At 68.1% G+C, this 57671-nt stretch carries 44 protein-coding genes, 2 pseudogenes and 1 riboswitch (1 of these 47 running past the window's edge); of the genes and pseudogenes, 18 read left to right on the top strand and 28 right to left on the bottom strand.

Going from position 1 to position 57671, the window contains the following annotated elements:
• A protein-coding gene (locus ABZ348_RS26685; RefSeq protein WP_358937277.1) for an MFS transporter crosses the window boundary here: on the bottom strand, window positions 1-732 show its 5' portion. The gene continues 648 nt to the left of window position 1, outside the view; the window shows 732 of its 1380 coding nt (coding positions 1-732); it begins with the start codon at window positions 730-732; its stop codon lies off the left edge, out of view.
• Between the two features lie 256 nt (window positions 733-988).
• Here ABZ348_RS26685 and ABZ348_RS26680 point away from each other — a divergent pair, with 256 nt between their 5' ends.
• Together ABZ348_RS26680 and ABZ348_RS26675 are read left to right on the top strand one after the other, a co-directional pair.
• Complete coding sequence (locus ABZ348_RS26680) at window positions 989-1438, top strand: helix-turn-helix domain-containing protein (protein ID WP_358937176.1); 450 nt, start codon at window positions 989-991, stop codon at window positions 1436-1438.
• Window positions 1439-2094: 656 nt separating this feature from the next.
• A complete protein-coding gene (locus ABZ348_RS26675; protein WP_358937175.1) occupies window positions 2095-5895 on the top strand; it encodes a hypothetical protein in 3801 nt (1266 codons plus the stop codon).
• Window positions 5896-6007: 112 nt separating this feature from the next.
• On the opposite strand, the gene ABZ348_RS26670 is transcribed toward ABZ348_RS26675, so the two are convergent.
• Entirely contained in the window at window positions 6008-6373 is a 366-nt protein-coding gene (locus ABZ348_RS26670; protein WP_358937173.1) for a multidrug efflux SMR transporter, read from the bottom strand.
• Window positions 6373-6687: a multidrug efflux SMR transporter gene (locus ABZ348_RS26665; protein ID WP_358937171.1), complete on the bottom strand. Its 315-nt coding sequence runs from the start codon at window positions 6685-6687 to the stop codon at window positions 6373-6375. Before ABZ348_RS26665 ends, ABZ348_RS26670 begins: the two co-directional genes overlap by 1 nt.
• Window positions 6688-6704: 17 nt before the next feature.
• A riboswitch (guanidine-III (ykkC-III) riboswitch) is annotated at window positions 6705-6769 on the bottom strand.
• 228 nt (window positions 6770-6997) lie between these two features.
• Between ABZ348_RS26665 and ABZ348_RS26660 the strand changes: the two genes are divergently transcribed.
• Both ABZ348_RS26660 and ABZ348_RS26655 read left to right on the top strand, forming a co-directional pair.
• A complete protein-coding gene (locus ABZ348_RS26660) occupies window positions 6998-8611 on the top strand; it encodes an amidase family protein (RefSeq protein ID WP_358937169.1) in 1614 nt (537 codons plus the stop codon).
• A gap of 242 nt (window positions 8612-8853) precedes the next feature.
• Complete coding sequence (locus tag ABZ348_RS26655) at window positions 8854-10140, top strand: cytochrome P450 (protein ID WP_358937167.1); 1287 nt, start codon at window positions 8854-8856, stop codon at window positions 10138-10140.
• Window positions 10141-10275: 135 nt separating this feature from the next.
• Here the strand turns inward: ABZ348_RS26655 and ABZ348_RS26650 are convergent, their stop codons facing one another.
• Complete coding sequence (locus ABZ348_RS26650; RefSeq protein WP_358937165.1) at window positions 10276-11127, bottom strand: peptidase S1; 852 nt, start codon at window positions 11125-11127, stop codon at window positions 10276-10278.
• Between the two features lie 939 nt (window positions 11128-12066).
• Here ABZ348_RS26650 and ABZ348_RS26645 point away from each other — a divergent pair.
• Window positions 12067-12630, top strand: a complete 564-nt coding sequence (locus ABZ348_RS26645; protein ID WP_358937163.1) for a hypothetical protein — start codon at window positions 12067-12069, stop codon at window positions 12628-12630.
• A 228-nt stretch (window positions 12631-12858) separates the two neighbouring features.
• Here ABZ348_RS26645 and ABZ348_RS26640 read toward each other — a convergent pair whose 3' ends face one another.
• From ABZ348_RS26640 to ABZ348_RS26630, 3 genes are all read right to left on the bottom strand, one after another.
• The gene (locus tag ABZ348_RS26640) at window positions 12859-14133 is read right to left on the bottom strand and encodes an MFS transporter (protein WP_358937161.1); all 1275 of its coding nucleotides are present in this window, start codon (window positions 14131-14133) and stop codon (window positions 12859-12861) included.
• A gap of 81 nt (window positions 14134-14214) precedes the next feature.
• Complete coding sequence (locus ABZ348_RS26635) at window positions 14215-14745, bottom strand: carboxymuconolactone decarboxylase family protein (protein ID WP_358937159.1); 531 nt, start codon at window positions 14743-14745, stop codon at window positions 14215-14217.
• 108 nt (window positions 14746-14853) lie between these two features.
• Window positions 14854-15681 carry a hypothetical protein gene (locus ABZ348_RS26630; protein ID WP_358937157.1) on the bottom strand — a complete coding sequence of 276 codons (828 nt, stop codon included), beginning with the start codon at window positions 15679-15681 and terminating at the stop codon, window positions 14854-14856.
• A gap of 596 nt (window positions 15682-16277) precedes the next feature.
• Here ABZ348_RS26630 and ABZ348_RS26625 point away from each other — a divergent pair.
• Entirely contained in the window at window positions 16278-17027 is a 750-nt protein-coding gene (locus ABZ348_RS26625; protein WP_358937275.1) for a glucose 1-dehydrogenase, read from the top strand.
• Between the two features lie 295 nt (window positions 17028-17322).
• Here ABZ348_RS26625 and ABZ348_RS26620 read toward each other — a convergent pair whose 3' ends face one another.
• Window positions 17323-17754, bottom strand: coding sequence for a PPOX class F420-dependent oxidoreductase (locus tag ABZ348_RS26620; protein ID WP_358937155.1), 432 nt, complete (start codon window positions 17752-17754; stop codon window positions 17323-17325).
• Between the two features lie 391 nt (window positions 17755-18145).
• On the opposite strand from ABZ348_RS26620, the gene ABZ348_RS26615 reads away from it, so the two are divergent.
• The gene (locus ABZ348_RS26615; RefSeq protein WP_358937154.1) at window positions 18146-18283 is read left to right on the top strand and encodes a hypothetical protein; all 138 of its coding nucleotides are present in this window, start codon (window positions 18146-18148) and stop codon (window positions 18281-18283) included.
• A gap of 2 nt (window positions 18284-18285) precedes the next feature.
• Here ABZ348_RS26615 and ABZ348_RS26610 read toward each other — a convergent pair whose 3' ends face one another.
• Window positions 18286-18792, bottom strand: a complete 507-nt coding sequence (locus ABZ348_RS26610; protein ID WP_358937152.1) for a hypothetical protein — start codon at window positions 18790-18792, stop codon at window positions 18286-18288.
• 411 nt (window positions 18793-19203) lie between these two features.
• On the bottom strand, window positions 19204-19698 hold the full coding sequence (locus tag ABZ348_RS26605; RefSeq protein WP_358937150.1) for a cupin domain-containing protein: 495 nt from the start codon (window positions 19696-19698) through the stop codon (window positions 19204-19206).
• A 369-nt stretch (window positions 19699-20067) separates the two neighbouring features.
• On the opposite strand from ABZ348_RS26605, the gene ABZ348_RS26600 reads away from it, so the two are divergent.
• Window positions 20068-21726 carry a hypothetical protein gene (locus ABZ348_RS26600; protein WP_358937148.1) on the top strand — a complete coding sequence of 553 codons (1659 nt, stop codon included), beginning with the start codon at window positions 20068-20070 and terminating at the stop codon, window positions 21724-21726.
• Between the two features lie 474 nt (window positions 21727-22200).
• On the opposite strand, the gene ABZ348_RS26595 is transcribed toward ABZ348_RS26600, so the two are convergent.
• Window positions 22201-22956 (bottom strand): hypothetical protein, encoded by a 756-nt coding sequence (locus tag ABZ348_RS26595; protein WP_358937146.1) that lies wholly within the window; start codon window positions 22954-22956, stop codon window positions 22201-22203.
• 421 nt (window positions 22957-23377) lie between these two features.
• Here ABZ348_RS26595 and ABZ348_RS26590 point away from each other — a divergent pair, with 421 nt between their 5' ends.
• Window positions 23378-23563, top strand: a complete 186-nt coding sequence (locus tag ABZ348_RS26590) for a hypothetical protein (RefSeq protein WP_358937144.1) — start codon at window positions 23378-23380, stop codon at window positions 23561-23563.
• Window positions 23564-23915: 352 nt separating this feature from the next.
• On the opposite strand, the gene ABZ348_RS26585 is transcribed toward ABZ348_RS26590, so the two are convergent.
• Entirely contained in the window at window positions 23916-26666 is a 2751-nt protein-coding gene (locus ABZ348_RS26585; protein WP_358937142.1) for a hypothetical protein, read from the bottom strand.
• A 14-nt stretch (window positions 26667-26680) separates the two neighbouring features.
• On the bottom strand, window positions 26681-26848 hold the full coding sequence (locus ABZ348_RS26580) for a hypothetical protein (RefSeq protein WP_358937140.1): 168 nt from the start codon (window positions 26846-26848) through the stop codon (window positions 26681-26683).
• A 1285-nt stretch (window positions 26849-28133) separates the two neighbouring features.
• Here ABZ348_RS26580 and ABZ348_RS26575 point away from each other — a divergent pair.
• Complete coding sequence (locus ABZ348_RS26575) at window positions 28134-28967, top strand: hypothetical protein (protein WP_358937138.1); 834 nt, start codon at window positions 28134-28136, stop codon at window positions 28965-28967.
• Between the two features lie 444 nt (window positions 28968-29411).
• On the opposite strand, the gene ABZ348_RS26570 is transcribed toward ABZ348_RS26575, so the two are convergent.
• Window positions 29412-30389 carry an AraC family transcriptional regulator gene (locus tag ABZ348_RS26570; RefSeq protein ID WP_358937136.1) on the bottom strand — a complete coding sequence of 326 codons (978 nt, stop codon included), beginning with the start codon at window positions 30387-30389 and terminating at the stop codon, window positions 29412-29414.
• 132 nt (window positions 30390-30521) lie between these two features.
• Here ABZ348_RS26570 and ABZ348_RS26565 point away from each other — a divergent pair, with 132 nt between their 5' ends.
• The 4 genes from ABZ348_RS26565 to ABZ348_RS26550 all read left to right on the top strand — a co-directional run bounded on the left by ABZ348_RS26565 (window position 30522) and on the right by ABZ348_RS26550 (window position 34702).
• A complete protein-coding gene (locus tag ABZ348_RS26565; protein ID WP_358937134.1) occupies window positions 30522-31403 on the top strand; it encodes an NAD-dependent epimerase/dehydratase family protein in 882 nt (293 codons plus the stop codon).
• Between the two features lie 238 nt (window positions 31404-31641).
• The gene (locus ABZ348_RS26560) at window positions 31642-32799 is read left to right on the top strand and encodes a serine hydrolase domain-containing protein (protein ID WP_358937132.1); all 1158 of its coding nucleotides are present in this window, start codon (window positions 31642-31644) and stop codon (window positions 32797-32799) included.
• Window positions 32800-33103: 304 nt separating this feature from the next.
• Complete coding sequence (locus ABZ348_RS26555) at window positions 33104-34345, top strand: lanthionine synthetase LanC family protein (RefSeq protein ID WP_358937130.1); 1242 nt, start codon at window positions 33104-33106, stop codon at window positions 34343-34345.
• Between the two features lie 60 nt (window positions 34346-34405).
• A complete protein-coding gene (locus ABZ348_RS26550) occupies window positions 34406-34702 on the top strand; it encodes a hypothetical protein (RefSeq protein WP_358937129.1) in 297 nt (98 codons plus the stop codon).
• A gap of 40 nt (window positions 34703-34742) precedes the next feature.
• On the opposite strand, the gene ABZ348_RS26545 is transcribed toward ABZ348_RS26550, so the two are convergent.
• The 7 genes from ABZ348_RS26545 to ABZ348_RS26515 all read right to left on the bottom strand — a co-directional run bounded on the left by ABZ348_RS26545 (window position 34743) and on the right by ABZ348_RS26515 (window position 46143).
• Window positions 34743-35426 carry a TetR/AcrR family transcriptional regulator gene (locus ABZ348_RS26545; RefSeq protein WP_358937127.1) on the bottom strand — a complete coding sequence of 228 codons (684 nt, stop codon included), beginning with the start codon at window positions 35424-35426 and terminating at the stop codon, window positions 34743-34745.
• Between the two features lie 101 nt (window positions 35427-35527).
• Window positions 35528-37267, bottom strand: coding sequence for an ABC transporter ATP-binding protein (locus ABZ348_RS26540; protein ID WP_358937125.1), 1740 nt, complete (start codon window positions 37265-37267; stop codon window positions 35528-35530).
• Complete coding sequence (locus tag ABZ348_RS26535; RefSeq protein ID WP_358937123.1) at window positions 37264-39084, bottom strand: ABC transporter ATP-binding protein; 1821 nt, start codon at window positions 39082-39084, stop codon at window positions 37264-37266. The genes ABZ348_RS26540 and ABZ348_RS26535 overlap by 4 nt, the downstream gene beginning before the upstream one ends.
• Before the next feature lie 330 nt (window positions 39085-39414).
• Window positions 39415-40347 (bottom strand): hypothetical protein, encoded by a 933-nt coding sequence (locus ABZ348_RS26530; RefSeq protein WP_358937121.1) that lies wholly within the window; start codon window positions 40345-40347, stop codon window positions 39415-39417.
• Window positions 40344-40799, bottom strand: coding sequence for a hypothetical protein (locus tag ABZ348_RS26525; RefSeq protein ID WP_358937119.1), 456 nt, complete (start codon window positions 40797-40799; stop codon window positions 40344-40346). Before ABZ348_RS26525 ends, ABZ348_RS26530 begins: the two co-directional genes overlap by 4 nt.
• 13 nt (window positions 40800-40812) lie before the next feature.
• Window positions 40813-45090 carry a CHAT domain-containing protein gene (locus ABZ348_RS26520; RefSeq protein ID WP_358937117.1) on the bottom strand — a complete coding sequence of 1426 codons (4278 nt, stop codon included), beginning with the start codon at window positions 45088-45090 and terminating at the stop codon, window positions 40813-40815.
• Window positions 45091-45270: 180 nt separating this feature from the next.
• A complete protein-coding gene (locus tag ABZ348_RS26515) occupies window positions 45271-46143 on the bottom strand; it encodes a hypothetical protein (RefSeq protein WP_358937115.1) in 873 nt (290 codons plus the stop codon).
• A gap of 462 nt (window positions 46144-46605) precedes the next feature.
• Here ABZ348_RS26515 and ABZ348_RS26510 point away from each other — a divergent pair.
• Window positions 46606-46901: pseudogene (locus tag ABZ348_RS26510) on the top strand (AraC family transcriptional regulator); the annotation flags it as partial.
• A 194-nt stretch (window positions 46902-47095) separates the two neighbouring features.
• Here the strand turns inward: ABZ348_RS26510 and ABZ348_RS26505 are convergent.
• Window positions 47096-47473 carry a DUF4259 domain-containing protein gene (locus ABZ348_RS26505; protein WP_358937113.1) on the bottom strand — a complete coding sequence of 126 codons (378 nt, stop codon included), beginning with the start codon at window positions 47471-47473 and terminating at the stop codon, window positions 47096-47098.
• Window positions 47474-47612: 139 nt separating this feature from the next.
• Between ABZ348_RS26505 and ABZ348_RS26500 the strand changes: the two are divergent.
• Window positions 47613-47729 (top strand): annotated as a pseudogene (locus ABZ348_RS26500) (MerR family DNA-binding transcriptional regulator); the annotation flags it as partial.
• Between the two features lie 63 nt (window positions 47730-47792).
• On the opposite strand, the gene ABZ348_RS26495 reads toward ABZ348_RS26500, so the two are convergent.
• From ABZ348_RS26495 to ABZ348_RS26475, 5 genes are all read right to left on the bottom strand, one after another.
• A complete protein-coding gene (locus ABZ348_RS26495; protein ID WP_358937111.1) occupies window positions 47793-48215 on the bottom strand; it encodes a hypothetical protein in 423 nt (140 codons plus the stop codon).
• 1 nt (window position 48216) lies between these two features.
• Window positions 48217-49650 carry a caspase family protein gene (locus tag ABZ348_RS26490; protein WP_358937109.1) on the bottom strand — a complete coding sequence of 478 codons (1434 nt, stop codon included), beginning with the start codon at window positions 49648-49650 and terminating at the stop codon, window positions 48217-48219.
• Between the two features lie 319 nt (window positions 49651-49969).
• Window positions 49970-51940 carry a transporter substrate-binding domain-containing protein gene (locus ABZ348_RS26485; protein ID WP_358937107.1) on the bottom strand — a complete coding sequence of 657 codons (1971 nt, stop codon included), beginning with the start codon at window positions 51938-51940 and terminating at the stop codon, window positions 49970-49972.
• A 38-nt stretch (window positions 51941-51978) separates the two neighbouring features.
• A complete protein-coding gene (locus ABZ348_RS26480) occupies window positions 51979-52332 on the bottom strand; it encodes a hypothetical protein (protein WP_358937105.1) in 354 nt (117 codons plus the stop codon).
• A gap of 863 nt (window positions 52333-53195) precedes the next feature.
• Window positions 53196-54113 carry a LysR family transcriptional regulator gene (locus ABZ348_RS26475; RefSeq protein ID WP_358937103.1) on the bottom strand — a complete coding sequence of 306 codons (918 nt, stop codon included), beginning with the start codon at window positions 54111-54113 and terminating at the stop codon, window positions 53196-53198.
• A gap of 114 nt (window positions 54114-54227) precedes the next feature.
• On the opposite strand from ABZ348_RS26475, the gene ABZ348_RS26470 reads away from it, so the two are divergent.
• On the top strand, window positions 54228-54755 hold the full coding sequence (locus ABZ348_RS26470; RefSeq protein ID WP_358937273.1) for a DapH/DapD/GlmU-related protein: 528 nt from the start codon (window positions 54228-54230) through the stop codon (window positions 54753-54755).
• 149 nt (window positions 54756-54904) lie between these two features.
• On the opposite strand, the gene ABZ348_RS26465 is transcribed toward ABZ348_RS26470, so the two are convergent.
• Window positions 54905-55120, bottom strand: a complete 216-nt coding sequence (locus ABZ348_RS26465) for a hypothetical protein (RefSeq protein ID WP_358937101.1) — start codon at window positions 55118-55120, stop codon at window positions 54905-54907.
• Between the two features lie 292 nt (window positions 55121-55412).
• Here ABZ348_RS26465 and ABZ348_RS26460 point away from each other — a divergent pair, with 292 nt between their 5' ends.
• Window positions 55413-56708 (top strand): erythromycin esterase family protein, encoded by a 1296-nt coding sequence (locus ABZ348_RS26460; RefSeq protein ID WP_358937099.1) that lies wholly within the window; start codon window positions 55413-55415, stop codon window positions 56706-56708.
• The last annotated feature ends 963 nt before the right edge of the window (window positions 56709-57671 follow it).

Here is a 57671-nt window from a genome sequence, read left to right as displayed (position 1 = left end):
CTCCACCCGGACGAAGAGGCCGAGCAGCAGCAGACCCGCGACGAACACCGCAACCGTCATCCGCCACTGCGTCAGCCCGTGCTCCAAGCGGACGATCCCGTAGGTCAACAGCAGCATGGCCCCGGCCACGGTCACCGCACCGGGGAGGTCGAAGCCCCCTTGCCGTATCGGGGGAGGCCCGGTGGGAATCAGTCGTACGGCTGCGAGCAGGATCGCCGCGGCGAGGAGGACCGGCGCGTAGAAGACCCAGCGCCAGCCGAGTTGGGTGAGCAGCCCGCCGATGACCAGACCGATCGAGAATCCTCCGGCGGCGGTGCCCGCGAAGATGAGGAGGGCGCGGTTGCGCTGACGGCCCTCCGCATAGGACGTGGTGATGATCGACATGGAGGCGGGTGTCATAAAGGCGGAGGCCACACCCGTGACGAAGCGGGAGACGACCAGCATCCAACCCTCGGTCGCCACTCCTCCGAGTGCCGAGAAGGCGATGAAGACGACGAGTCCGCTCAGGAACATTCGCCGGCGACCGAGGAGATCGGCGGCCCGCCCGCCGAGCAGGGTGAACCCTGCGTAGCCCAGCACGTATCCGCTGATCACCCAGGCCGCGGTACCCGTGGAGAGCCCCAGCTCGGCCCGGATCGTCGGAATCGCCACCGCGAGCATGGCGATGTCGATCCCCTCCAGGAAGATCGCCCCGCAGAGCACCAGGAGCAGGGCCCAGGCGCGCGCGGACATCCTCGCGGGAGGAGGCGGAGCGCCCCCTCCCGCGGCGGGCTGCTGTCCAGTAGATACCGATCGGGTGGTGACGGGCACGGTGTGCGCGGAAGGCGACGAGAGGGCTTCGGAGGGTGAGGGCGGCAGGTTGACGGGCATGGAGACGGCTCCGCGAAGGGTGTCGGACACGGGGAAACGGTTACCTGATGGATGGCCAGTTCCTTCTTGTAACCACTTCGATCCTGCGGGACGATGGAGCGCCACGGAAGGAGGCACTTTGAAGTCACCAAGTCACCGCGCGGTTACCGACTTCGACGACAGCGGAGACCCCGACCCGTTCCAGTGGGACACCCGCGAGGACTGCGAGGTCCGCCAGATCCTGGACCGGATCGCCGACAAGTGGTCCCTGCTGGTGATCGCCCTGCTCGACAGCCGCGTCCTACGTTTCACGGAACTCCGCCGGGAGATCGACGGCATCAGCCAACGGATGCTGACGGTGACCCTGCGCCAGTTGGAGCGCGACGGATTGGTCAGCCGTACGGTGCACCCCGTCGTCCCACCCCGAGTGGAGTACGCGCTCACCCCGCTCGGCTGCACCCTCCACGCCACGATCCGGTCCCTGGTCACCTGGACCGAGGAGCACCAGAACGAAATCGCCGGGGCTCGGGCCGCTTACGACGCCCGATTGACCCGTGAAGCGGCACACGACACGGGAAGCGGCGCGTAGCTCGCCCCGACCGGAAGCCCACGGTCGCGCGCCGCCCTGATCCGCTGCGCCCTCGTCGTTCGGCGTCGGACACGCAGGGCTTTGCCGCGGATCTCATGGCGCGATCGGCGCTATGGGCCGACGCACCCGGAGCGGTGTTGCTCCACTCGGGGCGCAGCGGGGAAGTTCGGTGGGCCGTGGTTCGTGGCGGTGTGATCCCTGGGGTATATTGATCTTGTGCTCGCGGCCGGGAATCCGGCTGGGGGACTCGCGTTGGTGGTCCAAGGAAAGACGTCCCGCTTCCCGCGGGGAAATGCAGGTGCAAGGCCTGCCCAGCGCTCGATCAAGACCCCGGTCTCCCTGCGGAGATCGGGGTCTTCCGTTGTGCAACGTGCTCACCAGCCCCCTCCTGTTGGGTACCTCCATCCGTGAGATCGCACCTCGGTGGGGCTTCGTCTCCCGTGCGGCTCTCACCCGTGACGGCCACGACGCCTTCGGCCTATCACCGCGCGATGATCGCGCCAGCAACTCATGCTGTACGGGCGGGCCACCACCGGAGTGCCGCCCGGTTCGGATCGGGCCACGGCCCACGCGGGCCTCTTCTGCCACCGGGACGGATGTCACGTACTGTGTCGGGCGGCCATGCACATGAGCAGAGTCGCGCGGGGGAGTGCTGGGTGGCGGGGCGTCGTGAACTACCGGTGGATCCGCAGGCGGGTCCGGTGCAGGAGTTTGCCCATGCGTTACGGAGACTGAGGAGGGAGGCCGGTCAGCCGACCTATCGGGAGTTGTCGCGACAGGCGGGATTCTCGGTGACGACCCTGTCGCTGGCGGCGTCCGGCCGGGAGTTACCCAGCTTGAAGGTGACGCTCGCCTATGTACGGGCGTGTGGTGGTGACGTGGGAGACTGGGAGGCTCGCTGGCTGGCGGCCGGGGTGGCGGTGCGGGATGCCGTTGTGACACGCAGGGAAGAGACCTCCCCCTACCGAGGTCTGGCGCGTTACGAAACCGCCGACAGCGGTCTGTTCTTCGGTCGTGAGCGGATCACCGCGGATGTCCTCGACCTCATGGCGCGGCGACGTTTTGCGATGGTGTTCGGTCCATCCGGCAGCGGAAAGACCTCACTGCTGCGGGCAGCGGTGGTACCGGCCCTCCGCCGACCCGACACACCCGACCCGGACAACACAACGGAGTCGACTCCCGCACTCGCGGGGATTCGCATACTCACCCCCGGTGTCTCTCCCAACCGTACCCACCGCCATCTCTTCACCGACGCCCGCTCCGCGCAGGGTGATGGGCCGAGCGGGGACACCTTGGTGATCGTCGACCAGTTCGAGGAGGTCTTCACGCTCTGTCAAGACCCCGAGGAGCGCGAGGCGTTCCTACGGATGGTCTTGGCAGCCGATGATCCCGCGAACCGTCTTCGGGTGGTGTGTGCGGCCCGTGCGGACTTCTACCGTCACTGTGTCGAACACCCCGCCCTCGCCGAGGCCCTGCGCGACGCTCATCTTCCCGTACCGCCCATGACCCTGCCCGAACTCCGCGATGCCATCGTCAAACCCGCCGCCGCGGCCGGACTCATCGTGGAACGCGAGTTGACCGCTCGCCTCGCCGACACCGTCAACGGCCGCACGGGCGCGCTGCCCCTGCTCTCCCACGCACTGTTGGAAACCTGGCACCGCCGCACCGGGCGCATCCTCACCACCAGTGGCTACGAGGAGGCTGGTGGCCTCGACGGGGCCGTCGCTGCCACCGCCGAACTCCTCTACACCCGCCTCACCGCCTCCCAACAGAGCGCCCTGAGACAACTCCTGCTCCGCCTGGTCGCCCCCGGTCACGACGACACCCCGGACACCCGAAGACCTCTCACCCGCAGCGAACTCGACGCCTTCACCACCGGTGACAGCAACGTCCTTGTCGAGGCCCTGGCCCGTGCCCGTCTCATCACCCTCGACGATCAGAGCCTCGAACTCACCCATGAGGCGCTCCTCGCGGCCTGGCCCCGTCTTCGGGGGTGGATCGACGAAGCCCGGGAACGGCTTCGCATCCACCGGGCCCTCACCGAGGCCGCCCACACCTGGCACTCCCTGGAGCGCGATCCTGGCGCTCTCTACCGGGGCACCCGTCTGACCCAGGCGGAGGAACACCTCGACATCGACCACCTCACCCCCGTCGAAAGGGCCTTCCTCACTGCCGGCAGCGCCGCCCGTGGCCAGGAGCAGCAAACGGCCATCCGGGCTGTCCGTCGGCTGCGGCGTTTGCGGACCGTACTGACCCTGATCGCCGCGTTGGCCCTGCTCATCGGCGGGATCGCCTGGGAACAGGACCGGGCCCGAGACCGGGAGAAGGTGCGGGACGAGGCCCGGCGGATCGCCACACTCGCCGAGAACATGCGTCGAAGCGATCCCGTGACGGCCATGCGACTCGGTCTCACGGCCCACAGGATTTCGGACCTGCCGGAGACCCGCGCGGCGTTGATGTCCGCCGCCACCCAGAAGGAAGCAGACCGTTTCATCGCCCCCGCCCCCCGAGTGGCCGACCCTCACGTTCAGTTCCGCCTCACGGCCGACGGCCGATTCCTGCTCAGGCTCGGCAGCCGGGAGGTCGTCCGCTGGAACATCACCACGCACCGCCGCATCGGTACGTTCCCGGGCCTCGGCGCCGACGCCCAACACATCTCCGCAATGAGCCCCGATGGGCACCTGCTCGCTTTGCGACGGGGCGGTCGAACGGTGTTGTGGGACATCCGGACGGGCCGGCTGTCGGACTGGACCGTGCCCGAGGGGAAGGCGGAGTTCGGACCCAGCGGACGGACCATCGTCGTCAGCCCTTTCACCGACGTACGCCCTTTCAGGGAGACCGTGCAGCTGAGGGAGGTCGCGACCGGACGGGTGCTCTGGCAGCTCGCATCGCCGGCGGCCACGATGTCATCCGGAGGAATGACCGCAGTCAGTGCAGATGACCGTCTGATCGCCGTCTGTGAGCCGGGCCGCCAGGTGCGGTTGTGGGATGTGGCCAGCCGTCGCCTGCTGCACACACCCTGGGCGCCCCGGGCCAATGGACCCGTGGTTCCCGGAGACCCGGTGCCGACGTGTTACCTCTCGCTCCGCTTCACCAAAGGGAGCGAGCGCCTCGCTCAGGAGGGCATCGACGGTGTGCGGGTGTGGGACGTCGCTTCGGGACGGCAACTGACCGACACCATCGACACCACAGGCCGCAGCATCGCTCACAGCTCGGACGGCCGCTATCTGGCGACACAGGGCAAGGGTTCGATTCAGCTGCTGCGCATATCCAAGGACGGGGGACCCCCTGCCTTCCGGTACGCCGTACTGGACGACGATCCGGAGCATCTGGTCATCGATGTCGAGCAGCGGCAGATTCGCTATCTGATGGGGAGGACGGTCTACTCCCTCACCATCGACGGGGCGGTGACATCCGACTGGTCTGACGTGCGAGTCGTGGCCGCCCCCGGCCCGGGTAACCGCGCCCTGGCCGGGGTCCGGGTTCCCCAGGGTGCGGGCCGACTGCGGTTCACCCTCAGCAATGACGGCCGAGCGACCGAGTTCTCGCGCTACTGCACCCCACCCGTGGCATCACCGAACCAAGAGTGCCCGGTGGTCGTGGCGTTGAGTGCGGACGGGAAGTCCGCAGCCTTCGGTTGGCAGACCCAGACGGGGCGGAGCACTCTCCAGGAGACCCTGGTCGTCGTCGATGTCCGCACCCGTCGAACCACGGCCGTCATCCGCAAGACCGTTCCGGCCACCGGCTTTCAGAATCACCTGGTCGACATCGCCTTCGGTCCGGACGGCACGTCCCTGCTCGCTTCCCGCTGGGCGTTCCTTCCGGCAGACCATTGGGATCTCCGTACCAGAACCCTGATCCGCACGGTTCCGGGGCTGTGGGGTGCGTTGGCCCCCCGGCCTGGTGACGGTGCGGTCCTGGCGGCGAGCGGAAACCTGCTTGAAGTGGAGTCCGGCCGGGTGACCTCGACGTCCTTGGCGCATGAAAGGGTGGATGCCCTCGCCTACAGCCCGGATGGCAAGCATCTCGTGACGGCCAACCGATTCGGCAGGGTCGCCCTGTGGGACTCTGCCCTCCAAGAGCGGTTGGCTGAGTTCCCGGCCGATTCCGCCGAGCCGTCCGACGCTGCCGAGGTGCTGGCCTTCTCACCGGACAACCGCATACTGGCCGCCGGTGCCGAAGGCGCGGTGCAACTGTGGGACGTCACCTCGCTGCAGAGGCTCGGCACGTCCCTGCCCACCGCCGGCAGTACCGTCTCCGCCCTCTCCTTCAGTCCCGACTCACGCACCCTTCACGCCACGTACGGGCAGGTGCCGCCACGGACCTACCGGCTGGACCCGGCCAGCCTGATCGACCGCGTGTGCGCGAGGGTCTCCACCGGCCTGTCCGAAACCGACTGGAAATCCCGCGTCAAGACCGTTTCCTACCGTCCCACCTGCGCAAAGCCTTCCTCCTAGGAGGCGCATCCGGCGTGCCGCCCTGACGCGTGGGAGTCAGGGCGACCGCTTGCCCGTGTGGCAGGCCGGCGCTGAATCGCCGGCCGACCGGCACCGTGGACCACAGGGACCACTACGGGCTCGACGTCTCCGGCAACTGCTGCTCGGCCTTCGACCCCGGCTTGGTCTTGACGAACTTCAGGCCGATGACACAGAGGATGATCCCGCCGAGGAACACGCCCTTCAGCACGGAGGCGGGTTCCTCGCCCGTGAGCATGGCGTAGAGGACCGTCAGGGCCGCCCCGACGCCGATCCAGACCGAGTAGGCCACACTGATCGGGATCCGGATCATCGCGTAGCCCAGACCTGCCATGCTGAGCGCCAGCCCGACGAAGAAGACGATGGTGGGACCGGTCTTGCTCAGCCCGTCGGAGAGACCGAGGGCCGTGGCCCAGACGGCCTCGAACACGGCACTGATGAGAAGAATCGCCCAAGGCATCAGCTGACCGCCTTCAGTCCGACAACACAACCGACGAGACCCAGCAGCAGGAGCACGCGCGCGGTGGTGGCGCGCTCCTTGCCGGTCACCATGGCCCAGACGGCGGTGAGCACCGCCCCGATGCCGACCCAGACTGCGTACGCTGTACCCGTGGGCAGGCTCTTCATGGCGAAGGCCAGCCCCGTCATGCTCGCTGCGAGGGCAACCCCGAAGACGACCGTGGGGATGGGGCGCTTGAAGTTCTTGGATGCTGACAGTGCAGTGGCCCAGACGGCCTCCAGCACTCCTGATACGACGAGAATGAACCACGCCATGGCGGAACTGACCTCCCAATGGCCAGTCTTGTCGCTGAGCGGGTACTGATCCGTCGTCCGCAGGCCTGAGCGAGGCCTCAGTACTTGTATAGCACAGCGGAGTCGTGTTCTCGCCGTCCGTGCGACTGGTGGACACATGCCCTTGGTCACCATGCTCCCCGCGACCGCCACGCCGACGGCCAGGGCCGACGCAGGTGCGCATTCGGCACGGCGGGGACGTGGTCAGGCTTCGGACGACGGGCGCTTCCCACTGTGAGAAGAGGCGGAGAAGTGTCTTGCACCCCATGGGCTCCTCCAGTGGGCTCTTCCCATGAACAAGAGAAGCTTTGCCGCACTGACCGCGGCCCTGGCCTTGGCGCCCCTGCTGGCGACAGGCGTACCGGGGCAGCGTGCGATGGCCGCCGAACCGAGTGCCCGTGCTTCCGCATCCCCCGCCGGATCGGCACTCCTGCGCGGAGTGGACCTGGACACGGTGACCATCCCCGAATTACAGGCGCGCATGAAGCGCGGGTCCCTGACCTCGTCGGATCTGACCCGGGCGTACCTTCAGCGGATCGATGCCATCGACCCGAAGATCAACGCGGTGCTGCACATCAGCCCGACTGCCCTGAGCCAGGCCGCGGCCAGCGATGCGAGGCATCGTCTCGGATCGGTCCGCGGCCCGCTCGACGGCATCCCCGTCCTCCTGAAGGACAATGTGAACACCTTCGACATGCCGACGACGGCCGGGTCGCTGGCGCTGGCCGGAAGCCCTCCGGACACGGACGCGAAACTGGTTGAGACTCTGCGGGCGGCGGGCGCGGTGATCCTCGGCAAGGCCAACATGTCCGAATGGGCGAACTTCCGCGCGGCGAAGCCGACGTCCGGCTGGTCAGCGGTGGGCGGGCAGACACACAACCCGTACGTCCTGGACCGCAATCCGTGTGGATCGTCCTCCGGTTCGGCCGCGGCGCTCGCCGCATCGTTGGCGCAGGTGGCGATCGGCACCGAGACGGACGGCTCCATCGTGTGTCCGGCCGGGATGAACGGGGTCGTCGGCCACAAGCCCAGCCTCGGCCTGGTCAGCCAGTCCGGAGTCGTCCCGATCTCCGCCGAGCAGGACACGGCTGGCCCGATGGCACGCAACGTCACCGACGCGGCGATCACCCTCGCGGTGCTCAGCGGTCATCACGCCGCGGGAGCCGAGAGTGCCTTCGGCCGTACGGAGGCGATCACGCGCCCCGGTGGGCTGAGCGGCAAGCGGATCGGCCTGTGGCGGCTCCCCTCGCTCGGCGCCGACGTGGACACCCTGATGACCCGGACCGCGGCACGACTGCGTGCTGCCGGGGCCCGGATCGTCGAGGTGACACCGCCCTACCAGAGCAGGCTCGCCGAACTGGAGTTCCCGGCACTCCTGAGCGAGTTCCGCAGGGACATCGACAGCTATCTGTCCTCGCGCACGGGCCCTCGCGACCTCGCCGGGCTGATCGAGTTCAACCGCACGCACCCGGCCGAACACACCTGCTTCGCCGGCCAGGAACTGTTCGAACTGGCCCTGGCCGCACCACCGACCACGGATCCGGGCTACCGCGCCATGCGCGCCGAGCTGAAAGACCTGTCCCGGCGGTCCATCGACGAGACCATGGCCGCCCACGACCTGGACGCCATCGCGGCCCCGGCGAACCCGCCTGCCTGGACCACCGACTGCGCGCGGGGCGACAACGATGTGATCCCCTCCTCCACCCCGGCCGCAGTTGCCGGCTACCCCTCGTTGTCCGTGCCCGCCGGGTTCGTCGGCGAACTGCCGGTCGGCCTGCTCCTGATGGCCGGTGACCGCCAGGATGCCGAACTGCTGTCACTGGGAGCGGCGGTGGAACGGCGGCTGGACGCCTGGCGTGCACCGCGGTACTTGCGCTCGGTCACGCCTGCCGGCGCTACCGACTAGGGCTCGTTCCGGACCAACCAGCGACCTCCTGCCCCATACGTTTCTGGCCGCCTGGAAGATCATCAGCCCACGGTCGTGCAAGCGCTCGATGCCGAGCCCGTGTCCGGCTCTCGACCAGCGGTGGCGACGCTTGCGGCACATACCCTCGTTTAGGTGGATTGGCCCGGGCGGTCGGCGGTGGGGCAGGAGCCGCTGCGATGCTGCCGTCATCGAGGCAGCCACCTGTTTGGAGTGTTCCGATCATGACTGTTCAGGAACCGGGCACCACCCAGGCCGAAAGCGAACCGTTGGACCTGGCGGACCAAGAGTTGATCCGTGATCCGTTCTCCGCCTACGCGCACGCCGGTGAGCACGAGCAGATGGTGCGGGGCCGTGTCCCGGGTGTGGACCCCATGTGGGTGGCCACCCGACACGACGAGATCCGCACGATCATGAGCGACCCCCACTTCACCATCGACGCCACCACCGTCCCCGGCGATCCGGTCGCCCACCGCACCGAACAGACCTGGCAGGCCCGCGGCATGTACGCGGAGCACGAGAAGTACCTGCGCGCCGGAATCTTCGACTCGGACGGCCCCGACCACCGCCGTCTGCGCGGCCTCGTCACTGCCGCGTTCTCCCCGCGCCGCGTGGCCGCCCTGCGTCCCAGGATCAGAGCCGTCGCCACCCAACTGCTCGACCGTCTGCCGGACCACGCCGAGGACGGCGTCGTCGACCTGATCGAGCACTTCGCCCGGCCGCTGCCCATCACCGTCATCTGCGAGCTCATCGCCGTTCCCGAAGCCGACCGCGAGCGTTGGCGGGCGCGGAGCGCCACGCTGACCGCCGGCGTCTGCGGTGACGAACTCGGCGACGCCCTCGCCGGAATGGTCAAAGACGCCCACGCCCTCGTCGAACTGCATGCCACCCGCCCCGGCGACGACCTCATCTCCGAACTCCTCGCACCCCACCACCGTGACCGACTCAGCACCGACGAACTCGTCGCCCTCATCGTCAACCTGGTCGTGGCCGGGCACATCACCACGGTCAACCTCATCGCCAACAGCACCGAAGCGCTCCTCGCCCACCCCGACCAACTCGCCCTGCTGCGCGAAGACCCCACCCTCATGCCGCACGCCGTCGACGAACTCATGCGCTACTGCGGACCCGTCGTACGCGCGCTGCCCCGCTACGCCACCTGCGACACCACCGTCGGCAGTACCCCGGTACGCACTGGGGAAGCCGTCCTTCCGATCGTGTCCGCTGCCAACCGCGACCCCGCAGCCTTCACCGATCCCGACCGTCTCGACGTCACTCGCCCCCGCCACAGCCGCGAACCCCACCTCGGCTTCGGGCACGGCGTCCACCGGTGCCTTGGTGCGCATCTCGCGCAGGAGGAGACCGCCGTCGCGCTGACCGAGTTGCTCGCCCGCGTCCCGGACCTGCGGCTCGCCGTCGACCAGGAACAGCTGCAACGCGGCAGTAACCCCGTCAACTGGCACCTGACATCCCTCCCCGTACGCCTGGACCCCCGGGGCTCCGCCGAGTAGAAGCGGCCCGCACCGGCCGGTCGTGGCGCGAGTGTGCGGGTCGGGACGGGACCTGCGAGCGAGGCCCGAACGTAGGAGGGGTCGTGGCCCCGACGAGATCACGACCCCTCCGCTCCGTTCCGCTGTCCCTTGGGGTCAGGAGAGGGCGAGCTCCGTCACTCCGCCCAGCTCGTGGATCCAGCCGGCGCTGAGTCCGCCTTCCTTCACATAGGCGTCACCGCCACCGGTGAGCACTCCGATGCGGTTGCCGGACAGCGCGATCTGCGTGACGCCCGCGAGCTCGTGGACCCAGCCGGCGCTGAGGCCACCCTCCTTCACATAGGCATCACCACCGCCGGTGACGACCCCGATGCGGTTCCCCGACAGCTCCAACTGCTTCACATTCGCGAGTTCATGGATCCAGCCGGCGCTGAGTCCGCCTTCCTTCACATAGGCATCACCACCGGCCGTGAGCACTCCGATGCGAAGGCCCGAGAGATCGAGTCCGATGACGTTGTTGAGTTCACTGACCCAGCCGGCGCTTAAACCGCCCTCCTTGACCAGGGCTTCTCCGGACTGCTTGACGATGCCGATCCGATTGCCCGACAGCTCCAGCTCCTTGACTCCGGCCTCCTGCTGTACCCAGCCGGCGCTGAGTCCGCCTTCCTTCACATAGGCGTTGCCGCTGTTGGTGAGGACCCCGATGCGGTTGCCGGACAGCGCGATCTGCTTGACGCCGGCGAGCTCGTGGACCCAGCCGGCGCTGAGGCCACCCTCCTTCACATAGGCGTCGCCGCTGTTGGTGAGGACCCCGATCCGATCACCTGACAGAGCCACCTGTCTGACGCCGGCGAGCTCGTGGATCCAGCCGGCGCTGAGTCCGCCTTCCTTCACATAGGCATCACCGCCACCGGTGAGGACCCCGATCCGATTGCCCCCGTCACCGGAGACGGTGGCGGCAGCGGTCCCGGTAGCGGCCACCACGCCCAAGGATGCAAGGGCGGCCACAACAGCACTGAAGAGAGACAGTTTCCTGATGAACACGGAGATACCTTCCTGAGAGATCGCAAGAGAGAGGAGCAGCCAAGAGGGCGGCTCCGGGAAGGACGATCACAACGACGAATTCACCGCTCGACGGAGTGCGCTCCAGGGCAGGTCCACACTGCGGACACCAAGGGAGCGGGCGAGGGAGCAGGACATCGGTGGCCGAGCGGCACTGAGGCGTACTCCTCTCGTGACCTACCGACACGCGTGAGCGGCTATCGGAGGGAGGGGGCGGGAGTGAAACAGACCTGCTTGCGTCTTCGGAGCAGTGGAACGGACCGGTGCTATCGGTGTTGCCGTTCTCGTGGTGCAGCTCGTGCAGTGCGCGCGGGGTCGCCGCCGCTGCCGGATGCCTGGGCTGATGCCCCGGGTCTCCGGCCCCGGGTAAGTCTCGCCCGGCGGGCACACTCATCACCGCCGAATTCCCGCCATTCTCCGATCAGTACATCCCGGGCTCTGGTGACGGGATGTGCCCCTGCCCCCACGACGATCCCGGACCGCCGCAGCCACCGTCATCCACCTGCGACTTCTTTGGTTTCGGGGCAGTGGTGTGAGAAGCATCCGGATGCCGGTGCGTTGTGCTGATCGGCCGAGGATTTCGGGGTGTGGGTCTTCGGGGTAGGCGTCCAACCCATATGAGATGACGCCGTCTCAGTTGCGTAGGCTCCCAACACAACGCAGTGCGGCACGCTGTGTCCCACGACTCCGGAATCGGCAACTCCGACAGTCCGGTGGGTCGACGCCACGAGCACGGCGACGCCCTGCTGCCGGACTGCGGTACCGGTATCTGCCACAGAGCGGATGCTCCCCGTAGGCGGTGCAGGCGAGCGTCTGAGCGGCGGAGTTGGAGACCGACAGGGGAGAGAATCGAGGGAATCGTTCGACTACGTGATGGGGGCCTGTGTGAGTCTGTCGGGACAGATACTGCCGCTGGTGGGTGTTGCGCTGGGCGCTGCCGCGTCATTCCTCGTGAGCAGTTTGAACGAGCGGTCGAGATGGCGGCGTGAGCAATCCGTCCGCTGGGACGAGCGGCGCCTCGATGCCTACGGGGAGTACATCCACGCCGTCAAGGAGCTCGCGGGCCGCTACCAGGGCATCGCCGCGGGCCGTGGACTGGTGACCGGTCCCTCGCCGTTGGATCCCACCCCGGAGGTGCTCGCCGAGCTCGGCGTGGCCGAGACCCGCCGTTCCGCACTCGGCGAGACCTGCGAGTTGCTGGGAGACACCGAGACGAACACCGCGTCTAAGACGCTGAACCACTGTCTGTGGCGGCTGGAGCACCTTGCGCGGGGAGTACCCACAGAGGCCGAACAGGGTTGGGACCAGGCGTACGCGGAGTTCAGAGTGGCACAGAAGCGGTACGTCGAGTGCGCGCGGGCCAGTCTGGGGGTCACCGGTCCGGTCGGCCGGGATGTTGCCTGGCCTTCGGCCTGGCGTCCTCTGAACCGGTCGCCACGCGCCGAGTGATGGACCCGGGGCACGGCCGGAGCTCAAGTCGGTCGCGGCGCCGGAGCCGCTTGCGCTGAAGCGGATGAGAGAGGTGCATCCCGAGCTCACACTGGTTCGGGCTAGGGATGCACCGGCTCGGCTGGCGGGCGTTTGGGGCAGCTCCGTGAAGCTCTGGCTCGATGGGTCGGTTTCCCGGCTGGCTCGGGCCATTCGTGCAACTGCTCGTGTGGGTGGCGTCGGATGGTTCTATGCGGCCTTGGACAGGTTTGATCTGTCCGTCCACGGTGCGGGTCGGTTGGGTGTCACGGTTCCGGTCTCGGCTCGTTGTCCGTCGTGGCGTGGCCAGAGGAGGAGTGCTCCGATGGCCCCGGCCCCGGCGAGGGTCGCGAGGACGGACCAGGTGACGACGTACCCGGCGTTGGTACCGAGCCATCCTGCGATGGGATAGGTGATCAGCCAGGCCAGGTGTGACAGGGAGAACTGGGCCGCGAATGCCTCGGGGATGGCATTCGGTTCGACGGAGGCGCGCAGGACGTTGCCGGTCGGTGTGATGACCAGGGCCATGCCGATGCCGATGACGGTCCAGACGATCGCCGTACCGGCCCAGGTGGTCAGTCCGGCCGTAAGGAGAACCAGTGCTGCGATCGTGCCGCCGACGAGGACTCCGGCACCGGTCACCATGACGGTGCGGGCCTTGACCCGGTCGAGTACGCGGGGGAGCGCGAGGGCGGCCAGGAGGGTTCCGCTGCCGGATGCGGCGAGCATCCAGGCGACCTCCGACTGGGAGCCGTCGAGCTCGTCACGGACATAGTTGACGGTGTTGACGACGACGATCGACCCTGCCGCCGCGACCACGAGGTTGAGCGCCATGACCCCGCGCAGCCGCGGTGTCCTGACGAAGGTTCTGATCCCTGCTGCCACTTTGTCCCACGCCCTGGTGTGGGCGCTGGGGCGGGCGTTGGGAATGCGCGTCCACAGGACCAACAGGGCGGAGAGGAGGAATCCGGCGGAGGTGCCCAGGAACAGCCAGTTGAAGCTCATGAAAGCCAGGGCAACCGCTGCCAGTACGGGGCTGAGCAGGCTCTCCATGGTGGAGGCGACCTGGGAGGCGGACAGGGCGCGCGTGTAGTCGGACTGGTTCGTGACGATGTCCGGGATGACGGCCTGGAACGTCGGTGTGAATGCCGCGGAAGCTGCTTGGAGAAGGCCGATCAGGACGTAGATGTGCCAGATCTCGGTGACGAGCGGTAGTGCCAGAACCACTGCGGCACGCACCACATCGAGCAGGACCAGGAAGGTTCTTCGGGGGAAGCGGTCGACGTACGCGGCGACAAGGGGAGCTATGGCCACGTACATAACCATTTTGACGGTCAGTGCGGTGCCGAGGACCATACCTGCGCTGGGGCCGGCAAGGTCGTAGGCGAGCAGTCCGAGGGCCACTGTTGTCAGCCCGGTACCGAACAGGGCGATGATCTGTGCGCCGAACAGATGGCGGTAGTCGCGGATGGCGAACAGTCGCACGGCGTGTTCCTTCCATGTCCATGCGGCGGGGCACGGCCTCGGGCTGGAGGCCGTGCCCCGCAAAGGGAGGCGGGGGCGCCCCTAGGCATCGGTGCCGCTCTCCGGTGTGAGGCCGGCGAGCAGGTTGAAGGCCCCGGTGAGGATGTTGAGTGCGACGATGCCGACGACGTCGGCTATCGCGCGGTCGCTGTAGCCGTGCTCGCGCAATGCGATGACCTGCTCGTCGGTGATCGACGTCGGCTCGCGGTAGACCTGGAGGGCGAGGGCGATGATCGCCCCGATCGCGGGATCAGCCGAGGTACCCGTACGGGCTCGCTCGATCTCGTCCTCGTCCACCCCCATGGCGCGGGCAGCATTGACATGCGCGTCGAGACACAGCTTGCAGCCTTGCAGGACCTGGAGGGCGATCGAGATCCGTTCACTGGTCGCACGGTTCAGCTTGGCTCGTCCCATGGCGCGGCTGAGTTGGAGGTAGCCGCCCAGAACGGCGGGTGAGTGCGCCATCGTGGACACCATGTCACCGAGTTGACCGTGCCGGGAGACGAGTTCGGTGAGGAGGTCGCGCGAGGCGCCGACCGCGGTGTCGGGCGTGAGTCGGGTCAGACGGGGCATGACGGCCCTTCCGGTGTGGAGTGTGCCCGGGCGGCGGGGCGCTCGGTGAGACGAGCGCCCCTGGGCCGCGCCGTATGTCGCGGCAGCCGGTCGGTAGAGTCCATACGGTCAGTGGTGCTTGTGCTGGCCGTGGTGACTCTGAGGAGCGGGTGCGGCCGAAGACGCCGTGTCCGATGCGGCGCCCGGGGTGGTCAGTACCGTGAACTCTGCCGTTCGGACGACGTCGTTGTGCTGGAAGTCCAGGTAGAGGCGGTAGGTGCCGCCCGAGGGCGCGACCGCCATGAAGGTGATCTCGGGCCCCGCCTCGGTGATGCCGTCTCCGGGCGCACCCTCCGGGTGGACGTGGAGGTAGCCCAGGTCGCCGACCCGTAGTGCCACCAGGTGTCCATATGCAGCCAGGTAGGGCTGTAGGTCGGTGACGGGGCGTCCGTCCTGGCTGACGGTGAGCGTCAGGCTGCTCGCCTCGCCGGGTACGAGCTCGCCGCCGAGGGTGACGGTGTACTTGTCCACGTGAGCGGTGCGGGTGTCCTCGGGAAGCGGCTGCGGGTCATACGGTCCGGCGACCGAGGCGTCGATTCCCAGCGTGAGGGTCCCGCTGTGTCCGGTTGGGTGGATGTCGGCGAAGAACCGCCAGGAGCCGGGTTCCAAGGTCAGCTCCACGCTCCAGGTGCCCTGCTCGTCCATCACCGGGTGCACGTGCTGGAACCCGGCGGTGTCGCGGCGTACAGCGATCATGTGCATGGTCTTCTCGTGCTCGGGCGTGAACTCGGTCACCGGCTGTCCGTCGGGACCCGTCACCCGAAAAGTGATCGTCTGCACACCGGTGGAGAGGATCGTCGAGTCGAATTCGAGGGTGTACCCGCTCTCGGAGACCGACAGGCCACCGGGACGGGCTTCGCCGTGGCTGCTCATGTCGTGGCCGGAGTCGTTCTTCATCGTGTCCACCTTTGCGCTGCGTGCCGTGTGCTGCTCTTCTGGCGTCTTTGGTGCTCGCTACACCAGTGAGAACAGCATACCCCCCGGGGGTATTCCCGCAAGGGGTTCTTTCAACGGGCGACATGTCATCACGGGATCCCATACCGCGGTGCGGTTCTGCGCCGCATGGCGCACGTGTCGCTGGGGGAGCGGGTGGTCGGCGTGGGCTGCGGCGCGGCTGCTGGTCGGGATGGACCCTGGTGGGAGTGGGTCTGACCTGCGGATACGCAGACAAAGCGATCTGTCCCGCGACGGTGAACGGCGACGTTGTGCAGGTATGTGGAGCGGGCCCCAGGGAGTCGTGCCGGACCCCCGACCGAAACCCGCTCCGGCACCGAACCCCAGGACCTGACCCGTACGACGGAAGCGGCCCGATCCCGCTGAGCCGCCATGTCCGGGACCGTCCGGCAGGAACTCGAACCAGTCGAAGGTGCGGGGGCGAAGGAGCCGTAACAGCACCTCGGCGGGCGGCCGAAGGAACTTCCGCCACCGGACCCTCCCGGCGGCACTTACGCTGACGGCGAGGAACCGAATGGGGGAGCGAGAAGGTGACACCTTTGCAGGGCACAGGCGGATTCGACCTCGGCGGACGGGTTGCGCTCGTCACGGGCGGGGCGCGCGGTATCGGTGCGGCTGCCGTGCGGGCGCTGCACGAGGCGGGGGCGCGCGTCGTGATCGCCGATGTCGCGGACAAGCAGGGGCTCGAACTGGCTGCCGCGCTCGGTGAGGGTGCTCTCTTCCTCCACTTGGACGTAGCCGAAGAGAGGGCCTGGGCGGGCGCGATCCGGAAGGCGGTGGACGCGTTCGGGGCCCTGGACGTGCTGGTGAACAACGCGGGCATCGCGAACGCGGCGCCCATCGAGAAATTCACCACCGCCAAGTGGAACGCGGTGATCGCCGTGAATCTCACAGGGGTGTTCTTCGGGTGCAGAGCGGTCGTCCCGAGGATGAAGGAGCAGGGCGGAGGCTCGATCATCAATATGTCCTCGGTCGACGGCCTTCGGGGCAGCCCGGCCACACACGCGTACACGGCGGCCAAGTTCGGTGTTCGAGGCATGTCACAGTCGCTGGCGGTCGAGCTCGGGCCTTTTGGGATTCGGGTCAACTCCGTGCATCCGGGTTATGTGCGTACCCGGATGACGGCGAGAATCGATCCCGAGCACCTCGACATCCCGCTGGGACGGCCCGGCAGGGCTTCGGAAATCGCGGACACGATCGTGTTCCTGGCGAGTGACGCCTCGTCGTTCACGACCGGTGCTGAATTCGTGGTAGACGGCGGGATGATCGCCGGCATTCCGCGCCGCTGACGGCCGGCCGATCGATGAGTTCGCGGCGGTGCGGAGGGGCCGGCCGGTCGTGGATGGTTCGGGTTCTGCTTTTGCGCCGCCCCCAACTCGGCCGCCGAGCCCGGGAGGGCACGGCTGTCTACTGGCCGAGATCAACCGCAAGGTCGAACTGCGCTGCCATCTGCGCGATTCCGACGGGCACCCATCGAGGTCTGCCCGGGCCACCGGTCTCCTGCGAGGCGTCCTTGCGGACCCGCCCGCCGACGACCGGTGGCCACCTGTCCAAAGGCCGGCCGAAGTACGGCGCGGCAGCACGTCAGTGCAGGTCGGCGCCGTACACCTTCTCGACGGTCAAAGTCACCAGCACGCGCCGTTCGGACACCATGACGGACCGGTACTCATCCCAGTCCGGGTGTTCGCCCGCCGCGGACCGGTAGTAGTCCACGAGTGCCTGGACCTCGGGGCCGTCCGGATCGGTGCCGGGGCCGACCAGCACGACCGTACCTTCCGCGGTGGCCCATGACCTGCCGTCCCGACTGGTCACCTCCAGGGCTGCGCGCGGGTCCCTGCGCAGGTTCGCGGCCTTGGCGGTGCCCGCGGTCGTCGAGATCCGAATTACCCCGGCGTTCCGGTCGTAGGAGGGCATGACGGGGGAAAGCTGGGGGCGGCCGTCGGACTTGATCGTCGCGAGTACGCCGAGTCTGCTGTCCGCGAGCAGCGCGTGCGGATCAAAGGGAGTGTCTGCCATGTCGGGCCCAACCGCTGCTCGACCGTCGAGTATTCCGACTTGGTACGGCCGGACGAGTGATCCTTTGGGGCGCACGATGTGCCGTTCGGTTCAGGGCACGGGGGCGGGGCCGCCCGGAACCGCTCCACCCCGATGATGTGCCGCACCTTGACCGGGCGCACGAGGCTACCTACCGGGATCCGCGGAACGGCCCCAAGCGCACAATCACCGAGTCGGGTACGCGGGGACGGGTCGCTGCACCCAACGGTGTCGATGGCGCCCGCCCCTGTCCGCATGGGTTGCACGACGGGGTGTGAGCAGCCGGCGCCCGAACTGCAGGCTCGGGACGATCAGCGCGGCCGCCTCGGTGCCGGCTTCTCCCCCCGCTCGCTCTTCGCGGACGGATTCCTGGATGACCAACGACAGTTCCTCATGGAGCGACTTCGTCGAGCCGGTTCTCCTCGGGTTCGCCATCCTCGCGATCCGGGACGGGCGAAGCGCTGACCGGCACGAGTTCCACCAAGGCCATCAGGTTGATGTCAGCCGGTGATGTCAAGGACCCTGGTGCCGTTGCCGCCGTACGTAGACCATTCCTACGACTGAAATCGCCAGGAAGAACAGGGCTGCCCCACCCGACATCACCGCCAGCACGGTGGCCCCGCCGCCCCCCACATCGTCCTCACGGACGGCTGCATGCGGGTCGTCGGCCTGGTACCGGACGATCATCCGGTCGCCGACAGATCTCTTGCCACCGCCGCTTCCCACAGGCAGAGCCGCTACCACGGTCTGTCCATCGACCTCGAAGGTGACCTGGCAGCGGCCGACCATGCATGAGCCGTCCCTGTGCAGCGTTGCGGAGACCCGTTCGCCGTCCTGGAAGGAACGGAGATGGTGGGCCGCAGGAAACATCACCAGCGCTGACAGCGCGCCCAGCAGCAGCGCGAGCACCAGCGACATCAGCATGGCCGTGCGGGGCCTCAGGGTGCTCGGTGCCGCGTTCCGCTGGTACACGCTGGAGGGACCCGCGTTCGAGGTTCCGCCCAAGTCCTTCGCCCCCATTTCCGCTTGTGTCGAAGCGAGATGCCACGTCTTGCGCGTGGACCGGGCCTTGCGCCCGTGTCCCTCCCTGATCAGGGTAAACGGGGGGATAGCCCGGCATCATGTGGTGACGTCGGCACAACGGGAACGGCCCTGCTTGCTTGCCGTCGGCAACGAAGGCGGGCGGAGGGGCTGTGTGTAAACGATCTCTACGCCGTCGGCTTCGGCCCAGTCCACTACCCGACGGCACCGTGTGACGGTCGGGTGAGGGAGCGGTTGTTGTCCGGATCGCCAGGCGGACCGTGGGCTTCGCCGAGACCATGAGCACGGTCGATGTCGTCACCGAGCCCACCGGCGGCTCCCGCGGCGGGTCCGGCTCCTGCTGCACGCGGGGAGACATGGGGCCGGCGGGAGGCGGCCGGTCGGGGGTGATCAGGCCGGGCGGCTGTAGCGGTGGACGAGTTCGGCGTGGGTGGGGAAGAGGGTCGCTAGTTCCTCGGAGTGGCCGAGGGTCAAGTCGGCGTAGTCGAATCCGGGTGCTACCGCCTCGCTGATGAGGGCATGGTCCCCAGTGGTGAGATGAGCGGCTTTCCAGACACCCCCGGGCACGGCGAGGGCGAGGGTGTGGCCCTGTCGGGGGTCCTGGCCGAGGACGGTGGCGCTGTGACTGCCGTCGGGGTGGAGGAGGTGGTAGGTGAGGGGTTCGCCGTGATGGTGGAAGTGGATGATGTCGGACCGGTTCAGGTGCCAGTTCCCGATCGGCGACCAGTGGGTGAGGAGGTAGTGGATGGAGGTCATGGTGTAGCGGTCACCGCTGGGTGCGGGGATGCGGGGGCGGTGGTCCGCCTGGAAGATCCGGCGGAAGTACCCGCCCTCCACATGGGGTTCCAGGCGGAGGGTGTCGATCCAGTGGTGTGCCGTGAGCACGGTGTCCTCCTGTGGTCGTGTGTCTGATCGCCGACGGCGAACGCCGGAAACGCGATCTCCGGTTCGCTACGAATTTCGCCGAAATCCGGATGGTCGGCGCGTCACCGTCGCCGATTTTCTCAAGGAAAGGAGATTCCCGCACATTCGCCGGGTGTTCGGATTCTATTTCTGCCCAATCGCCGCGGCGGGCTAGGCCCATGGCATCTCGTCAAGGGGGCCAGCCGGTCGAGTCAAGGCCGAGACGGAACACGGGCACGTGAAAGTTTATCGTCGCATAATCTTATCGGTGTCCCGTTTTTGCGCGACTGTCCGCGTGCCGGGTATAACGGGCCATCATTCATATGCCGAACGGATCGAGAATTCAGCACCATGATCACCCGACGTCCAGGCCACCCCTTTCCGTGCTCCGTGAATGGCCTGGTCATCTTCGCCGCGACGGCGGTCGACGTGGTCGCCGTGCCCGCGGACGGCCCGCATCTCCTGCGCCAAGCGGCTCAGCGGCTGTGCGACGCCGTCGGCTCCGACACCGTGCTCGCCGATGCCGGCGGCGAACTCACCGCCGACCTTGGGGCGGGGCTGCGCGCGGGGATGTTCGTCTCCACCGAGATGCGCCGCGACACCGGCCAGACGTCCCTGCTGCGTCTGCACCTGCGTCTGTCCGGGGAGGGCGAGCCACCGTCCGCGGCGTCTTTGGAGGAGTGGGCCGAGATGTGGCACCGCCAGGCCCTTTCCCCCGCCGAGGTGGAGCGGTTGGCGCATGAGCTACCGCTGATGGGTGCCACCGTCGAGCGGCTGCGTCATCGCAAGCCGCTGGCGGGATTCGCTGTGTTGGTGACCGGTCACTTCCTGACCGACCTGGTCGGCCTGGTGCGGTGTCTGGCCGAGTTGGGTGCTCCGCTGGACTCGATGACGATCCTGCGCAAGGACTATGCCTACCGGTGGCGTCACCGTGTCCACGGACACCTTCTGGAACAGGGAGTGCACGTTGCGGACTGCACCGACGCCGGTGCGGTCGCGGATCACACGGCCCGAGCGCGAAGTGGGGGCTTGATGTGTCTTGCCCTGGACGATGGGGGATACGTCGCGCCGGCACTACTGGACGGAGCCCGGACCCCCGGGCCCGCCGGGGCGGGCGACTGGGCAGGTGTCGTGGAGCAGACGATGTCCGGAATCCACCGGCTTCAGGGCCGGGAGACCGAACTCCCCTTCCCTGTCTTCTCAGTGGCCCAGTCCCGGCTCAAGGGCCGCATCGAGTCGTACTGGATCGCCGAGAAGGCGGTGACCAGGGCCCTGGAATTGCTGCCCGAGGTGAAGACCGAGGGGCAGCCCGCGCTGGTGATCGGCTACGGCAACGTCGGAGCCCAGATCGCGGCCCTGCTGACCCGGCGCCGTATGCGGGTCGCGGTCCACGACTCCGACATCCTCCGCCTCGTCGACGCCCACGAGAACGGGTACGTCACCGCACGCGACCTGTGCGCCCTCCTGAGCGAGCATGAGCCCCTGATCGTTTTCGGTGTCACTGGCCGCACCAGCATGTCGAGGCGGGAGTTCGAGGCGCTCCGACGCCACACACGTCTGGTGAGCGCCAGCAGCCGTGACATCGAGTTCGACCTTCCCGCCCTCGAAGCGCTCGCCGTCAGGGACTCGACTGCGCCCCCGGCGCTCGCCCTTCCCTCTCGCACACACACCCTCCCGCAAGGCGTTGACGTCACCGTCCTGGCCGGGGGTCGTCCCGTCAACTTCCACGAGACGGACAGCATCAGCAACCTCCACTCCGACCTCGTCTACGCCGGGATGCTCACCGGCGCGTGCGCGGTCGCCACCGACCCCGCTCCGGCCGGTCTGGACCCGGCCTGGGCGGATACCGTGCTGGAGGAGTCCGGACTGCTCCAGGACTACTACGAGCGCTACGGCCCCCCGTCCGCGTCCATGGCCACCGCGACATCCGCGAAGGATGCGTTTGGACGCGGGAGCAGCCGGTGGTCTCACCCCGACGACGCGTGCCGGGTGTCGGCCGGCCGAAGGTGAGGTGGTGCTCAGTTCGAGCGTCGAGCTGAACAAGCACCACGGCCGTGAAGTGGCCTAGGTCATTTGCGGTATGGGCGAGCGTGAGGATTGCGCCGATAGCCGTCGGGTCTGCTGTTGGAACTGGTGGGCTCCATAGGCGTGCTTCAGCTTCCCGACCGTACGGTTGTCGCCGGCATCGGCCGTACCGCTCGGCCAGTTTCAGGTGCGCGGACCGCGTTCAGGTGGAAGCGACGCGGCAGGGTTCGCTGTTCGAGGCCGCCGCAGCACTCCAGGAGATGCAGCGAGCCGGCTTCGAGCGGAGGAAGTAGTACAGCGTGGCCTTGCTCTGGCGGGTGTTGCGGTGGACGCAGAGCGGACCTCGGGCATGACCTCGTTCGTGGCAGTGACGCCGGGTGCGCCCCTGTTCAGGAGGGGGAGCAGGGGGCCGCCACCGGGGTACGAGAGTGGCGACACCCTGTTCAGTCGATTGTCGACTCAGCCGATCGGCGAACCCATCTTCCCATGCGTATGGCCGCTCTCACGCTTTGCGGAGGTGGATGCAATCGTGCCGTTCGCGAGGAGCTGCCTCACGCCCGCGGCATCGAAGCCGACCAATTTGCCCTGGTTGGTGGTTGTGGTGTAACCGCCGTTCGGGCTGCACATGACGGGCTTGTTGCCGTCCGACGTCGCCACACACTCGCCCGGCGCCACGGTGCCGTCGCCGTTGAGATCCTTGTTGGGATGGTCCAGGCCGATGACGTGCAGCATCTCGTGGGGGAAGACGTTGTTCAGCATGTACGTAGGCAGATTCCATCCGGTCCAGTACTCGGAGTTGATCTGGACGTGTCCGCCCCATGCCGCGTCGTCGCCGGTCCAGCAGGGCAGGGCGCGGGACATGCCAGGCTGCCCGTTCAGAGGCCGGTAGACCTCGGCGAACTGGATCGTCCCCTTCGTGGGAGGGCACACTGCGGGGTCGACGTTGGTGACGCCACCGATGGATATGTTCACGCCTTCGGCCTTGAGCTGCGTGATGGACCGAGTGAGGTAAGGCGTGTACTTGGTCTTGAGCGCCGTTGACGTGAACGTGACGGTAAAGACAGTGCCGGGCTCGATGCTGGTGACCCGGTGCTGCGGGAGAAGCTTCCAGCCGGTGCCCTCCAGAGGCCGCCCGACGGCTACTGCGGGGTTGGCGGTTGCCAGCAACGTGACTGCCGCCGCGATGGCGCCGATGACGGGGATTCTTGACTTCATCTCTACCGATTTCTCTGGTTGTTCAGATCCGGGTGGGGCGAGCGCGAAGACGCTTCCACCGATCCCGTGCTTTCAAGTGGCCTTTTTTGCAGGGGACTTGACGCCCCCGCGGCGGCCCATGCTAATCGCCGCCGCCGGCACGAGGGGCCACTGAGGGGATAGGGCGCGGGTTCGGGCGGGGCCACACCAGGGGATCTGTTCACTGACGACGGTGGCCAGTGTTGCGGACCACTCACGTCGCAGGCTTCGAGAGAGCGGGGTTCCGTGCCAGGGCAGTGCCCCCGGACCGGGCTGCTGAAGTCCCGGGCTTGCCGGTTCGCGCATCAGGTGTCCAGGCCACCGGTACGGGCGAAGGCCCGCTATCGTCAATAAGTGGCCCCGCCCAGTGGGCAGTTCGACGTGTGTGGACCTGCGGGGGATCATGCTTGCTCAGAACGGTATAGCCGGCGGCGAAGTCGCGATCCTGGCCATGATGGGCCCTGCGCTCGGGGTCTTCCTCACGGTGTTGATCGCCCGTGATTGGTGCACTCCGCAGCAGTGGGTGTTGTGGTGCCTCGGTTCATTTGCCCTTATGTTCGGTGTCATCGCGCTCCTTGGCCTCACCTAGACAAGGACTGTCGAGCCGGCTCGCTCGTGGCCGAGCACGGTGCGGTGGACTGCACCGTGTGCATCGGTGCGCACCACTCCCGGTTTCGGTGTGTACCACAGGGTGGTCGGGTGTCCCGGGTGTGTTTCGGTCGGCTGGCCGTCGGCCACGGCGAGGAGCGGTGCCCCCTGGGCGCGCTGCCGGAGCCGCGGTGAGCACGGCGGACCCGACCGTCGCGTCCGGTCGGGCCCGTCGGCCGGGGGAGACCTTCCGCCTCCGGGCCGGACGGACAGCCCGGCCCGGAGGCGGAGATCCGGACCTCTTTTCCAGTCAACCGGGGGCCGTCGTATCACGGTGCCGGGGAACAGGTTGCTCAGGATTCGGGCTGTTCCCCGGCGGTTTCGTGGATCTGGGCGCGGGTGGTGTCGGCCTGTTCCTGGATGTGCTGTTGTACGTGGGCGGGTACGCCTTGGTCGTGGAAGTGGGCGGTGAGGTTGGCGAGGGTGTTCTCGGCGCGTTCGAGGTCGCCGGCTTTGGCGTGGATGGTGGCGAGGCGGCGGAAGGCTGCGTTGAGGGTGAGGTTGTCGAGGCCGGTGTCCTGGTCGGTGCTGGAGGTGTTGATGGCTTCGGTGAGCTGGGTGACGGACTCGGTGATGTCCGGCTGGCGGACCTGGAGACGGCCGTCGCCGATGGTCTGGAAGTGGCGGCCGGCGTTCGCGCCCCGGGCCAGGCGGGCGTAGGCGGTGAGCGGGTGGTCGCCGTGGCGCTCGATCACTTCCTGGAGGGCGTCGTTGCCGGTGGTGAGGTGGGGTGCGTCGGAGCCGAGGAAGGCGAGGAGGATGCCCTGGTCGTCGCCGGTGAGGAGTTCGCCGACCTCCTGGTCCGCGCGGTCGAGCGGGGTGCGGATCCGGAGGGTGCGGGTGGGGGAGACGGTGCGGGCGCCGTCGAGGCCGGTGTGGACGGCGGTGACCTTGTAGGTGCCGGGTTCAGCGAAGTAGAGGCCGTCACTGCCGTAGCCGAGATAGGCGGTCTCGTAGACGGCGGGGTTGGCTTCGGTGAGGGTGACGGTCCGCTCCTGGGGGCCGTGTCCCGTGCAGGCGCGGGCGATGGGACGGAAGGCCCGGGTGCGGCCGTAGGGGTCGGTGATCACGATCGTGGTGCGCTCACCCCTCGGGCCGATCGCCGCGGCCACGGACACATCCCCACGTATCCCGGTGCGCGAGAGCTTCAGTTCGGCCATGACGGGTTCGCCGTACCCGAAGAACTGCTTTCCGCCGAGCGAGAGGGCGAGACCGGGGTCCTCGGCGGCACCGGGCAGGACCAGCCCCTGCGGGGATGGGGCGGGGTTGATGAGCGCGGAGTTGCCGCCGAAGTCGCTGCCGCCGGGAACGATGTGGCGATGGAAGGCGTGACGCAGATGGCGCAGTTCGTCGTCGGTGAAGGCGTAGGGGAAGTCCTGCCAGAAGTGCCGGGCGCCCGCGCGGTCGCTGTTGGCGTAATTGCCCGGGTAGTTCATCCAGGAGAGGTCGCCGAAGCCGTTGTTCGGGCCCAGCGGTGCCGGTGGTGTGCTCAGGTGTTTCTGGAAGGAGTGAAGCAGATTGAACACATGCCCCAGCTCGTGGACGTAGGTGAACAGCTCGAAGGCGTCACCGATCGAGCCGCTGTCCCGCAGGTTGTCATGGAAGATGGCCATGCCCTGACGGTGGCTGCCCGTGGCGTCGAACATGAGCCCGGCCGCGTCGTAGGCGTCGGAGCTGCGGCTGGCGACGAAGGTCCAGATCTTCCACTGATCCGTGTCCCGGTGCAGGCTGAAGTTGGCGGTCATGGCGGCGTGCAACTCGGCGATGGACCACTGGAGATCGGCACCGGAGGTGTTGGCCACCGTGTTGACCTGGCCCGCGTTCCTCAGCTCGACACCGGCCTCGGCGAAGGCGGAGGACACGGTCAGCACCCGGTTGCGATAGCCGCGCGCCACGGTGCCCCGGGAGGTGTCGTAGCTCTGGAAGGCGGCGGTGCCCGCCAGGGCGTCGGTCTCCAGTTCCACCGACCGCAGCGCCGAGCCCGCGTAGTAGACGGCCGTGTTCAGTGTTTGACCGCCGCCTGGCGCTTCCAGAATGACGACTCCGTTGCCCGTGCCGCCGTTCACAGCGAACCTCGGGATGGTGAGATAGAGGAATGTTCGAGGGGAGTTGTTCGCCCAGGACAGGTTGGACTGGGTGAGGGTGAAGCTGCTGGCGCTCGCCGAGACGAACAACTCGGAGGTGCTGCGGAATGAGTCGGTCCAGGTGTCGCCGGTGAACAGGTCACCGCTGACCATGCCCAGCGCCCGCTCGCCCTCCAGATCGACACGCACTTCGATCCGCTGATAGCCGCTGGTGCCGGTCCACCGGCCGGTCGCCGGACGGTAGGGCGTGCGGTGGGACTCGGGGAGCGCGGCCAGGCCCGGCACACCGAGCCGGTCCAGACCGCCGGAGGCCAGGATTCCGGTCTTCCAGTTCAGCAGAACACCCTGAGTGCCCTTGATCAGCAGGCTCTGCCGGGTCCCGTCGGACGCGGGCTTGTACGCCACCACATGCTCCAGGCCGGACCGGAAATCCTCGGGTAACTGTGCCCAGCCCGCGCAGCCCGACGCATCCGGACCCTCGGTGATCAGAGCCTCCCGCACCACGCCGGTGGACCAGTTGAGGGTGAGGACCCGCGCCCCCTTGAAGAAGTACGTCTGACGTATGCCGCCCGCCGCGTCCGGCGCCGGGAACAGGGCGTCGATCTGCGAGCGGTAGCCAGCCGGGAGCGCGGTGCCCCAGTTCGCCAGCCCGGTCCACGGCCCCTCGCTCAGGGCCCGCCCCTGCTCCCAGTCGTACCTGGTGCAGGTGTCGCCCCAGAAGAACAGACTCTGCAGCGTCTCGCCGGGGCGGGACAGCATCAGCGCGCAGTCGCTCGCGTACAGCGCGGTGAGACTGTTCAGCTTCGGCACGATGACGTTGAGCCGGTCATGAGCGACCAGGCGCTGCTCACCGAGCAGAACACCGTCCGAGCCGCGCGCGAACAGCAGTCGCCACTCGCCGCCCGCCGGGTACGCCTGTACCCAGTTGTAGCCCGTCGTCTTGTACCGCATGAATGCCATGACCCGTACTCCTTTCAGAGGATGCGAAACCCGGGGGACGGGTTCGTCCGCGCCCGGAACTGGGAGCGCCACAGGGCCCGCAGCGCCCTGTCGGTGTGCAGCACCCCGGACGCGGACACCGCGTCCGCCGCCTGGGACTTTCTGCCGGTCAGTGGTCGTGTCCAGTCGTGGCGACGTCGCACGGACGCCACCCGTGAGCGCGTACGGAATGCTCCGGCGAGGGACGGGAGAGCGCCCGACATCCGGACGGTCGGCCCCCGCCCGTCAGGCCCGGCGGAACGCCGTACCCGTGAACAAGAGCAACTGTCGTGCCTGAGAGCGGCGGTACCGCGCACCGCTGCGGCTTGCAAGCCTCGCCCGGCCGCCCGTCCTCGCGTTCCCCGTTGCACGGCCGGCGACCGGTCACCCAACAGTCGGCCAGCCGCCGTTCACTGCGGATGATCACGACACGGAAGCCGGCGTAGTTGCCGGAGATCTCCACAGAACTGCGGTCAGCCATGGACCATCCGTTCTCGAACACCGCCCCCGCACCACCAGGAGCGGGGGTTGGGCGGGCTGTCGGGTGAGACGAACGCCGGGCGGGGAAGGGCAGTTGTCACCGGCGCGGGGGAATCGACCGCCCGCCGGCCAACGGGTAAAGAAACGGTTATGCCGAGCCGGGCACAGCAGACCACACCTCACGTTCACCGAAAATCGAACAGAAAGCCCCTTGCCGTCGGACAGAGGCGGAATGGCGCATACCTCCCCTGCGGCGGGGGAGCCCGGCCTTCCCGGGGACTTGGGCGTTCCCCGGATCCCACCGCTGTCGGGCACGCCTGCGCACCACCTCCGGACTTGGTTCCACCGGCCCGAACGGCCGACCGCCCGGACGCGCGCCATGTACCCACCGGGGCCCGGAACTCCGCGATGCGCGCTCCGGTTTTCTGTCCGCACGAAGCCGTGTACTTCCCCCAAACTCCGCAAGAACGTCCGGAACCCGCTCCCGGGACCGCGGGAGCCCTCCCGCCGTGACGACCCGCCTGATCGGCACACCCCCGCTCGCGTTCGTGTTCGCCGACACCACGGACGTCAAGGCCGGGCGGATTCTGCCAGACATAGATGCCATATGGTCGTTTAGTGGCCTCATCGGATCAGTTGCGAATTTTCTGTTCGAGGGCTGTCGATCCGCTGTCAGTCTGGAGGGGCTGCCGAGTGCCGGACTCCTGCCGTGGTGGTGAGCGATGCGCGGTAGTGCTCCGGGAGCGCGGTGAATCCTGCAGGCATGCCGTGCTTGCGCTGGCGCGACTATGCCACCGTCGGCTGTCGGGGTCCGCCGGGTTCCGCCTGTGGTGGTGCGTAACCGAGTGAGGGGGAACCAACATGTCCTCGAACACCACCCTGTTACCCGTACCTGCGAGATGGCATCGCGGGGCCCGGACCCGCACCCCTGGATCCGCACCGGCCGCCGGATCGGGCCCGCTGCGCCGCATGCGCCGCCGCGTGCTGTCAGGGCTGGCGGTACTGGCCTTGGCCGCCGGGGTGGGACTGGCCGTTCCCCAAGCCGCGCACGCCGTTTCCCACGTCACCGTTTCCTCCACCGTTGCCGCCGGTGACACCTTCACGATCGGCTTCAACGGCACCGCCGACTTCGCCCGCACCAACGCCCGTGAGATCTTCTACGGCAGCTCCGACACCCTCGGCCCGCTCCCGTCGTTCACGACCATCGACTCGTGCACGGGGAACACAGCCCCCTGCACCAGCGTCTTCGGCGTCGGCCAGGGAGTGCCGGTGGGCAACCTGGCTGCGGGTGGCGCGTTCAGCGGAACCCTCACCCTCAGAGTCAACCCCGGGACCCCGGCCGGTTCCTTCGTCCTGCGCTACCAGCTCTTCGGCGACAGCGGCGGCGAGCCCACTGCGAACGGGCCGCCGCCCTCCGCTGACCTCGCCGTCGCCGTGACCGCACAGCCGCGCCTGGCCATCCTGGTCCCCTACCTCACCTACACCCTCACCGCGAACAACACCGGCCCCGGCGCGGTCACCTCCGCCACCGTCACCGCCGCCCTGCCACCCGGAACGGGCGCCAGCAGCCTGCCGGCCGGCTGCACCACCAGCACGGGAACCGTGACCTGCACCTACGGCGCCATCGCCAGCGGAGCCAGCGCCGCGAAGTCCTTCCGCGTACCCCTGCACCTGCTCTCCCTGGGCGACATCACCGTCACCGGGACGCGCACCGCATCCTCCCCGACGGACCCGAACGCAGCCAACGACACCGACAGCGCCACCTGCACCGTCATCTCCATCCTCCTGGCCACCTGCCCCTAGCAATCAGCCCAAGCAGTGCGCGCATCGCACCCCGCGGGCGAGCCCGGGACGTGTTCGGTGGATGCCCCGGGCCTTTGCGGTCGTCATCGCCCGTCTGCGTGTGCTCGGCCGGCGCGGACTGCCCCGCGCCAGGCCGGACGCGGTGAAGTCCAGCGGCTGAGATTGAACGCTCCGCCCCCTGCGACGGGGGCGGCGGTCATGAGACGGTCAATTCCCCATGAGACGGCGTACTCGGCTCCGCCTCGGCTCAGGCCGGTGGACTCGGTCGGCAAGCGGGGTACCGAACTCCTCTACCGAGGGGGAGACAAGCAGTGGGCCCGTAACCGGCCCCGCGCCGCCACAGGCCGTCGGCAAACAGCGGGCCGGGAAACCGCCGCCTACCGCGAAATGGGACCTGTCCGCTTGCGCCGACACGATCCCCCTTCCCGCTCATCGCAAGGGATTTCAGGGGGTGCCCGTGGCCTCCACGGTGGCGCGGTATCGGCCGGGTGGCATCCCCACCACCCGCCGGAATGCCGCGCTGAACGCAAATTCGCTGCCGTACCCGACTGATGCGGCGATCCTGCCGATGGGAAGATCGGGCTGCTCGGACAGCGCCGTCTTCGCGAGTGCCATGCGCCACCCGGTGAGATGGGCGATCGGGCTCTCGCCCACCAGTTCCCGGAACAGCGGCGCGAACGCCGCCCGGCTCATACCCGCCACCCGGGCCAGTTCCGCAACACTCCACGGATGCCCGGGCGCCCCGTACAACGCGTCGAGCGCCCGGCCCACGCGATCATCGCCGAGCGCGGCCCGCCATGTACCGGCCGCGGCTGGCCGCTCCAGCTCGGCCCTGATCCCCTGGAGCAGCAACACCTCGACCAACCGTGCCGCGAGCAGAGGCGAGGCGGACCGCCCGTCGCGGACCTCCTCGCGAAGACCGTCGAGAATCCGGCGCAGCCCCGGCACGGGGTCGCCGCCCGCGTCCGGCTGGAAATGGATCACCGGCGGCAGGGCCCGCATCAGAAGACCGCGGGCCGCACCGGTCAGTGTGAGTTCGGCACACAGCACCACCGTGCGCGCCCCGTCGCCCCCGAAGCGGCGCCGCACCGACAACCCGTCTTCCGACGGCGGACTTTGCCAGTGCTCCTCCGCCATGACCCGAGCGTCCGGGCGCCACTTGAGCGAGTGCGGGACACCGTGCGGCAGGATCACCAGGTCCCCGGGCCCGATCCGGACCATCGGTCCGTCGGCCTCCAGCCACATCTCGCCGTCGAGCGGATGATGGAGTGTCACGGTGTCCCGGGGTCCCATCCGCACCCCCCACGGCGCGCCGAGCTCGATGCGCCCGAATCGGCCGGTGCCGACCCGTATCCGGCTGAGCAGCGTAGCGAGGGCATCCGGCCGTGAACGATCGCGTATAACCCCTGGACTTCGGCGCATGTCCGCCCCTCCTGCCGCTTCCTACGATCAAATCAACCCCCGAGCAGCCCGAGGTCGGGAGACCTCGAAGCCCGACCGGCTCCGGAGCATGCCGGGAACTCTTGACAACCCCCAACGAACAGGGAGACCGCCGTGGACATCTTTATGACCGGCGCGAGCGGATACATCGGCTCGGCGCTGACCCGTACTCTCGTCGCCCGCGGACACCGGGTGCGCGGACTGGCGAGGAGCGACGCGGCTGAAGCCAGGGTACGGGCGAACGGCGGTGAGCCGGTCCGGGGCAGTCTCACCGACCTCGCCGTACTGGCGGACCGGGCGGCCGACGGTGACGCGGTGGTCCACACCGCCGCCGTCGACACGGCGGACCGGCCCGCCGTCGATGCGGCGGCGGTGACCGCCATGCTCGGTGCGATGAAGGACGGCGTCTTCATCACCACGACCGGTGCGCCGCGCGCCCGCTCGTCGCGGACCCCGGTCACCGAGGACGACACTGCCGAGCCCACCGGCCCGCTCGCCTGGCTGGCCTCGGCCGAGGCTCGGGTGCTGGAAGCCCCGAGGGTGCGTGGCGTCGTCGTCCGCCCTCCGATGGTGTACGGCGACGGCGGCGGACCGGTCGCCCGACTGGTCCACCAGGCCACCGCCGACGGTGTGGCGCGCTACACCACCCCGGGCGACAACCGCTGGTCCACCGTCCAGGTGAACGACCTCGCGACCGGCTACGCCGTGCTCCTCGAAACCCCCGCCCACGGGGTGTTCCACATCGCCGAGCCGGTCCCGGTCGACATGGCGTCACTGGCGGCCGCGATCGGTGATGCCGCCCGGGTACCCGTGAAGTCGTGGAGCCTGTCCGAGGCGCTGGAGACCCACGGCCCGCTGGCCGGATTCCTGGCGATGGACGCGGCGCTCGACGCGAGCCGACTGCGAGCCCTCGGCTGGGCACCAGTATTCGGGCAGGCGCTGGACGGCATCTGCGGCGCCCTGCGTAATCCCGCCCAGGGCTACCGCGCTTCCTAGTGGCCGGATGGCTCGCCGCCGTGCAACACGCGATGCCTACCGATTCTGCCGGCGGTGTCCGCAGTAACTGGATGACCCACCCGACGCCGCCCCCGTCGCGCCGCCGCCGCTCATTCGACAAGCGGATGCCGAGCCCGATGTGGAGTGGCTGGTAGCGGATCAACTCTGCGTGTCGAGCAACGCGGTACCCCGGTCTTGGAGTCCTTCTTGGCGACGCAGTCGACCGAGGGAGCCGAAGATGTCAGCAGGTACGGTCCGCACCGCACTGGTCGCGGTGGTGGCGGCACTCGCCACCGCCGCACTGGTGTCACCCGTCGTCGCGCACCCCACCGCGGCAGGAGGGGGCGGCGACCGGCACGGCGCCACCCAACGTGCGCTCGAACAGGCGGTACGGGACGGCATCCCCGGCGCCGTCGCCCAGGCCCGGGACCGCGCCGGAAGCTGGAGCGGCACCGCGGGCCTCGGTGAACTGGCCACGGGGAAGAAGCGAAAGGCGCAGGACCGCTACCGGATCGGCTCCATCACCAAGACCTTTGTCGCCACCGTTCTGCTCCAACTGGAGGCCGAAGGCCGGCTCGACCTCGACGACACCGTGGAGCGATGGCTCCCCGACACCGTCCGGGGCAACGGCCACGACGGCCGACGCATCACCATCCGCCAACTCCTCAACCACACCAGCGGCATCTACAGCTACACCTCCGACCCCGGCTACCAGGCGAAGATCTTCGGCGAGGGCTTCCTCCAACACCGCTACGACACCTGGACCCCCGAGGAACTGGTCGCCCTCTCGATGCGGCACGAGCCCTACTTCGCCCCCGGAACCGACTGGTGGTACTCCAACACCAACTACACCCTCGCCGGAATGGTCATCGAGAAGGTGACCGGCCGAGGCTACGAAGCCGAGATCGAACGCCGGATCCTGCGACCGCTCCAACTCCGCGCCACCTCCGTCCCCAGGACCGACCCCAAGATGCCGAACCCCGCGAGCCGCGCGTACTCCCCGCTCTCCCAGGACCCGGCCGCCAAGATCCGCGATGTGACCGAGCTGAACCCCTCGCTGGCCGGGGCGGCAGGCGGCATGATCTCCGACTCCAAGGACCTCCAGAAGTTCTTCCGTGCCCTGCTGAAGGGCGGACTGCTCCCGTCCGAGCAGCAGAAGGCCCTGACCACCACCCTGCCGGTCGACCCCCAACTGCCGCAGCACCGCTACGGCCTCGGTATCCAGTCCACCCGGCTCAGCTGCGGCAAGGAGGTCTGGGGCCACGGCGGAGGCATCCACGGCTCCCAGTCCGAGGCGTTCGTCACCCGGGACGCGAGTCACTCGCTGGCGCTCAACTTCAACGGGGACTGGGCGGGGGACACCGGGGCGGTGATCGAGGCGGAGTTCTGCGGGTAGCCGCGAGCTTCCCCGCTGTGCGGGGCGCGGCCGGCCCGCTTGTCCATCGCGGCGCCCGCCCGACGCAGCAAGGAGGCAAGCCCCCGACACCGCTCCTGAAGCCCCACGGGCTCCGCCTCAGCTGCCCTGCATGCCTTGAGCGCAGCTGACAGGGGGTGTCCGCCGATGGATGCAGCCGGGTCCTACCGCCCGGTGTTCGCCCTGTCGTACTCGCCAGCGGTCCGCAACTGGCCGCCACCCGGGCCGACTCCAACCTTCTTGATGTGGGTGGTGGGGCGGCACAACACTGTGGAACGCTGGCCCGATGACCACGGGTGCACCTGATGACGCGGAGTCGCTCGCCTTCGGAGCCCTTGAGTGGCTGATGAAGGCTGTGCGGGACATCGACGACGGTGTGGCCTGGCCGAACACTCTCTCCGATGACCAGGTCACACCAACGCTGTACAGCGGAACTTCGGGAGTGCTTCCGGCTCTCCTCGATGCATGGCGGCACTTCGCCGACGACCGGTACGCGGACATGGCTCTGCGCGGTGCCCGCAGCGTCGCTTGCGCGCTCGAAGACTGGGAGGACAGTGGTCTCTACACAGGGGTGGCCGGTATGGCCGTCGCTCTGCGGGGTGTGCACCGTGTGCTCGGTGACACCGCGGTGGGGGCGTCCGCCGACCGTGCTCTGGACATCGTGCGTTCCCGCTATGACGGCGCAGCATGGAACGACTGGTTCGAAGTGATCTTCGGCAACGCCGGCATAGCGCTCGCCGCGCTGGAGTGCGGCGATCTCGACCTCGCCCAACTGGCCGTCGACCGCTACATCCATGCTCCCGAGCCCACCACGGCCGGCGTTCAGTGGCAGATCCAGACCGGCCTGGTCCCCCGTATGCACCACATGTCCCACGGCACCCTCGGCATCGTCTACGCGCTTGCTGCCGTCGGCCGGGCCACCGACCGTCCCGACCTCGTCGACCTCGCAGCGGCCGGAGCCGCCGACGTCGTCTCCCGCAATGAAGCAGGCCCGGACGGCTTCCTCGTCGGGCACTCCGATCCACAGCAACAGCACGAGCGGATCGAACGCCACAACTACGGCTGGTGCCACGGCCCGTCCGGCGATGCCCAGGCATTCCGGCTCCTGGCCCGCGTCGTGCCCGACGATCCCGCCTGGCCCGCCCTCGTGGACCGCTGCTGGCACACGGTCGTCAACTCCGGCATCCCACGAAGGATCCGTCCCGGCTTCTGGGACAACAACGGCCGCTGCTGCGGCACCGCCGGCGTCCTCGCCCTCGCCTGCGACCGACAGGTCGAACGCGGTGACGGCCGTGACTTCGCCGATCTCCTCGTCGCCGACCTCGCGGCCCGCGCGACAACCGACGCCAACGGCCACCGCTGGTCTAATGTCGAACACCGCGACACACCCAGTGAGCTAGCGCCGGCCACCGGCTGGGGCATGGGCAACGCGGGCATCATCCGTGAGCTCCTGCGCCACGCCCGTATCACCGCGGACCGCGAACCGCAGTACGCCGTCCCCTTCCCGGACCACCTCCCCACGGCCTGAGTGCCAGGCTGCTGCTGGGCAAACCCCCCATTGTCGGTGGCGGCTGGAACGCTGGTCGTCATGAACGGTGACGAGCAGCTGCTGAACGGCCGTGTCTACGGCGCTGAGCACGACGACCCCAACCCCGGCCCGCTTCCGCACCGGACCTACGCCGAACTGGTCGGCGGTCCGCTGGACGGCCTGCTGCTGGACATCCACGGCTGGCGGAGCGAGGAGATCGACGATGGTGTGGCCCTGACCACGGAACTCTCCCGGTGGCCCGGCGGTAGTGCGCTGTACGACCCGCGCCGCGGCGAACCCCGTGCGCAGGGCCCGGGTGTGGCGTGCCGCTTCTACTACTCGGGCGATGCGCCCTGAATCCTGATCCGTGTCGACGCATCCCCGGCGGTGTGGGGTCTCAGTCGGTACTGCTGTCCGGGCGGTCCGTGGTGGTGGAGCGTGCGCTGATGCGGAGGGCAAGGCCATCCAGATAGATGTCGAGCTTGTCGGTGAACCAGCCGCGGCCGTGCCAGGTGGCGTCGGCATTGAACTCGGCCGCGAACGGCATCGTCTTCGACCAGTTGTCGCGGTACTCCTCCCGTACGGTCCGGCCGTTTCCCCCGCTCGTCTGCTGGTCGAGATGCCGCATCGCGACCCAGGTGGTGAGGACGAGTTCGGCGACGAAGTCCACCGAGACGACGGCCTCGCGGTCGGTCAGGCCGGCCGCGACCAGGCTCCGGCCGTACCGGATCAGCCGTTCGATGATGGCCGGGGGGGTGCCCGGCGTGGTCAGCACGGCCTGGGCGAAGCCCGGGTGGGCGTCGCACAGCTCCCAGATGCGGTCGGCGAACTCCCGCAGCAGCTCGCGCCAGGGCAGCTCGCTCTCCGGCCACCGGGAGCGCTCGACGGCCAGGCCGATCGCGGTGCGGACCAGGTCGTCGCGGTCGTGTACGTAGCGGTAGAGCGTGGAGTGGCTGACGCCGAGGCGGGCGGCGACGCTGGGCATGCTGAAGTCCGCCAGGCCCTCGGCGAGCGCGGCCTCGGCGACGGCCCTGGTGGTCAGCGAGCGGGAGGGGCCGGGCCGCCGGCCGGGTGAACCCACCCGGCCGGCGCCCCGATTGCCCGTTCCGGATCGCCGGGGGGTGGGGGAACTCGCCCTCGGCTCGTTCGTAGCCTCCCCGCCGGCGGCATCGGCGGCGTTCGTCATGAGCGGGCTGCGGTGATCCGCCACCCGGCCGCCCGGCTCCGCTCGTACCAGAACCGTGCGTAGTGCCCGTCGAGGGCGAGGAGTTCCGCATGGGTGCCGCGCTCGGCAACCCGTCCTTCGTGGAGCACCACGATCTGGTCCGCTGTCATCACGGTGCCCAGCCTATGGGCGATGACGAGGAGAGTGCTGTTCGCCCTCAGTTCTTCCATGGCGCGCTGTACCGCCGCCTCGTTCTCCGGGTCGAGCGCGGCAGTGGCCTCGTCCAGCAGGACCACGGGGGCGTTCTTCAGCAGGGCGCGGGCGACCGAGACCCGCTGGCGTTCACCGCCCGAAAGCGCCCTGCCGCCCTCGCCGACCCGGGCCGACCAGCCGTCCGGGAGCCGCTCGACGATCTCGTCCACCCCGGCGAGGCGGGCCGCGTGCTGGACCTCGTCGTCGGTCGCGTCCGGCCGTCCGACGCGGATGTTGCCGATCAGGGTGTCGTCGAAGAGGTGCACGTCCTGGAAGACCAGGGCCAACTGGGCCATCAGGTCCTCGGTGCGCTGTTCCCGCACGTCCGTTCCACCGACCCGTACGGTGCCCTCGCGGACGTCTGAGAAGCGGGCGATCAACCGGGTCACGGTGGTCTTCCCGGACCCGGAGGCACCGACCAGGGCGGTCATGGTGCGGGGCGGCACGGTGAAGCCGACACCGTCGAGCACGTCCGGGCCCTCTCCGTACCCGAAGCGCACCCCGGTCAGCTCGATCTCACCAGGGGTGCAGACCGGGGCGGAGTGCTCGGGTGCGGGCAGCGGCGGTTCGTCCAGGACCTCGCGCACCCGGCGCAGATCGTTCCCGGACATCCGTAGTACGCCGGCGAGTTCCCCCACCTCCGCGAGCGGCCCGGTGAAGCGCGCCACCAGGGCGAGGAGGGCGACGAGTTCGACCGGGTCGACACTGTCCCGCAGCGCGAGCAGAGCACCCACGCCGATCAGGGCGGAGAAGCAGAGCTGTACGGCGAAACCGCTGAGCAGCATGCCGGGCATGGAGAGCACGACCTGTCGGCGTGCTGCGATCCGCTGTGCCTCCAGGGCGTCCTCCAGCGGCCGGTAGCCCTCGGTGGTGCGCCCGAAGGCCCGCAGCACGGTCTGGTCGCGGGCGAACTCCAGCACCCGGTTGGCCGCTTCCACTCCGGCCCGGTCGTTCTCCTCGTCCGAACGTGTCATCAGCCGTACGGAAAGCCGTGCGGTCAGCAGGATCAGTGGTGAGCAGACCAGGACGGCGAGGCCGAGCCGCCAGTCGTGCCAGAGCATCACCACGACCACGGTCGCCGGGGCGAGGACACCGGTGACCAGGGGCTGGAGCAGATGGGCGCAGCTTCCCGCGATGGAGAAGACGGACTTCGTGCCGATCCGGCTGAGCCGCCCTACCGTCGTCCCGTCGAACCAGCCGAGCGGCAGGGTCACCGCGTGGTCGCCCAGTCGGTGATGGAGCGTGGTCAGGATCACCAGGGCGAGCCGGAAGCCCAGCATGGCCTGGGCGTAGTGGGCGAGGAGCGAGATGACCACCGCCCCGCCCATCCAGGGGAGCCACTCCGCGGCGCCGCCCGTGTCCCCCGCCAAGAGCCGGCCCAGCACGGGAACGATGAAGGCGACCGCGGCGCCCTGGGAGACGCCGGTGAGGGCGAGGGTCCCCAGGTAGCGGACAAGGGCGGGTCGATGGTCGGGGCCGAGTACGGCCGCCAGATCGCGGATCATGAGCCGGTCCCTTCGTGAGTCGCCCACAGCCGGGCGTAGCGGCCGTCGGCGGCCAGCAGTTCGGCGTGGGTGCCGCGCTCCACCAGGCGTCCACCGTCCAGTACGGCGATGGTGTCGGCGGTCGTGATGGTGGAGAGCCGGTGCGCGATCACCAGGACGGTCCGTCCGGCGATCAGCGGGGCGATGGCGTCTTGGATCTCGGCCTCCGAGGACGGGTCGGCGAAGGCGGTGGCCTCGTCGAGGACGAGGACGGGGGTGTCCGCGAGGAGCGCGCGGGCGATGGAGACGCGCTGTGCTTCCCCGCCCGAGAGGGCCAGTCCCTCACCGACGACCGTGTCGTAGCCGTCCGGGAGGGCGAGGATGCGCTCGTGTACGCGGGCTGCCTCCGCCGCCGCCCGGACCTCCGCGTCGTCGGCCCCGGGTTTTCCGAGCCGGATGTTGTCGCGGATCGTGCCGCGTACCAGCCGGACGTCCTGGAGGACGAAGCCGATGGTGCGGTAGAGCTCGCTGGTGCTCAGTTCGCGGACGTCCACCCCGCCCACGGTCACACGGCCACCCGTCACTTCGTGGAAGCGGGTGACCAGGGCCGCGAGGGTGGATTTTCCGGCACCGGAGGGACCGACGAGCGCGGTCAGGGTGCCGGGAGCGAGCCGCAGGCTCACTCCGTCCAGGACCTGTCGGGTGCCGTCGTAGCTGAACGACACGGTCTCCAGGGCGACCTCGTGGCCCTGGGCGGGCCGGGGCTGCTCCGGCTCGGGCAGGACGGGGACGGTGAGGACGGCGTCGATCCGCAGCGCGGCGGCGGTCGCCTCCCGCTTGGCCTGGGCGCTGAATCCGAGGGTGAGCAACGCGCTGGGCAGGATCATGGCGACCAGGGAGGTGGTCACCGCGTCGACGGGCGTCACCCAACCGCGGGAGACGAACCAGATGCCTCCGCCGAGGGTGACCAGCAGGACGACCGGTGGTGAGATCGCCATCGAGGCCACGGCCTCCAGTTTGAGCATCGGGCGCACCCAGTCGCTGTAGTTGCGGCCGAAGCGGGTGGCGGCCTCCCTGTAGCTCGCGTGGGCCTGGCCGGTACGGCCGAAGGCCTTGACCACGGCGATGCCCTGGACGAACTCGACGATGCTGCGGTTGACCGCCGCCACGCCCGCGTCCATCGCGGCCATCTGCGGGGCGAAGTCCCGCATCATGTACGCGTACACGCCGAGGTAGACGGGCAGGGTGACGACCGCGAGCAGGGCGAGGCGCCAGTCCAGCCAGAGGAGATAGCCGAATCCGGCGACCGGGACGGTGATCGCCCCCACGGATTCGACCGCGCTGTGGGCGACGAGGTGGTGCAGGTCGTGCACGTCGTTCTGGGCCGCCTTGCGCACTGCTGCCGAGGAGTTGGCGTCGAACCAGCCGAGCGGAACCCGGCCCAGCCGGTCCACGATCCGGCGCCGCAGTGACGCCTGGAGCCGGACGTCGGCGAAGTGGGTGACGACCAGGGCCGCGAGGCCGAAGACTCCGCGGACGGTCAGACCGAGCAGGGCGATCAGTACGGCCCGGCGCACCGCGTCCTCGTCGGTGGGCCCGGCGGCCAGCAGGGCCCGGGCCAGTTCGGCGATGGCGATGAAGGGAACGACGGCGGCGGCGGAGCCGATCACCTGGAATCCCATCCCGATCAAGGTCGGGACGCGGACCGGCGCGAGCAGATCCTTCAGGACGGTACGCGCCCGGTCGCCGGAATCGGACACGGGGCGAGATGGCGGGGCCTCCTCGGGGGGCGGGGCACCGCTCTCCCGGTCTGGGGACGTCGTTTCGGTCAGGGCCATGCCGTCTCCTCTTCACAGACAGGCTGTCTTGTTTGAGTGAGGGTAGCCTAAGTTCTGGTGGGATTGATCCGTCGGAGCAGCGCGGAGGGGTGCCGGGAAGTCGATGGGCTGGCGGTGATCCCAAGCCCGGCGCCGTGCTCGGACGCCACGACCTGCGCTCTTGCTCGCGTGGTCGCCGAGCCGGCTTCAGAAGCGCGGGTGACGGCAGTCCTGTCGCCGAGTCGGCTGTTCCACGCCTATATCCGAACCATCAGGATGTTCCCGATGGTCAGGTCCGCACCCGGGCCCACGGCCACCGCCGGCACCCGCCCGGGTGCGCCAGAGCGCCGGTCACGGGTGGTCGTACGGTGTGGGCAGGAAGGTGCCCCGGTGCCAGGTGTCACAGAGGCTGGTGGCCAGCAGCCGTTCGGCGGCGGTGTCGCTCGGCAGCGGTAGGTGGAGCGCGCGCAGGAGGTCGAGACGGTGAAGGTCGAATGCGTTCTGTACGGCCGTGCGATAGACGGGTACGGCGGCGAGCGCGCAGCGGTGTGAAAGCACCGCCAGCGCCAACGGCACCATGGTCAGCAGGACCCACCAGCCCGCCGGAATCAGGAGGGGCAGACCCGCGAAAGCAGCGAGGACCCACACCGTGGTGAGGGTGAGAGCCTGGTCCAGCGCGTTGCGGGCGTCGTCAACCAACAGGCGGGTGGAATCGGGCAGTACGGCGTACAACCGGGGCCAGGCCGCGTCGGCGCTCCACCCGTGGCTGCGCCCGACGCCCGCCCACAGTGCGCCCAGACTGTTGCCCAGCACGGTGGGCAACACGTGCGCGTCGTGCGGCGGGTAGTCGTTGTCGAGCCTTCTGGCCGCCTGCCGGGCGGCCAGAAGGACGGCGCCGCGCTCGTGCGCCGGAAGGGTGAGTACGTGGCCGACGGCGTCTCTGGTCGCTTCGAGCCGGTGTTTGCTGCGCACGTGTGCGCGGCGGCGCGCGGAACGGCCGGGCAGTACGGGCAGGACCTGCCAGAACCGGTGGATGACGGGCAGTGCCGCCTGGAACAGGAACCCCACCACCAGCAGTGCGAGGAGCAGTAGGGCGATCCTGCCGGCGCCGAGCTTTCCTGCCGTATCACCGATGGCGGACGCCACGAACCCTCCATCCGGGGTTCCGGCCCACACCAGGCACAGCACGTAGAGGGAGCCGGCGGTGACCGGGAGCAGGATGACCAGGAGGAAGCGTGCGGAGAAGATGGACAGCGCGGAGGATGCGAGGTCGGCCGGGTTCACTCAACCCTCCCGGACTCGGCCATCTCTCCTTGGTGGACCGGGCACAGCGGGGGGTCGCCGTACGCCGTCACCTGCTCGTGCGCGCAAGTGGCCACGGGGCACCGGTATATGACGGCGGACACCTTTGTCGGTTTTTTCGGAGCGCCCGGAGTGGCCAGGTGATGTGCCTGCCCGCCCGTCATGGGCACGCTCATGCCGTAGTTGTCGCGCAGGAAGTCCCGGCTGGTCAGAATGGCTCCGGTGGTGCCGGCCATGGTGAGGCGGATCCACGGGTGGGTGAGTTCGTCCTGCTGTACGGCCTCCTCCAGGATGGTGCACCCCTCGTCGAAGGAGGTGCCAGCGGGGAAGTCGACGCCGAGCGTGTCCGCCGGGGGTGGCTCGGCTGGGGCCGAGTGGTCGGCGAACTCCGTGAACTGGCCGAGTCCGGCCCCGGGCGGGATGGGATGGTTCAAGGGGTCTCCTGGGTCAGACGCCGATGTGGAGGTAGGCACCCCAGGCCCAGAGCCTGGCCTGGGGTGCTCGGGTGAGGGACCGCCGGGACAGTACGGCCGCATGCAAACGGCGGGCTGCTTGGTCGGGGTCGAACGGGTTGGCTTCGGTGGGCAGGGCCGTCGGTGTACCGGGACCTGCGGTGGGGGAGGCGCCGGGTGCCGACCCAGCGCCGTACAGCAGCGCTGTGACCGCGGTGGTCTCCGCGGCGTCCACCGGCCAGAGAGTGGCCACGGTCTGGCGCCAGCCTGCGAACACCATCGCCCCGGCGACGCTGATCACCTCGTCGGACGTCAGGGGATCGAGGGTCGCGGTCTGACAGGCTGTCAGGGAGGCGAAGGCGGCATCGGTGCGTTCGGCAGCCAGCGCCGCTATCGGAACCACGCCGTCCTCCATGAGCAGTCCGCTGCGTTCGGGGCGGTGCGGGTCGTGGAGACCGTGGCACATCACGTGGAGCAGTGTGTGGGTGGCCAACTGCTCCAACAGCTGCTCGGAGCGCGCTCGGCCGCGGCGGAGCACCGTTGCGTCCGGGAAGCGCTCCGTGATGAGCGCGTTCTGGGTGTCAGCGCCGGGAAGTTCCGCTGTGCCGTCCACTCGGTCCGCCAGTACGGCCAGCATCCGAGACTGGCTTGGATGTACCACGGCGCCGGCTGAGGCGGCGAGCGCCGCGACGGTGGGCGTGTAGGAGGGGACGACCCGTTCGATGACGCTTTCACCGGGGGCGGTGTGTCGGCCGGCAGCGTGCAGGGGCAGTAGTGCGAGCGGCCCGGTCGGGCACCACCACAGCCGCGGCCGGAGTTCACCTTCCTCGCTCCCGGCGAGGGGCAGCGCATCCAGGACGGGCGAGGCGACGGCTTCCCAGAGCCAGCCGGTGACGGTGCCGAGAACTCGGTTGAACGGCCCGGTGACCCCGACACCGAGCGGGGCGGCACTGGTTGAGGCGCGCTCCTCGAAGGTCCGGGCCGCCGCCAGATACGCGGCGGCGTGTCGCTGGACGTCTTCCAGGCGCAGGCGCAGGGGCAGGGTGCGTACACCCCGGGGATCGACCAGCAGCGCGTCACAGCGGTGTCGGCTGATGTTGACCACGACGACCGGGCCGGGCAGCCCTGCGCACAGTGCCATGGGGTCTGGACGTTCGAGGAATCCCGGGATCAGCTGCCGAGCATCGTCGACGGCAGCCGACCAGGCGAGTTCTGCGTCGTGAAGCCGTTGTGTGTTGGGGCTGGGCAGCCGTAGGGCGCGGTGGCCGCGTTGTTCCTCGGGGGCTGGTCCGGTCGAGGGGAAGGCTTCGAGCGAGGCGGTCCGTAGAACTGCTGCGCTCATCCGCAATCGGGTGGCGAGTGCGGGATCGAGGTCGTGCACTCGGTCGAGGTCGGTGCGCAGTTCCAGAACCCGCCGCCACAGGATGGCGCGGTTGTCCTCCAACTGGGCGAGGGCGCTCGTCGGGTTGCCGTCGGCCATGGCCGCGGCAGCGGCGTCGGCGCCGAGCATCCGCCAGTCACCGAGCAGTGTGCGGGCGTCGTTCGCGGACAGTCCGACTGCGATCCACCGGCGTAGCAGGTCGAGGGCGAGCCGGTAGCGGCGGTGGGCTCCTGCGGCGTCACCGAGGTCCATGACGAGACGGGCGGACCGCTCGGCCGCCACCAAGCGGTCGGGTAGCCGGGCGTGGTCAGCTTGGGCGACCTCGTCGAGGTCGGCCAGTGCACGCGTTGTGGAGGTGGGTTCGCTGGTGCTGGGGCGGTTCTGGTCGGTTGCATCCGGCCGTCCACCGGGGTGCTGTTCGGCCGCCATCAGGAGAGCCTGTGCCCGCAACAGGAGGAGTTCGGACCGTCGCGGTGAGCGAGTCAGGTCGTCCGAGGGGGTCAGAGCCTGGTCGATCAGTTCCACCACCCGGCTCAGGGTCGTTTCGGGTGCGTCGGCTTCGGGCGCGCTCAGGGCTGATCCGCCCTTGTCGGCCCGGGCCTGGGCCACCAGGGCGCGGATGAGAACGGTGAGTGCCCAGTCCTCCGCCGGGCTGCCGGTTGGTGTGTCTTCTCGGACCAGCGAGGCGATCCGGATGGCTTCGGCCAGATCGGCCCGGGCCCGGGCCGTGGGCTCGGCATCCTTCAGGACCTGCGGTGGGTCCGCTGTGGTCGACCGGAGGATTCTGCTGTCGTCGACGATCGTGTCCGTACCAGTGGGTGGGTGACCTTCAGGTGGGGTGGTCATACCCAGGACTGCCTGCGCCCGCTCGCACAGGGCCAGGGCGTGTCCGGTGCGCAACATAGGTCGGAACGGGTTATCCCGGTCGCTGAGTTCGCAGGCTCTGGCGGCGATGGCAACGGCCTCGGAGAGAAGTCCGGGGTCGTTGAGGATCTTCGCTGCCGTGCGCAGGGCTGCCTGCTGGCCGTGCAGACGGCCAGGCAGGTGTCGGGAGTCGATCGGTGTCGCTGCCACGACGTCCTCGTGGAGCGCGAGGAGGTCGCGGACATCCTGTTTCGACTGCACGGTCTGGAGCCTCAGTGCGAGAAGGGTCGCAAGGTTGTGGAGATACAACGACTGGGCGGGTTCCGGGGCGACGACGACGGCGATCCGCGCCTCCCGGATGGCCTCGGCGAGGTCACCGCCGCCGTCGACCACAGGGCGCAGGCGGTGCCGTTCGGCCAGCGCACAGGCCCGGCGGCCATGGCACTCGGCAGCCGAAGGGTGGTCCGGGGGCACGGACGCCGTCAACTCGGCGGCGAGTACCGCCGCGTCGAGCAGCACGGGATCGCTGGTCTCCTGATAGGCGGCGAGATAGATGCTCGACAGGACACAGAGTCGGCCGAAGTCGTCCGGGGAGGAAGGGTACGAGGCCATCACGACCTCGGCACAGGCCCGGGCCTCATCAATGTCCGTGGTCGCCCCGAACAACCTGACCCCGACCGTCGCGTCGGGTGAGCGGGACCCCGCCTCGTGGCGTACGAGCAAGGCCTCGGCGAGGACCTGGAGCGTGCTTGCATCGTCGCCGAAAGGGTGCCCGACAGCGGTGCACGCGTTTCTCAGATGCATGACCGCGCTGTCCAGCATGGGCGCGTCGCCGAAGTGATCGAAACACCCCAGCTCAACCTGCCCCAGACAGTACAGAACGCGGGAACGCTCAGGGGCCCCCTTCCCAGTCAGCACCTCGGCGCGCCGGGCTGCCTCCAGCGCCCCCGCGTGGTCCTCTGACCTACCCAGCAGCAGGGCCCGGTGACCGAGCAGGTTGGCGAGCCCGACGTACAGCCCTCCCACGCCGGCCATGTTGAGCTGCTCAGCCAGCCGCGCCGCGCGTCCCTGCTGAGTGATCGCCTTTCCGAGGGACTCATGGTCGCCGTGCGGCGAGCCGTTCACATGGCGGTGCAGCAGCAGGTCCGCGATCTGTACGCGTGCCAGTACGGCGCGCTCGTGCTCGGGGAGGAAAGCGATCGCTTCCCACAGGACTTCCAGGGCGCGGCTCAGACAGGCAGCGGCACGATCGTCCACTGGTCGGTAGACGAACTGGTCCTGGGGATCCAGCCCGCTCAGGACGCCCAGTGCTCTGCCGAGGGTGTCGAGGGCCGCAAGACGGGGCGCGGAACCGGGAACGAGCGGTGCTATGCCCGCCTCCAGAACAGCCGCCGCGGCTTCCCAACCGACCCTGGAGTCGCCGGCGGTGTGGCCGTTGCCCATCGAGCTTTCGCTGGCCGACACTGCGAGGCCCGCCCGTGCAGGGTCGGCCGATTCGAACTCCGCCTCCGCCAGCTTGGTCGCCAGCAGTTCGCCCAGTGAGAGCGCGACCGGCGTTGTCACACCGCCCTGGCCCACTGCCCCGATCCGGTAGCGGTCGACCGCCGCAGCGGCCTCCCGTAGATCACCCGGCAGGCCATCCTGCAGCAGTGCGCCCGCCACGGCGGCCCAGAGCCGATGGTCCTCGGGCAGCGGGCCCCGCCCGGCGACCGCCTCGTGGGTGCCTGGTACGACGAGCGACGGGCGCATACCGTTCAACACCCGCAACACCCCTTCGGCGGCGGTCATCAGACGAGGGGCGCGCAAGTCGGGACGGCCGGGCGCAGTACAGCGGCACAGGACCAGCCACAGAGCGAGCCACATCGCCTCCGGCTCCCCGGTCACCCCCTGCGTGTCGCCTTGCGCCCGCGCCGCCTGGATCATCCGAGCGATGTCCGCGTCCGCGTCGGGCCCCAGTCCGGTGTCGTCATTCCTCCCCAGGTAGCGCGCGATCCTGCGCGCCACTGCCGCCTTCGCCTCGTTGCCCACTGCGATGCCCCTCCCACGCTCGTGAACACGTACCGACGGAGCCCGCCATCGATCGCGGACCGAAGAGCCCACCCGACATGCCCGCTGCCCTGGCCGTAGGGCGCGGCGCCTTCGGTCCGCGACCCGAAGCTGATCCGCCTCCGGAACTCGGGGGCGACCACAGCGGGAATGGAGGCCCGGCTACTTCTCCGGAGCCGTTTGCCACACCGTATAGCTGTGTTCGCCGAGCTTGAGGTTGACCGTGGCGAACCTTCCCTCGCTGGTCAGGAGGCAGTAGTGGCCCCACGGCACGGTGTACGCCGGGATGCTCTTGGACCAGTCCCCCGGATCCACGGTGAGACAGTCGACCAGCGACGGACGCTTCTCCATCTTTGCGAGTCTGGCGCCGTTGACCGCGCTCATGCCGAACCCGATCCGCAGGTCTCCCTTCTTGCTCTTGCCCGATCTCTTTCCATGGTCGAAGTCGTACTCAGTCCCGTTCTTAATGACCAGACTGATGAAGAACGTTCCCGAACTCCGTTTCGGTTCCCCGTCCTTGTCCATCAGAGCCACGACCGTACGGTCGGTGAGGGCCTCGATGACGATCAGATTCCTGCCCGGCTCCAGAACCTGAGAGGTCCGACCACTCGTGTGCAGGAACAACTTCTTACCACCGTTGACCTGGTACACCTCTGCTTCGGTCCTGCCCTGCACTTTTCGTTTGATGACGAGTTTCCACGCGGAATCGTTGGGTGCAGAGATCGGCTCACCGTCCGAAGCCGCTGACGAGGCCGGTATCCGAGCCTTCGGGCTCTTCACCTTTCCACCGAGCAACCGGGCGAGCTCGGCCTCGGTGCGCGGACTCGCAAGCGGTGTCACCTTGAACTTGGCCGACTGGTGGATGACCGGAGTGCTGCCCTGCTTGGAGTAGATGCGGGCCACGCTCACGGCGGACTTGACCCCGACCGCCACTCGCGCCGGCCCACATGAGGTGATCGCAAGAGCCATCAGCACCACGAAGACCACTGCGGCAACGGCTCGGGCACTTTGACGCGACGGGTTGGCGGATTTCATGACTCCTCCTGAAGATCCAGGCACAGAGAAGGATGGAACAGGCCCTTCAAGGAAGGCCCGTACATTGCTCGATCAGAGGCCGACGGCCGTCGATTCGACCTGACCCCTGACCCCTCAGTTTCATCGGCGCGTGTCCCACGCGTACTGCGCCCCTCGTCACCGCTCATTTCGATCAAGCCCGAACCCCCGCATCCACGACCTCGCTACCGGCACTGCCTACCGGCAACGACTCCGTACCCGGGCCAGATGGGGGCAATCTGATGGATGCCCCTGGAAAATGCCTCCGGGGCGGGTCCACTTGTGGGTGGACGCGCTCCCTGTGCCACCTGGGGGATTGCCAGGGACTGTCGCATTCGTAGAGCTGGTTCGGTGGATGGCCCTCCCCGGGCTGATTGAGGTGTGACGCGGTGAGGGCGTGAACGCGGACGATGCAAATCTGACGCCCGCTGCCCCCGGCCCACGGTGTCGCTGACACCACTCGGGGCCGCGCCGTCTACGCCATACCCGCCGCTGCGCTCGCCCACCGACTGGTCCCACGCGACGAGCTTCTCGGAGCCCTGGGCGTCGAGTTGATCGACCGACTCCGAGCGGCCACGACATGGGCCGCGCGGTTCGCCGTGCTGGACGAGCTGTTCCTACGAGCCGTCAGCCGCGGCGCCGACCGCATCCCCCGGATGCGCCCCGAGGTGGCCGAGGCATGGCGCCGCCTCGTCTACGCGCGGGGCCGCGTCCAGATTGGGGCGGTCGCCCGCGACCTAGCACGGGGGCAAGGCTTCAGGTAACCCCGCCAACGAGGTACGTCGCCATCATGCGGGTGCAGTGGGCGGAACTGGACATGGGCACACCGACTCCCCAGCTAGCCGCATTCCTTCCGGGTCGCCGATACCTGCTGCTGGAGCGCGGAGGTCGCTCGTCCTGCACACAGTGTGGGCGTTCATTCGGGGGACAGTCCTCAGTCCGAGTCCTCCTCCCTCCTGAGCGTGGCCAGTTCGTCGAAGGTACGGATCAGGACGGTGCGTCGCCCGTCCTTGTGACCCGGTGCCGGTGCCAGGCCGTCTATGGAGCCCTCCCACACCGCCATGTACGTCTTCTTCCACCCCTCGATCACCTCGGCCTCGGGCAGCGACGCCCCCACGTACCCCTGCCGCGCCAGAAGACTCAACAGCTCCAGGTTGGCCGGTACCGCAACGCCCCAGTACTCGTCGGGCTCGATCTCGACCGGGTCACCGGCCATCGCGTCCGCCACCTCGGTGATGAGCCGGTCCGTGAGGATCGACAAGTGGTCGGCGGCCGTGTCGTTCTCGAAGTTGCCGGTTCCCCACGCGCCCACGGTGTCTCCTCTGCTGGTTGGGTCGGTACGGAGGAGTTGTATCAGCCCCCACTGACAACCGGGCCCCACGGAAGCGTGGGGCTGGGACGCCCGGAACGACGCGAACAGGCCTCGAATCTGCTCAGGCGACAGACTGTTCTTGACCAGGGGCTGGCCGTGCGGCTATGGCCTCCGCGTTATCGGCGTGAGCGTCCGCACGCTGTATCACTATGACGAAATCGGGCTCGTGCGTCCTTCAGGGCGGTCCGCGGCCGGGCCTTCGCCGGTGATTGAAGCCAGGCAGGAATGAGGGGTGGGCCCCGTCGACGGGGCCCACCCCTCATTCCTGAGCTGCGGACCCCGGTGCGGACGACGGTTGAGATGAACCGTCACCAGTCGAACCACTGCCGGTGTCTGGCTCCGCGTTCTCCAACAGTCGGGCGTATCGAACGAGAGTCTCCACGTCCTCGCTACCCGAGATCTCGATCGAAACTGCCCCCCTTCGCAGGGTGACCGGCCCGGTCGCAGGTGGCTGGGTCGCGAACCAGCGGCGAACGGAATCGATGGCCGCTGGCAGCGCGAGTACACCGGAGACGACGATGGCTATGACCGCCACGGCGTCGGCGAGGATTCCCTCCCGTACGGGACCGCCCGCCCGATGTGTAGCGCGCAGTGCGGCTCCATCCCGGATGAGCCACCGGCGAAGCGAATCGGCAGCTCGCGCATCCGTCGCGGGCGACTCCAGAACGATCTCCTGCCCCATCTCATTGTCCCTTCAGTAGACGGCGAAGTATGAAAGACCGCAGCGCGTAGGCCGACGCCAGCCCGAGGCCCGCCACGATTGCCAAGTACATGAGAGTGTCGCTGGCCGCTACTGCCTCCTTCGATTCACCGCTTGCAGAGAATGCGCTGAAGAGAAGACAGGCAAGCGATGCCGACCCCCACGAAACGAAAATGGCGCGCCAAACGCGTGAAGACCTCGAACTTGCACGCAGGGAGAGAGGTTTCCCTCTTCGGTGGATGCGCATCAGAGTGTTGCAGAGGATCAGGACGAACAGAGTTCCTGTCGCGGCTCCGGCCGTTTCATAGGTAGGGCTATGAGCCTCAGCCAGGCCCCACAGGGTGAGGCACCCGGCGTGGACTAGCGTCACAACAGCGAGCCGGGAAGCTGGTCGCCAGCCAAAGTTTCTTCTTGAGGGATGACTTCCACCGTCGACACGAAGAGCGTCCCATGAGAATGGGAGCAATAGCACCCCGGCCAAAATGATTGCTGGGGCCAGCCCATGTACAGGGCCCAGGAAGCCAATAGCGGCCACCATATCGAAGAGGGCTGCCAGTGCGATCGCAACTCTTCTGAGCGGTGCCCCCCGATTGGAGGGCAGCACCATGTGCTGGCGGAAGTAGTCTTCAGGTGGTGTGGCTGAGCCCGTAGGGATCGACTGGCTGGCACGGTCGCTGAGGGCTGAGGCTTCGACATACGCAGGGTTGGGGAGCAGGGGTAATCGCGCGCCCTCACCCCGAGCTTGACGGACGGGCTTTGGATGGCCACGCTCCTCCAGCGCGCCCCTAACGGCCACATACAGGGACTCGGCGTCTATGACCTTCGGCCCGCCAGGCAGCCCGGTACGGAGAAAGTGGAGGAGGACGCCCGTAAAGGTGGTGTAATGCGCATCAGGCGGGGCGGCGGATTCCACGGTCGCATCCGAAGACGCCATAACGTAGGTGCCCTTGATGGCCAGAGATCCAGAAGTATCCGGCGAAAGAGTGTCCAGCGCTGCCCCGCTGTAGCAGGAGTCCAATAGTACGAGGCGCCTATCGAAACCTGAATCGGCGATCTGCTCACGGAGATCGTCGAACTTCAAGTACGTGAAATACGCGTGCGAGCGGGAATCGGCGAGCGACAACAGAAGCCGACCGCTTGTACCATGGACGGCACCATGCCCCGCGTAGTAGAAGACAAGGCTTCGAGCCCCTGAATTGACCGCGCCCTCAATCGCGTCGTGCACACTTCGCGCACCGGTCGGATTCTCGACGACGAAGCATCTGTCCTCGTGAATGCCGAAGTTCGGAGAGGTGAGCAATGTGCGTAAGCCAAGAAGGTTGTTACGGATCGACTCAACGTTCGTCAAGTGATCGTACGTATGGACCCCGACGATCACTGCCGCGCCGTCGCGCCAGACACCTGCCGACCTGCGCATGCATCCTCCGCCCATTACACAACGAGCGCCCATCGTAGGCCGGGTAAACGTCAACCATAGTTGAAATGAAGCTAGTTGTTGAAGTAGGTGGACGCGCTCGTTCGGCCACTGGCTTGGAGGTGACGGTTGTTTGAAGCCGGTTCAACGTCTGCGTGGAGGTGCGCGACCTGCTTACCGACGGCTCTGAAGTCGCGCGAAAGGTATCGCGATGGTTGAGGATCGCGCCGCCGATCAGCAGCGACCAGGTGACGCAGGCACCCCCGAAGCGTGTGCTCGTTGGCGAGTTGGCCCCGTGGTGACTCCCGTGTGTGCTGGGTCGTCAGCTGCATGTGGGTTCCTCGGGCGGATTCGCCGGTTCGCCGTCCATGATTTGTTTGAGATGTCTGTTGTAAGATGTTTCCCACTTTTTGCTTTTGATCATCTTCTGGATGGCCTGACAGGTGAGGTACTGCAGGGCGGGGTCACCCTTCCTCATCCCTACTCTGTATTGTTCTCGCTTGAGTGCGAACGGTAGTCTGACCAGCTTGTCACGGTGTTCATAGGCCAGTCCTGCCAGGATCACATCGTCTGTACTGACCACCTCGAAGCTGCCCCTTTCGCCCTCGGCGAGCAGTCCTTCAATGCAGTCTTGGTAGCTTGATTTTCTTCCCTGTGAATGGATATCAAACTTATTTTTAGCTGCGGGGCTTTGCATGAAGTCCATTGAGGTGCTGGACTCAACCGTGCATGAATCCGTTCCATCTGGGAGATCTCTGAGAGTTCTGACCCTCTTGGGTTCCACTTTTCTGGTCGATTCTTCGTAGATCTGAACCTCTCCTTCGTTGCGACCCTTGCGCATGAGTAAGGTCTGTTTGGTGTTGTAGTACGGAACGGAGAAATCCACTTCATTCTCTCGTTTTTTGGTGGCGCTATAGGATGCGACGATCAAGTCGACATTTTCGTGCACAAGTTCGGTTTCACGATTTTCGCTCACCAGTCCTTTGAATATTACTTCTCCTGAGAACTTGACGTCTTCGAGGATAAACTTGACCAGGTCGACTTCGAAACCGCGGGCCTTCTTTCCCTGGGGGTCGGTGACGCTCAGCCCTGGCTGGTCCTGCTTCACCCCGACGACGATCCACCCCCTCTTTTCCGCGCGTTGGAGTGTGGCCGAGTCCTCCAAGGCGTACTTGGGCTTCTGGACGGCCTGATTCGTGGATTTCCAGATAAGCCAACCTCCGCCGGCCAGAAGGGCGGCGCATGTCGTGCCGATCAGCACGGCGCGGGGACCGCGCCATCTCCTGCCGAGCCTGTGCAGAGCTCTCCGAGCCGGAGGTGCGGCGCCAGGGCCTTGCTGTTCGTTGTACCTGGACCTGGTCGCCGGTCTGCTGGTTTCCCCTCCAGTGGGAATGGTGTCTGCGGGCGGGCCAGAAACACCGAGTGGTTCGCGGGCGCTGTGGGAACCGCCCCCGCCGCCCGCGGGCCCAATGAGCTGGCCGTACCTCGACGTTTGTGTCCGGGGCACGTTCGATGCACCCGGGCCGGTGCGCACGGATGACGGGGGAGGCCATGGACGCCGGGCTGTCTCCACCCCGGGCGGTGTCACCGTCGACGAGGCGGGAAGCGCCGCGTGATTGTGTCCGAGCGCCACCAGGGCACCACTGTTACGGTCCCTGGCCTGTGGAACGGGATGCCCCCGCGCTTCCAGCGTCCGCCGCAGATACTGGTAGATGGTCCCCAGATCCAGGAGTGCGGGACCGCCAGGGATGCCATGGCGCAGCGTGTCGAGTAAGGCGCCGGTGAAGGCGGTGTAGGTATCCCCAACCGGTGCCAGGGCGGTGCGGGTCTCCGCTGCCGCTGCGAGGAGGAAGCTGCCTTCCACGGTGGCCTGGTCGGCGAGACCGGGCGACGCGCTCATCCGTCCCAGTGCCAGGCCGCCGTAGCAGCAGTCCAAGATCACGACATGGCGCTCGGCTCGGGAGTTCAGCAGCAGCACCTGGCGGAGCCAGTCATAGGGCAGGCCGGTCTCCACACGATCGAACTCGGTGTGCGGAAGCGCAAGGCTGAGCGCGCCCTGCGGATCGACGAGCCCATGCCCGGCGAAGTAGACGACCAATGTGTCAGTGGCTTCATCGGCAGCCCGTCTCACTTCGCTCACCACGGTGAGGGCCGCGACCGGATCCTCGATGACGGTCACATGCTGCGTCGGCAGTTGCAGGGCCAGCGGGCCTGTCAGCAGTCCGGCGAGCGCCTGCAGGTTGTTCGAAACGGCCGGCAACTGCTCCAGATGCTGGTAGCGGCTCGTTCCCACGAGGACTGCCCGCGACGCCCCCGGGTCGGGTAGCACACTCACAGGTTCGGGTCCTCGTCGCTGTCGACGTCGAGTGCCCGGATCACCCGCTCGACCTCCTCGTCGGTACCACCGGTGAGGAAGTACACCGTGTCCCCGCGGCGGATCTCCAACCGCGGCCGTCGCGGTCGAGTCTGCCGCCATGTGGCCAGGGCCAGCACGAACGACGCCGCGCTCCACCCGTTCCCCGTCACCAACTGGAGCACGTCCAACGCCGCACCCATCTCGCCGGGCCGCGGATCACCCCCGATGATCTCGACCCTGCCCGACCTGCGTACCTCGGGGTCAGACCGCAGCCACTGCTGCAACGATCGCAATTCTCCCGCCGACTCGACCCGTACTTCTAACCGCACCGGACCTCCCCGTCTCCCGTGCACCCTCCCCGTGACGATGCGGGCCCATTGTCCGTCACGACCGGCGCAGGACGAGGAAGAATCCGTGCAGGGATGCTCGTACGGGTCAGTTCCGCTGCCGCGGTGGCCTGGTCCAGCGGTCCTGAGACGGGATATGTCCGCCGGAATCATCTCCATCCCGTGGACCGCGTCCACCGGCCGCGGGCGATCACCCAGACGGACAGTCCGCTACCGCGGCGAGGGCGGCCTCGCTTCAGGGGGACCCGTGGGGGTGTTCCAGTAGGCGGGCAGCGATTCGGGCGGACAGGGTGAGAAGCCGGCGGCGGTACACAGCCACGACGTCCTTGCCGGTGCCCGGTGCCCGGTGCCTCCTGGCTCCGGCCGACGGTCCGTAGCGCCAAGGCTGATTGCAGGCCAACTGCGAGCCTGACCCCGGCGGATGACGGCCGGGCGATCGCACTGCGTGAGGCCCACCAGCACCACCTGCCGGACATCACCGCCGCCCTACGCTACGCCGGCGCGCTCGCCGCCAGCACCACGTCCTCGTCGACGGGCGCCTTTGTTAGGACCTCTAAGAGGCTGGAGTTAGCGACGCCCGGCTCTAAGTGATCGCGGCTGAGGCCACCTTCCGGAGAATACGCGGCCCTGCCGTGGTCGGGGGTCGCCTTCTGTTGCGAACCCTCTTGGGTTGATGAGGACCCGAAGGTAAAGCCGCTGGTGGGCGCGTCTCAATGGCCGTGTTCTGACGGTGATTCTGCAACGATCCGCCGGTAATGCATCCTCACAGACCCAACAGATATCCGAATTGCCATTGTGCTAGGGGCCCTTGAGGGTAAATTCTCGTTGTCTGGTCAGCGGTCTACCTAGTTCGGGGCCCACACATCGTGTGGGGTTCGCGGGCCTGCGGTGCGCAGATGGTCGCGTAGCGCGGCCAGTACGGGGTGCTGGTCTCCACTGCGGAACAGCAACACGTGCGGGTAGACGGGGGTCGGGTCGTGCAACGGGATGCGCCGTAGGTCGTGGGTCTGGGGCCACAGGTACCGGTCTCCGGTGCCGACGAGGGTGGCCAGCGAGGCGGAGTCTGCCAGCGCGTCCATCAGGGCCTCGTCACCGAAGTTGGGGCCGAGCGCGTCGATGCTCAGGCCGAAGGCCTCGGACAGTGCCTGGTAGAACGCCGCCCACTCGGTGCCCTGCTTGATCCCGGGGATCCAGATGCGGTGACCGGCCAGGTCCGCAGGACTGACCCGGGGTGCGTCGGCCAGTGGGTGGCGGGGGCCGACCAGGAGTTGCAGGGGTGTGTCCAGGAGTCGTTCGGCGCTGATCCCGGCCGGGACCTGGTCTGCGGGCAGGGCGCGGAAGGACGCGTCGACGGTCCCTTCGAGCACCGCCTGGGCGGCCTGAGCGGCGTTCTCCATGCTCAGCGTGACCACGTCCAGGTCCGTTGCGGGCCGGGAGCGGTAGAACCGGTGGACGGCCTGGGCAGGGGCGATGCGCCGATTGAGGACATCGACACGCAAGGGCCGGCTGCCGGGGCGCACAGCCTGCTCGGCCTGCTCGATGGCCACCACGATCCTCTTGGCGTGCGGTAGGAAGATCTGCCCGTCCACGCTCAGCCGGGAGCCCCGGGAGGTCCGCACAAGGAGCCTGGCACCGATGTGCCTCTCCAGGGCCGCGATCCGCTTGGAGACCGCCTGCTGACTGATCCCCAGCTCGTCGGCCGCAGCCTGGAACTGGCCCGTATCGGCGACGGCCAAGAACGTCCGCAGCGCTTCAACATCCATGCTTCCATCCTATTTCCACAACCATGGGTTGTGTCTGGTGCGGTGCAGGGTTGTTTGATCGGGTGTTCTGCGCGGTGATGGGATCAGCGCATGTCTACTCGTACTGAGCAGGTTATGTATGTCCAGACGCCTGAGTTCGTGCGTCATGCGGAGCGGATCGTGGAGGTGACCGATGCGACGTCTCGACTGAACGTGCTTCCGTTCGGCGACGGCGAAGGTCGCGCGGAACTCCTCTCCGTTGTGTTCGGTGGCCCGCTGCCGGAGTCGGTGGTGATCTACCCGCCGTTCTTCACCGAGTGCGGGTTGAACACGACGTTCGGGGAGAACGTCTTCGTCAACCAGGGATGCACCTTCATGGACAAGGGAGGCATCCGCATTGGAAACGGGGTCATGATCGCCCCGAAGGTGAGCCTCATCACCGGAGGCCATCCACTGCCACTGGCCGAGCGCCGCGAATACCTCTCCTACGCCCCGATCGTCATCGAGGACGATGTCTGGATCGGGACGGCCGCCGTGATCACGCAGGGGGTGACCATCGGTGCCGGTGCGGTGGTCGCTGCCGGTGCGGTGGTCACTCGTGATGTGCCTGCCGGCACCGCGGTCGCGGGAGTGCCCGCCCGGGTGATCAAGAAGATCGACTGAGCCCGGCCGGCTGCTGGATCGGGTGTGCAGCACCTCTGCGATCCATTCCTCGTGCCTCGTCACGCCCGCCCGAACGGCCGTCAGTAGCAGCGCATTCGAACTCTGCTGCCCTCCAGCGGTCATCGCGGCAGCGGGGTGCGCTTGCTGAGTTAGACGCCCGCGGTACGAGCTGGGGCGTGCATACCGCCCCGTAGGTTGTCCAGAACGGCTCGCTGCTTGCCGTTCGGCATCCGGTGCGCATCGACGAGCTTGTACTGCTCCTCGTTCATCGACCCGCACTCGGTCCTCGGCTTCGATGTATCACCGACCGGCCGGGCAGCGCGTGCGGCCTTGCGCTCCTTGATGAGCTGCTCCTCGAGGTTCATGCAGGCACTCGCACGGGCCCCTTAGAGGGTGTCAACGTGGTTGCCACCCTCGGGAGTACCGGGCCGGTGTGTCGACCCATCATCAGAGAGGGGGGGATCGGTTTCCCGAGAGGAAGCCGGGCTTGCCCGGGCGCGGGGGTTCGAACGGGTGCGGGACTTCCCGTACGCGACCGATGGCGCGTACAGCGGGGCTGATCTGTCGCGTGGTACTCACCCGACGGGCCTCCTTCAGCCCACCGACCCGCTCGGGTGGGCTTGACCTTAACCGAGGTTGATGTTCGAAGGTGAAGCCATGACGACCTCATCAAAACAACGTGCGGCGGTTCAGAACTGGATCAGGGAGACGGCACACTCACTGACCACCGTGGACGCATCGGAGTCACTGGACGACCTGCGACCACTGCTCGGCATGCTGCGTGAGCGGACGGTTGTGGTGGGCTACGGGGCCGGGACGCGTGGCGCACAGCAGCTTTTCGATCTCCAGACACGCATTGCCAGGCTGCTGGTCGGGGAGGCAGGCTTCCGCACTGTCGCACTCGACCAGGACTGGACGCTCGTCGCCCGGCTCGACGCCCATGTCCGCACCGGCACCGGGGACCCCGTGGCACTGCTGGAGGCCGCCGAGCCGTTCTCCCGCACTGAGGAGATCCTCACCCTCGTCCGGTGGATGCACGCCTTCAACGAGACTCACCCGGGTGATCCGGTCCGCTTGATCGGGGTCAGCCCTCATGAGACGGGGGCGCTGGCATACGACACGGTGGCTCGCTATGTGCGCACGGCCGAATCCGGGCTGATGGACGAACTGGAGCGCTGCTACGCCGACCTCCGGCCCGAAGGCGAGGTGTCCGCGCACACAAACCGATTCCGAGCCCTGTCCGACAGGCGGTCCCGCCGCGACCGCGCACAGGCGGCGCACGACCTGGTGGCGGGAGTGCCGGGCCACGCCGGACATGCGTGGGCACTCCAGAACGCACGGCTGATTGTCCAGTACTACGAGCTTCACGACCACGATGACGATCCACTGGACCCTCACAACATGAGCGCCTACGAGCGGTTGTTCGCCGAGAACGTGCTGTGGTGGCAGCAACACAGCGGCCACAAGGTGCTGTTCTGGTCCTCCAGCTCCCACACCGCCAACGCGCGCACCAGGGTCGTCAGCTTTCCGCCGGACCCGGCCGCCGCTCCGTCCCGAAACGCGGGGAGCTACCTGCGAGAACACCTAGGGGCCCGATACCTGTCGATCGGTCTCACCTTCGGCGCGGGGGAACTGTCCACCTACACCGGCGTCCCGGCCTACCAGGTGCCCAGACCCGTACCCCCCTTGGTGGAGTCAGTGCTGGACGACGAGGCCGTGGGCGACTACCTACTGGACCTCCGCACGGACACTCCGCTGCAGGTTGCCGATTGGCTTGCCCGGACCACCAAATCCAGGCTTGTCGGACCACGCCACGACCCGCGACGCGACACCGATCACCACATGACGGGCGGCTCTCTGGCCGAGTGGTTCGACGTACTCGTCCATGTGCGGCAGGTGACTCCGGCCCGCCCCTTCTACAAGGTGAGGCCTCCGGTGGAGAAGGAACGGTGACCTCCCGGCAGGTGGAGCCTTGGGAGAACGTACTCACCAACTGTTTCATCCTGTGTGAGACGTGGCGTAGGCCGACGGTGGTGGACCTGCTTCTGGAGGTAGTCCCAGGTGGTGCGGTGACAGCGGACGTGTGCCAGCCCGCCCCCCGCCGCCTTCGCCACCTCATCGTTCCGGCTGAGACCGGGCCGGGACCAGGTACCTGCCAGTGCCGGTTTCGCCGGTGCGGGGATGGCGGACCTGTCGGTGCTCAGCAGCTTTACCTGGATGCTCAAGGGGTTGCCCCATTGAGAGATCAGGGTCGGCAGGAGCCCGTCCGTGTCGAGTGGGGCGCGGGGCGTTCGAGGTCACCGCCGGAGTCTGCCGTCTGGGCTGGGGGAATGGCCGCCCCGGGAGACGAACTTGTTGGACGGCGCTACAGTCCGACGGACGAGGGGGAAGATGGCTCTGAACAAAACAACGATGAGCACGTCGCCGTGCTCATCGTCTCGAGCAGTGGGGAGCCGGGCTTGAGTACGGGGACGTGGCAACAGGCCAGGCCTTGACAACAGCACCGAGATCTCTGCACCTTCCAGGACCTCCTCGACGCCATCGAGACCATCCGTAAATGGATCCCCACAAAGGGCGAGCCATCCCTAGGACTTGTCCGGCCGGTCATGTGACTGCTCCTCGGTTCTGTTGTTGATGTGGGCATGGGGCGGGGTGTTCTGGGTGATGCCGAGTGGGAGCGGCTGCGGCCGTTCCGGCCGGTCAGTAGTAGGCGTTGTGGCCGGTGGCGGGATCACCGGCGGGTGGTCGACGGGATTCTGCCTCGGGACAGCGACCGCCGCAGCTCTCATCATCTGGCTCCGAACATGATCGACGGACAAGTCCTAGTAGTGCTTTGTTAGGTGGTGTCGTAGGGCTGCCATGGGGTGGGTTGTTGGCAGGTGGGGCAGGTGCCGGTCCAGGTGGCGATGAGGTGTT

Source organism: Streptomyces sp. NPDC005963, assembly GCF_040638655.1.
In the GTDB taxonomy this organism is placed as follows: domain Bacteria; phylum Actinomycetota; class Actinomycetes; order Streptomycetales; family Streptomycetaceae; genus Streptomyces.
Note: the sequence above shows the minus strand (reverse complement) of the source record. Positions and strands in the feature narration are given on the sequence as shown.

What these genes read in the sequence shown, in the direction of transcription:
- ABZ348_RS26670 (WP_358937173.1), bottom strand. Translation starts at nt 6,373, where the DNA reads ATGCCTTGGGCGATTCTTCTCATCAGTGCCGTGTTCGAGGCCGTCTGG.
- ABZ348_RS26665 (WP_358937171.1), bottom strand. Translation starts at nt 6,687, where the DNA reads ATGGCGTGGTTCATTCTCGTCGTATCAGGAGTGCTGGAGGCCGTCTGG.
- ABZ348_RS26660 (WP_358937169.1), top strand. Translation starts at nt 6,998, where the DNA reads ATGAACAAGAGAAGCTTTGCCGCACTGACCGCGGCCCTGGCCTTGGCG.
- ABZ348_RS26655 (WP_358937167.1), top strand. Translation starts at nt 8,854, where the DNA reads ATGACTGTTCAGGAACCGGGCACCACCCAGGCCGAAAGCGAACCGTTG.
- ABZ348_RS26635 (WP_358937159.1), bottom strand. Translation starts at nt 14,745, where the DNA reads ATGCCCCGTCTGACCCGACTCACGCCCGACACCGCGGTCGGCGCCTCG.
- ABZ348_RS26630 (WP_358937157.1), bottom strand. Translation starts at nt 15,681, where the DNA reads ATGAAGAACGACTCCGGCCACGACATGAGCAGCCACGGCGAAGCCCGT.
- ABZ348_RS26620 (WP_358937155.1), bottom strand. Translation starts at nt 17,754, where the DNA reads ATGGCAGACACTCCCTTTGATCCGCACGCGCTGCTCGCGGACAGCAGA.
- ABZ348_RS26615 (WP_358937154.1), top strand. Translation starts at nt 18,146, where the DNA reads ATGACCAACGACAGTTCCTCATGGAGCGACTTCGTCGAGCCGGTTCTC.
- ABZ348_RS26610 (WP_358937152.1), bottom strand. Translation starts at nt 18,792, where the DNA reads ATGGGGGCGAAGGACTTGGGCGGAACCTCGAACGCGGGTCCCTCCAGC.
- ABZ348_RS26600 (WP_358937148.1), top strand. Translation starts at nt 20,068, where the DNA reads ATGATCACCCGACGTCCAGGCCACCCCTTTCCGTGCTCCGTGAATGGC.
- ABZ348_RS26595 (WP_358937146.1), bottom strand. Translation starts at nt 22,956, where the DNA reads ATGAAGTCAAGAATCCCCGTCATCGGCGCCATCGCGGCGGCAGTCACG.
- ABZ348_RS26590 (WP_358937144.1), top strand. Translation starts at nt 23,378, where the DNA reads ATGCTTGCTCAGAACGGTATAGCCGGCGGCGAAGTCGCGATCCTGGCC.
- ABZ348_RS26585 (WP_358937142.1), bottom strand. Translation starts at nt 26,666, where the DNA reads ATGGCATTCATGCGGTACAAGACGACGGGCTACAACTGGGTACAGGCG.
- ABZ348_RS26575 (WP_358937138.1), top strand. Translation starts at nt 28,134, where the DNA reads ATGCGCCGCCGCGTGCTGTCAGGGCTGGCGGTACTGGCCTTGGCCGCC.
- ABZ348_RS26570 (WP_358937136.1), bottom strand. Translation starts at nt 30,389, where the DNA reads ATGCGCCGAAGTCCAGGGGTTATACGCGATCGTTCACGGCCGGATGCC.
- ABZ348_RS26560 (WP_358937132.1), top strand. Translation starts at nt 31,642, where the DNA reads ATGTCAGCAGGTACGGTCCGCACCGCACTGGTCGCGGTGGTGGCGGCA.
- ABZ348_RS26555 (WP_358937130.1), top strand. Translation starts at nt 33,104, where the DNA reads ATGACCACGGGTGCACCTGATGACGCGGAGTCGCTCGCCTTCGGAGCC.
- ABZ348_RS26550 (WP_358937129.1), top strand. Translation starts at nt 34,406, where the DNA reads ATGAACGGTGACGAGCAGCTGCTGAACGGCCGTGTCTACGGCGCTGAG.
- ABZ348_RS26540 (WP_358937125.1), bottom strand. Translation starts at nt 37,267, where the DNA reads ATGATCCGCGATCTGGCGGCCGTACTCGGCCCCGACCATCGACCCGCC.
- ABZ348_RS26535 (WP_358937123.1), bottom strand. Translation starts at nt 39,084, where the DNA reads ATGGCCCTGACCGAAACGACGTCCCCAGACCGGGAGAGCGGTGCCCCG.
- ABZ348_RS26515 (WP_358937115.1), bottom strand. Translation starts at nt 46,143, where the DNA reads ATGAAATCCGCCAACCCGTCGCGTCAAAGTGCCCGAGCCGTTGCCGCA.
- ABZ348_RS26495 (WP_358937111.1), bottom strand. Translation starts at nt 48,215, where the DNA reads ATGGGGCAGGAGATCGTTCTGGAGTCGCCCGCGACGGATGCGCGAGCT.
- ABZ348_RS26490 (WP_358937109.1), bottom strand. Translation starts at nt 49,650, where the DNA reads ATGCGCAGGTCGGCAGGTGTCTGGCGCGACGGCGCGGCAGTGATCGTC.
- ABZ348_RS26475 (WP_358937103.1), bottom strand. Translation starts at nt 54,113, where the DNA reads ATGGATGTTGAAGCGCTGCGGACGTTCTTGGCCGTCGCCGATACGGGC.
- ABZ348_RS26470 (WP_358937273.1), top strand. Translation starts at nt 54,228, where the DNA reads ATGTATGTCCAGACGCCTGAGTTCGTGCGTCATGCGGAGCGGATCGTG.
- ABZ348_RS26465 (WP_358937101.1), bottom strand. Translation starts at nt 55,120, where the DNA reads ATGAACCTCGAGGAGCAGCTCATCAAGGAGCGCAAGGCCGCACGCGCT.
- ABZ348_RS26460 (WP_358937099.1), top strand. Translation starts at nt 55,413, where the DNA reads ATGACGACCTCATCAAAACAACGTGCGGCGGTTCAGAACTGGATCAGG.